The sequence below is a fragment of the Flavobacterium sp. GT3R68 genome (assembly GCF_007109225.1).
GTDB lineage: Bacteria > Bacteroidota > Bacteroidia > Flavobacteriales > Flavobacteriaceae > Flavobacterium.
Genome location: NZ_VJZK01000004.1, coordinates 1 through 57,671, shown reverse-complemented (window position 1 = coordinate 57,671; position 57,671 = coordinate 1). Strand labels below are relative to the sequence as shown.

51 protein-coding genes (1 of these 51 running past the window's edge) are annotated in these 57,671 nt (G+C 37.1%); 30 read left to right on the top strand and 21 right to left on the bottom strand.

All coding sequences use genetic code 11. The features are described from left to right. Nucleotides 1–178 carry the start of a glutamine-hydrolyzing GMP synthase gene (guaA, locus tag FNW07_RS08825; protein WP_126742775.1) on the bottom strand. The gene continues 1,352 nt to the left of window position 1, outside the view, so the window shows 178 of its 1,530 coding nt (coding positions 1–178); its start codon is at nucleotides 176–178; its stop codon lies beyond the left edge, outside the window. Nucleotides 179–450: 272 nt separating this feature from the next. On the opposite strand from guaA, the gene FNW07_RS08820 reads away from it, so the two are divergent. From FNW07_RS08820 to FNW07_RS08790, 7 genes are all read left to right on the top strand, one after another. Beyond that, complete coding sequence (locus FNW07_RS08820) at nucleotides 451–1,167, top strand: MotA/TolQ/ExbB proton channel family protein (protein WP_370511503.1); 717 nt, start codon at nucleotides 451–453, stop codon at nucleotides 1,165–1,167. Next, entirely contained in the window at nucleotides 1,157–1,549 is a 393-nt protein-coding gene (locus FNW07_RS08815) for a biopolymer transporter ExbD (protein WP_126742776.1), read from the top strand. Before FNW07_RS08820 ends, FNW07_RS08815 begins: the two co-directional genes overlap by 11 nt. Before the next feature lie 10 nt (nucleotides 1,550–1,559). After that, nucleotides 1,560–1,931: a fluoride efflux transporter CrcB gene (gene crcB, locus FNW07_RS08810; RefSeq protein ID WP_126742777.1), complete on the top strand. Its 372-nt coding sequence runs from the start codon at nucleotides 1,560–1,562 to the stop codon at nucleotides 1,929–1,931. A 50-nt stretch (nucleotides 1,932–1,981) separates the two neighbouring features. Next, nucleotides 1,982–2,980, top strand: coding sequence for a bifunctional oligoribonuclease/PAP phosphatase NrnA (locus tag FNW07_RS08805; RefSeq protein ID WP_126742778.1), 999 nt, complete (start codon nucleotides 1,982–1,984; stop codon nucleotides 2,978–2,980). A gap of 5 nt (nucleotides 2,981–2,985) precedes the next feature. After that, a complete protein-coding gene (gldI, locus tag FNW07_RS08800; RefSeq protein WP_126742779.1) occupies nucleotides 2,986–3,555 on the top strand; it encodes a gliding motility-associated peptidyl-prolyl isomerase GldI in 570 nt (189 codons plus the stop codon). Nucleotides 3,556–3,567: 12 nt separating this feature from the next. Next, on the top strand, nucleotides 3,568–4,689 hold the full coding sequence (locus FNW07_RS08795) for a peptidylprolyl isomerase (RefSeq protein ID WP_126742780.1): 1,122 nt from the start codon (nucleotides 3,568–3,570) through the stop codon (nucleotides 4,687–4,689). Between the two features lie 77 nt (nucleotides 4,690–4,766). Next, nucleotides 4,767–5,975, top strand: a complete 1,209-nt coding sequence (locus FNW07_RS08790) for a peptidylprolyl isomerase (RefSeq protein ID WP_126742781.1) — start codon at nucleotides 4,767–4,769, stop codon at nucleotides 5,973–5,975. Nucleotides 5,976–6,045: 70 nt separating this feature from the next. Here the strand turns inward: FNW07_RS08790 and FNW07_RS08785 are convergent, their stop codons facing one another. Beyond that, nucleotides 6,046–6,486, bottom strand: coding sequence for a hypothetical protein (locus tag FNW07_RS08785; protein WP_126742782.1), 441 nt, complete (start codon nucleotides 6,484–6,486; stop codon nucleotides 6,046–6,048). 297 nt (nucleotides 6,487–6,783) lie between these two features. On the opposite strand from FNW07_RS08785, the gene FNW07_RS08780 reads away from it, so the two are divergent. Beyond that, complete coding sequence (locus FNW07_RS08780; protein ID WP_126742783.1) at nucleotides 6,784–8,937, top strand: PAS domain-containing protein; 2,154 nt, start codon at nucleotides 6,784–6,786, stop codon at nucleotides 8,935–8,937. A gap of 5 nt (nucleotides 8,938–8,942) precedes the next feature. On the opposite strand, the gene FNW07_RS08775 is transcribed toward FNW07_RS08780, so the two are convergent. From FNW07_RS08775 to FNW07_RS08755, 5 genes are all read right to left on the bottom strand, one after another. Then, complete coding sequence (locus FNW07_RS08775; RefSeq protein ID WP_370511504.1) at nucleotides 8,943–9,545, bottom strand: GNAT family N-acetyltransferase; 603 nt, start codon at nucleotides 9,543–9,545, stop codon at nucleotides 8,943–8,945. Next, complete coding sequence (locus FNW07_RS08770) at nucleotides 9,532–9,888, bottom strand: hypothetical protein (protein WP_126742784.1); 357 nt, start codon at nucleotides 9,886–9,888, stop codon at nucleotides 9,532–9,534. The genes FNW07_RS08775 and FNW07_RS08770 overlap by 14 nt, the downstream gene beginning before the upstream one ends. A 99-nt stretch (nucleotides 9,889–9,987) precedes the next feature. Then, nucleotides 9,988–11,166 (bottom strand): AIR synthase related protein, encoded by a 1,179-nt coding sequence (locus tag FNW07_RS08765; protein ID WP_126742785.1) that lies wholly within the window; start codon nucleotides 11,164–11,166, stop codon nucleotides 9,988–9,990. A gap of 86 nt (nucleotides 11,167–11,252) precedes the next feature. Then, a complete protein-coding gene (locus tag FNW07_RS08760) occupies nucleotides 11,253–12,038 on the bottom strand; it encodes an OmpA family protein (protein WP_126742786.1) in 786 nt (261 codons plus the stop codon). Nucleotides 12,039–12,141: 103 nt separating this feature from the next. Beyond that, nucleotides 12,142–14,328, bottom strand: coding sequence for a glutamine synthetase III (locus FNW07_RS08755; RefSeq protein ID WP_126742787.1), 2,187 nt, complete (start codon nucleotides 14,326–14,328; stop codon nucleotides 12,142–12,144). A gap of 204 nt (nucleotides 14,329–14,532) precedes the next feature. Here FNW07_RS08755 and FNW07_RS08750 point away from each other — a divergent pair, with 204 nt between their 5' ends. From FNW07_RS08750 to FNW07_RS08735, 4 genes are all read left to right on the top strand, one after another. Then, complete coding sequence (locus tag FNW07_RS08750) at nucleotides 14,533–15,483, top strand: TerC family protein (RefSeq protein ID WP_126742788.1); 951 nt, start codon at nucleotides 14,533–14,535, stop codon at nucleotides 15,481–15,483. A 224-nt stretch (nucleotides 15,484–15,707) separates the two neighbouring features. Beyond that, on the top strand, nucleotides 15,708–21,368 hold the full coding sequence (locus FNW07_RS08745) for a gliding motility-associated C-terminal domain-containing protein (protein WP_126742789.1): 5,661 nt from the start codon (nucleotides 15,708–15,710) through the stop codon (nucleotides 21,366–21,368). A gap of 2 nt (nucleotides 21,369–21,370) precedes the next feature. Further along, on the top strand, nucleotides 21,371–22,312 hold the full coding sequence (locus FNW07_RS08740; RefSeq protein WP_370511501.1) for a type IX secretion system membrane protein PorP/SprF: 942 nt from the start codon (nucleotides 21,371–21,373) through the stop codon (nucleotides 22,310–22,312). Between the two features lie 11 nt (nucleotides 22,313–22,323). After that, a complete protein-coding gene (locus tag FNW07_RS08735) occupies nucleotides 22,324–24,273 on the top strand; it encodes an OmpA family protein (protein WP_126742790.1) in 1,950 nt (649 codons plus the stop codon). A gap of 66 nt (nucleotides 24,274–24,339) precedes the next feature. On the opposite strand, the gene FNW07_RS08730 is transcribed toward FNW07_RS08735, so the two are convergent. From FNW07_RS08730 to FNW07_RS08720, 3 genes are all read right to left on the bottom strand, one after another. After that, nucleotides 24,340–24,846 carry a hypothetical protein gene (locus FNW07_RS08730; RefSeq protein ID WP_126742791.1) on the bottom strand — a complete coding sequence of 169 codons (507 nt, stop codon included), beginning with the start codon at nucleotides 24,844–24,846 and terminating at the stop codon, nucleotides 24,340–24,342. Nucleotides 24,847–25,004: 158 nt separating this feature from the next. Beyond that, on the bottom strand, nucleotides 25,005–25,835 hold the full coding sequence (locus FNW07_RS08725) for a hypothetical protein (protein ID WP_126742792.1): 831 nt from the start codon (nucleotides 25,833–25,835) through the stop codon (nucleotides 25,005–25,007). Between the two features lie 228 nt (nucleotides 25,836–26,063). After that, nucleotides 26,064–29,492, bottom strand: coding sequence for a methylmalonyl-CoA mutase family protein (locus FNW07_RS08720; RefSeq protein ID WP_126742793.1), 3,429 nt, complete (start codon nucleotides 29,490–29,492; stop codon nucleotides 26,064–26,066). Between the two features lie 73 nt (nucleotides 29,493–29,565). Between FNW07_RS08720 and FNW07_RS08715 the strand changes: the two genes are divergently transcribed. Genes FNW07_RS08715 through FNW07_RS08705 form a run of 3 tightly spaced genes read left to right on the top strand, consistent with a single transcriptional unit; the run spans nucleotide 29,566 to nucleotide 30,495 of the window. Further along, complete coding sequence (locus FNW07_RS08715; protein WP_126742794.1) at nucleotides 29,566–29,904, top strand: hypothetical protein; 339 nt, start codon at nucleotides 29,566–29,568, stop codon at nucleotides 29,902–29,904. Then, on the top strand, nucleotides 29,901–30,107 hold the full coding sequence (locus tag FNW07_RS08710) for a hypothetical protein (RefSeq protein WP_126742795.1): 207 nt from the start codon (nucleotides 29,901–29,903) through the stop codon (nucleotides 30,105–30,107). Before FNW07_RS08715 ends, FNW07_RS08710 begins: the two co-directional genes overlap by 4 nt. Before the next feature lie 25 nt (nucleotides 30,108–30,132). Then, complete coding sequence (locus tag FNW07_RS08705) at nucleotides 30,133–30,495, top strand: hypothetical protein (RefSeq protein WP_126742796.1); 363 nt, start codon at nucleotides 30,133–30,135, stop codon at nucleotides 30,493–30,495. On the opposite strand, the gene FNW07_RS08700 is transcribed toward FNW07_RS08705, so the two are convergent. Continuing rightward, the gene (locus FNW07_RS08700) at nucleotides 30,490–31,161 is read right to left on the bottom strand and encodes a VOC family protein (RefSeq protein ID WP_126742797.1); all 672 of its coding nucleotides are present in this window, start codon (nucleotides 31,159–31,161) and stop codon (nucleotides 30,490–30,492) included. The genes FNW07_RS08705 and FNW07_RS08700 overlap by 6 nt on opposite strands. Nucleotides 31,162–31,248: 87 nt before the next feature. Here FNW07_RS08700 and FNW07_RS08695 point away from each other — a divergent pair, with 87 nt between their 5' ends. After that, nucleotides 31,249–31,971 carry a DUF4197 domain-containing protein gene (locus tag FNW07_RS08695; protein ID WP_126742798.1) on the top strand — a complete coding sequence of 241 codons (723 nt, stop codon included), beginning with the start codon at nucleotides 31,249–31,251 and terminating at the stop codon, nucleotides 31,969–31,971. A gap of 4 nt (nucleotides 31,972–31,975) precedes the next feature. Further along, a complete protein-coding gene (locus FNW07_RS08690) occupies nucleotides 31,976–32,677 on the top strand; it encodes a DUF4197 domain-containing protein (RefSeq protein ID WP_126742799.1) in 702 nt (233 codons plus the stop codon). A gap of 169 nt (nucleotides 32,678–32,846) precedes the next feature. Here the strand turns inward: FNW07_RS08690 and FNW07_RS08685 are convergent, their stop codons facing one another. Continuing rightward, the gene (locus FNW07_RS08685; RefSeq protein WP_126742800.1) at nucleotides 32,847–33,632 is read right to left on the bottom strand and encodes an alpha/beta fold hydrolase; all 786 of its coding nucleotides are present in this window, start codon (nucleotides 33,630–33,632) and stop codon (nucleotides 32,847–32,849) included. Between the two features lie 333 nt (nucleotides 33,633–33,965). Here FNW07_RS08685 and FNW07_RS08680 point away from each other — a divergent pair, with 333 nt between their 5' ends. The 4 genes from FNW07_RS08680 (at nucleotide 33,966) to FNW07_RS08665 (ending at nucleotide 40,286) form a co-directional block, all read left to right on the top strand. Then, the gene (locus FNW07_RS08680; RefSeq protein WP_126742801.1) at nucleotides 33,966–35,192 is read left to right on the top strand and encodes a DUF4856 domain-containing protein; all 1,227 of its coding nucleotides are present in this window, start codon (nucleotides 33,966–33,968) and stop codon (nucleotides 35,190–35,192) included. Nucleotides 35,193–35,387: 195 nt separating this feature from the next. Then, nucleotides 35,388–36,503 carry an imelysin family protein gene (locus FNW07_RS08675; protein WP_126742802.1) on the top strand — a complete coding sequence of 372 codons (1,116 nt, stop codon included), beginning with the start codon at nucleotides 35,388–35,390 and terminating at the stop codon, nucleotides 36,501–36,503. Between the two features lie 2 nt (nucleotides 36,504–36,505). After that, complete coding sequence (locus FNW07_RS08670; protein ID WP_126742803.1) at nucleotides 36,506–37,873, top strand: HTTM domain-containing protein; 1,368 nt, start codon at nucleotides 36,506–36,508, stop codon at nucleotides 37,871–37,873. Next, nucleotides 37,854–40,286, top strand: a complete 2,433-nt coding sequence (locus tag FNW07_RS08665; RefSeq protein WP_126742833.1) for a TonB-dependent receptor domain-containing protein — start codon at nucleotides 37,854–37,856, stop codon at nucleotides 40,284–40,286. The genes FNW07_RS08670 and FNW07_RS08665 overlap by 20 nt, the downstream gene beginning before the upstream one ends. Before the next feature lie 45 nt (nucleotides 40,287–40,331). Here FNW07_RS08665 and FNW07_RS08660 read toward each other — a convergent pair whose 3' ends face one another. The 3 genes from FNW07_RS08660 to prfA form a co-directional block, all read right to left on the bottom strand. Continuing rightward, nucleotides 40,332–41,114, bottom strand: a complete 783-nt coding sequence (locus tag FNW07_RS08660; RefSeq protein ID WP_126742804.1) for an ABC transporter substrate-binding protein — start codon at nucleotides 41,112–41,114, stop codon at nucleotides 40,332–40,334. A gap of 7 nt (nucleotides 41,115–41,121) precedes the next feature. Further along, nucleotides 41,122–41,943, bottom strand: coding sequence for an orotidine-5'-phosphate decarboxylase (gene pyrF / locus FNW07_RS08655; RefSeq protein ID WP_126742805.1), 822 nt, complete (start codon nucleotides 41,941–41,943; stop codon nucleotides 41,122–41,124). A gap of 291 nt (nucleotides 41,944–42,234) precedes the next feature. Next, on the bottom strand, nucleotides 42,235–43,311 hold the full coding sequence (prfA, locus tag FNW07_RS08650; protein WP_126742806.1) for a peptide chain release factor 1: 1,077 nt from the start codon (nucleotides 43,309–43,311) through the stop codon (nucleotides 42,235–42,237). Nucleotides 43,312–43,736: 425 nt separating this feature from the next. Between prfA and FNW07_RS08645 the strand changes: the two genes are divergently transcribed. The 5 genes from FNW07_RS08645 (at nucleotide 43,737) to FNW07_RS08625 (ending at nucleotide 47,693) form a co-directional block, all read left to right on the top strand. After that, a complete protein-coding gene (locus FNW07_RS08645; RefSeq protein ID WP_126742807.1) occupies nucleotides 43,737–44,285 on the top strand; it encodes a PepSY-associated TM helix domain-containing protein in 549 nt (182 codons plus the stop codon). Between the two features lie 188 nt (nucleotides 44,286–44,473). Further along, on the top strand, nucleotides 44,474–45,574 hold the full coding sequence (locus tag FNW07_RS08640) for a cytochrome-c peroxidase (protein WP_126742808.1): 1,101 nt from the start codon (nucleotides 44,474–44,476) through the stop codon (nucleotides 45,572–45,574). 57 nt (nucleotides 45,575–45,631) lie between these two features. Next, entirely contained in the window at nucleotides 45,632–46,435 is an 804-nt protein-coding gene (locus FNW07_RS08635; RefSeq protein WP_126742809.1) for a hypothetical protein, read from the top strand. 22 nt (nucleotides 46,436–46,457) lie between these two features. Then, nucleotides 46,458–46,745: a cytochrome c gene (locus FNW07_RS08630; RefSeq protein ID WP_126742810.1), complete on the top strand. Its 288-nt coding sequence runs from the start codon at nucleotides 46,458–46,460 to the stop codon at nucleotides 46,743–46,745. Between the two features lie 114 nt (nucleotides 46,746–46,859). After that, nucleotides 46,860–47,693: an alpha/beta hydrolase gene (locus tag FNW07_RS08625; protein ID WP_126742811.1), complete on the top strand. Its 834-nt coding sequence runs from the start codon at nucleotides 46,860–46,862 to the stop codon at nucleotides 47,691–47,693. Nucleotides 47,694–47,769: 76 nt separating this feature from the next. Here the strand turns inward: FNW07_RS08625 and FNW07_RS08620 are convergent, their stop codons facing one another. After that, complete coding sequence (locus FNW07_RS08620; protein ID WP_126742812.1) at nucleotides 47,770–49,233, bottom strand: aminoacyl-histidine dipeptidase; 1,464 nt, start codon at nucleotides 49,231–49,233, stop codon at nucleotides 47,770–47,772. A gap of 85 nt (nucleotides 49,234–49,318) precedes the next feature. Here FNW07_RS08620 and FNW07_RS08615 point away from each other — a divergent pair, with 85 nt between their 5' ends. Next, on the top strand, nucleotides 49,319–50,380 hold the full coding sequence (locus tag FNW07_RS08615) for a DUF3810 domain-containing protein (RefSeq protein WP_126742813.1): 1,062 nt from the start codon (nucleotides 49,319–49,321) through the stop codon (nucleotides 50,378–50,380). A gap of 81 nt (nucleotides 50,381–50,461) precedes the next feature. Here FNW07_RS08615 and FNW07_RS08610 read toward each other — a convergent pair whose 3' ends face one another. The 3 genes from FNW07_RS08610 to FNW07_RS08600 all read right to left on the bottom strand — a co-directional run bounded on the left by FNW07_RS08610 (nucleotide 50,462) and on the right by FNW07_RS08600 (nucleotide 53,807). Continuing rightward, nucleotides 50,462–50,818 carry a cupin domain-containing protein gene (locus FNW07_RS08610; RefSeq protein ID WP_126742814.1) on the bottom strand — a complete coding sequence of 119 codons (357 nt, stop codon included), beginning with the start codon at nucleotides 50,816–50,818 and terminating at the stop codon, nucleotides 50,462–50,464. Between the two features lie 200 nt (nucleotides 50,819–51,018). Beyond that, a complete protein-coding gene (locus FNW07_RS08605) occupies nucleotides 51,019–52,323 on the bottom strand; it encodes an NAD(P)/FAD-dependent oxidoreductase (RefSeq protein ID WP_126742815.1) in 1,305 nt (434 codons plus the stop codon). 113 nt (nucleotides 52,324–52,436) lie between these two features. Next, nucleotides 52,437–53,807 carry a S9 family peptidase gene (locus FNW07_RS08600; protein ID WP_126742816.1) on the bottom strand — a complete coding sequence of 457 codons (1,371 nt, stop codon included), beginning with the start codon at nucleotides 53,805–53,807 and terminating at the stop codon, nucleotides 52,437–52,439. 280 nt (nucleotides 53,808–54,087) lie between these two features. Here FNW07_RS08600 and FNW07_RS08595 point away from each other — a divergent pair, with 280 nt between their 5' ends. Together FNW07_RS08595 and FNW07_RS08590 are read left to right on the top strand one after the other, a co-directional pair. Further along, nucleotides 54,088–54,582 (top strand): RNA polymerase sigma factor, encoded by a 495-nt coding sequence (locus FNW07_RS08595; RefSeq protein WP_126742817.1) that lies wholly within the window; start codon nucleotides 54,088–54,090, stop codon nucleotides 54,580–54,582. 5 nt (nucleotides 54,583–54,587) lie between these two features. Continuing rightward, complete coding sequence (locus FNW07_RS08590) at nucleotides 54,588–55,184, top strand: hypothetical protein (RefSeq protein ID WP_126742818.1); 597 nt, start codon at nucleotides 54,588–54,590, stop codon at nucleotides 55,182–55,184. A 1-nt stretch (nucleotide 55,185) separates the two neighbouring features. Here FNW07_RS08590 and FNW07_RS08585 read toward each other — a convergent pair whose 3' ends face one another. Further along, entirely contained in the window at nucleotides 55,186–56,001 is an 816-nt protein-coding gene (locus FNW07_RS08585) for a 1-acyl-sn-glycerol-3-phosphate acyltransferase (RefSeq protein ID WP_126742819.1), read from the bottom strand. A 50-nt stretch (nucleotides 56,002–56,051) separates the two neighbouring features. Beyond that, complete coding sequence (locus FNW07_RS08580; RefSeq protein WP_126742820.1) at nucleotides 56,052–56,690, bottom strand: CoA pyrophosphatase; 639 nt, start codon at nucleotides 56,688–56,690, stop codon at nucleotides 56,052–56,054. Nucleotides 56,691–56,794: 104 nt separating this feature from the next. Here FNW07_RS08580 and FNW07_RS08575 point away from each other — a divergent pair, with 104 nt between their 5' ends. Next, entirely contained in the window at nucleotides 56,795–57,229 is a 435-nt protein-coding gene (locus tag FNW07_RS08575; RefSeq protein ID WP_126742821.1) for a DUF4268 domain-containing protein, read from the top strand. The last annotated feature ends 442 nt before the right edge of the window (nucleotides 57,230–57,671 follow it).

The window sequence follows — 57,671 nt, the reverse complement described above, 5'->3', positions numbered from 1 at the left end:
CATCTCCCCGAACAGAAAATGGGCTTCCGCCAAGAATTACCGCTTTATAACTTGATAAATCACTCGGAAAATGATTAAAAGGAAAGATTTCGCAGAATATATTTAATTCGCGAACTCTTCGCGCAATAAGTTGTGTGTATTGCGATCCGAAATCTAAAATAAGTACGTTGTGTTGCATGTGCAAAAATACTTTTAAAATTTGGAATTGAAAAAGGGAAAGTTTGAAAATTTTTTAATTTATTATTTTTCAATAAAAGCAGCGGTAACATCATCAAAATTATGGAGTAACCCTCAAAGATTTAGGCAGTTTTTTAAAAAGCAATACTTAATTTAAAAAAGTTTCGTTATTCTTACTACATGAAAATTGCAGCTTCAAAAAAACCATTATTTTTGTGGAAGCTTATAAAAAAATACGCACTTTTGTCAACTTACTAAATAAAAGAAATTTCTATGATGTTAAATTTTCTATTGCAAGTCAATCCAGTTACTGATACTATTGCAAATACGGCCGCTGCTGCCACTGATATGGATGTGAGTGTTACTGATAATATTTCATATCTGGACTTTTTATTAAAAGGCGGGGTAATGATTTATCCTATTATTTTACTTTTATTCTTTTGTGTTTACGTGATTATTGAGCGCTATTTATCCATTAAAAAAGCGACAAAACAGGATCTTAACCTAGTTAATGACGTTAAAATGCAATTGAAAACCGGAAAATTAGACAATGCGATTATGCTTTGCAGTCGTGAAAATACGGCTTCCGGAAATATTTTAAGAAGCGGAATTTCCATTATTGGAAGACCAATCAGCGAAATCGAATCGGTAATGGAACGTACCGCGAACGTTGAAATTGCGCAAATGGAAAAAGGATTGAGTCACTTGGGATTGATTTCAGGGATTGCGCCAATTCTTGGTTTTATTGGTACTATTATGGGGGTTATCAAAATATTTCACACGATTTCAAATACAGGGAATTTAAATATCCAGACTATTTCAGGAGGTTTATACGAAAAAATGATCAGTAGCGGCGCCGGATTGGTGGTCGGTGTTGTCGCTTATTCTGCTTACCATTTGTTCAATATGATGATTGATGCTTATTCCTTACAGATTCAAAAACAGACTTTGGCCATCATCAATGTAATACAGGAACCACATGGCAATTAAAAGAAACAAGCGTTTTCACGCAGAAATCCCAACTGGGTCATTAGCGGATATCATGTTCTTTTTGTTTTTGTTTTTTCTGATTATTTCGACTCTGGCAAATCCAAATGTGATTAAGCTGACATTACCTAAAGCGAAAACAAACGAAACGACCAATAAAGACCACATCAGTCTATCCGTTACCGAAGATAAATTATATTATATCAACAAACAGGAAATTCCCTTTGACCAATTGGAACAGGCCTTGTATAATAAAACGACCGCAAATAATGACAAAACTGTCGTGGTTCGGGTTCCTGCTGATAATAAAGTTCAGGATTTGGTAGATTTGATGCAAATGGGTGTAAAATTGAAACTGAATTTTGTCATCGCTACTTCTAAATAAACAAAGATAAATGTGGCGAACCGTATTGTTAATTGGATTTGGCGGCGCTATTGGCAGTATATTCAGATACCTGACTGCTATTATGGTAAATAAATATTACGCTTCTGCTTTTCCCCTTGCTACATTCATTACCAATGTTATAGGCTGTTTCCTTATCGGATTGATTGTCGGATTACTCGAAAAAATCCAAATGACCAATCCGGATTTAAAATGGTTTCTGATTACTGGATTTTGCGGCGGATATACGACTTTTTCTGCCTTTGGTTATGAAAATATAGGGTTATACCAAAACAACAATTTGGGAATCGCTTTTATCTATATGGGCTTAAGCATCATTTTTGGACTGTCTGCCGTTTGGTTGGGACTACTCTTGGCGAAATAGCTCTTGCTTTAAAATTTTCTCCTTTGCGAAAAAAATGTAACTTCGCGCTTATGAAAAATTCTGATATTAAAGAAATACAGTTGTTGCTGTCAACTCCAAAAAAAATAGCAATTATTCCGCACCGTGGCCCTGATGGGGATGCAATGGGCTCCACTTTAGCATTGTACCATTTTTTATTGAAATCCAAACACCATCCGGTTATCATTTCACCGAATGAATTTCCGGAATTTTTAGCATGGCTTCCAGGTTCTGAAAGCGTGTTGATTTATGAAAAAGACAAGGACAATACTACCAAAATCCTTCAGGATGCCGAATTGATTTTTACCCTTGATTTTAATGCACTGCATCGCGTGGGCGATATGGAAAATATCCTTCAAACGCTTACTGCTCCTTTCATCATGATTGACCATCATCAGAAACCGGACGATTATGCGAAGTACACCTATTCAGATACTTCATTTGGTTCTACATGCGAGATGATTTACAATTTCATCGGTTTTTTAGGTCAGCATGATTTAATCGACAAGACAATTGCAACCTGCATTTATACCGGAATTTTGACTGATTCAGGTTCTTTTAAATACCCAAAAACCACCGGAACGACCCATCGTGTGGTGGCTGATTTGATTGATTTGGGTGTAGAAAATTATAACATTCCAAATCTACTTTTTGACAATCATTCCTATAACCGATTACAATTGTTAGGAAGATCTTTGCAAAATTTAAAAGTAATGCCGGAACACCACACCTCATATACCACGCTTACTCAGGAGGAATTGGACACGTTTCATTATGTTAAAGGTGACACGGAAGGCATTGTAAATTATGGATTATCAATAAAAGGCATTATTTTTACAGCTATGTTCATTGAGAACAAGGACGAAGAAATGATAAAAATTTCGTTCCGTTCGCAAGGCGAGTTTGATGTCAACCAATTTGCAAGAGACCATTTTAATGGGGGTGGCCACATCAATGCCGCGGGTGGAAGATCCGATTTATCAATGATTGAAACCATCAAAAAATTTGAAAATTTAGTTACTAAACTGTAAACAACATGAAAAATAAAATCATCGTAGTGCTACTCATAATCCTTTGTCTCCTGATGATCTTGAGTTGCAGTCAGCAAAAAGCAAGAATGCCTGTTTCTCAGTCTTCCGGAACCTTTATGAAGGAATCTGCAGCGCGCAACAAAATATTAGTTGCCAGTGAAGAAGGTAAAATCGATTCCATTATCAAAAGCAACCCTACCATAAAGTACATTGCCTCAACAAAAGGATATTGGTATCATTATGAAACAAAAGTGGAAACTGATACCTTGACGCCAAGAAAGGGAGATATTGCCTATTTTGATTATGAAATCAAAGATCTGGATGGAAATATAATTTATTCGGAACTGGAGTTAAAACCGCAGACGTATTATGTGGATAAGGAACAAAAGATCATGATGGGACTCCGTCACGGTATTAAATTAATGCATAAAAATGAAACGGTGACTTTTCTTTTCCCGTCGCATATGGCCTACGGTTATCACGGGGACAATAAAAGAATCGGAACAAATGAGCCTATAATATGTACCGTTACCCTAAATGATTTTAAGCCTGAAAATAAAGTAATCACCGAATAATTATTAAAAAAAATGAAAAAAAGATTAAGCCTGTTGTTGATTGTATTCGCAACATTTTTTTCCTGTACAGATACTCACAGTGATTTGGCAGATGGATTGTATGCAGAAATAGAAACCAATAAAGGAATCATCTTACTGCAGTTAGAATTTGAAAAAACACCAGTTACCGTAGCAAATTTCGTTACGCTGGCTGAAGGAAAAAACACTTTCGTAAATGAACAATTCAAAAGCAAACCATTCTTTGACGGTTTGAAATTTCACAGGGTAATCCCAGAATTTATGATTCAGGGTGGAGACCCATTGGGAGATGGATCAGGAGATACAGGTTATAAATTCAAGGATGAAATTACCGATATGACATTTGACAAAGGCGGACTCCTTGCCATGGCAAATTCAGGCCCGGGAACCAACAGCAGCCAATTTTTTATTACACACAAAGAAACACCTTGGTTAAACGGTTTGCATACTATCTTTGGCCATGTGGTGGAAAATGGCATGGAAACGGTAAATAAAATTGTGCAGAATGATGACATCAAAAAAGTCACCATCATCCGAAAAGGGGAAGCCGCTAAAAAATTTGATGCTGTAAAAGTCTTCAGCGATTTCTTTGCCAACGAAGCTGAAAATCTAAAAAAACAGGCAGCAGAGGATATCGAAAATAAAAAAATCTATGCTGAGAAATATAAAACTGTAATTGATTTAAAAACTGCATATTTCAATGCTGTGAAAGCGGATGCCACAAAAACCAAAACGGGTTTACAATATAAAATAACACAAAAAGGAAGCGGTAAAAAACCGCAAACTGGAACCACCATGTATATTCATTATGCCGGTTTCTTGGAAGATGGAACACTTTTTGACAGCAGTATTGAATCAGTAGCCAAAACCTTTGGGAAATTTGACCAGAAAAGAGCCAATGCCAGACAATATACCCCAATTCTTTTTGAAGCGGGACAAAAACAGGGAATGATTCCCGGATTTATTGAAGGTCTTGAAAAATTATCCTTTGGTGATAAAGCAGTTATATTTATCCCTTCCCATCTGGGCTATGGAGAAGCTGGTGCGGGAGGAGTAATCCCGCCAAACGCCAATATTATTTTTGAGGTAGAGATATTGGAGAATATGTCCAATTAAAAAATTACAGAAAGGGAATAAACCTGAAAATCCCAGCATAATGCAAAACAAGTAAGGAGTTATAATCTAAAATGAAAATGAAATTCAAAATTATGTTTTTGTTGTTTTTAGGAATGACCACATCTATTTATTCCCAGAACACTAAAAAGCCTGCCCATAAAAAAGCAGTTGCTGCCAAAAAAATGAATGCCCAATCAAATGATGGTCTTTTTGCCGAAATCCAAACTACCAAAGGGAAAATTCTCTTACAGTTGGAATACCAAAAAACACCGGTAACAGTGGCTAATTTTGTTTCTCTTGCAGAAGGAACCAATACTTTTGTTACCAATGAAAAACTAAAAGGAAAACCATTTTATGATGGATTAAAATTCCACCGCGTCATTCCTGATTTTATGATTCAAGGAGGAGATCCTTTGGGAGACGGTTCCGGCGGCCCAGGGTATTCATTCAAAGATGAATTTACAGATTTGAAGCATGATAAAGGCGGAATCCTTTCGATGGCTAATTCAGGCCCGACAACCAATGGCAGCCAATTTTTCATTACCCATAAAGAAACGTCTTGGCTTAATGGGAAACACACCGTTTTTGGACACGTAATAACTGGCATGGACGTTGTTAATGCGATTGCTCAGAATGATGTTATCAATAAAGTGACCATCATCAGAAAAGGTTCTGATGCTAAGAAATTCAATGCAGCTAAAGTTTTCGCCGATTATTTCGCTAACAAAGCCGAGGATCAGAAAAAACAAGCAGCTCTTGATGCAGAAAATAAAGCCAAACAAGCGGCAATTGAAGCAGATGCAAAAAAAGCATATGATGAAAAATTTGGTCCGGTAAAAGTTCAGAAAACAGCAGCTTTAGCGGCGATTCGTTCAACTGCCACTAAAACACCTTCTGGTTTGGAATATAAAATTATCCAAAAAGGGGCCGGAAAGAAACCGGCTGACGGAGCAAATGTATACATTCATTATGCAGGATATCTGGAAGACGGAACTCTATTTGACAGTAGCTATGAGGAAGTTAATAAAACTTTTGGGAAATATGACGCCAACAGAGCTTCACAAAACGGATACCAGCCTTTCCCGTTCCAATATGGAAAGAAAGACGGATTGATTCCAGGATTTATTGAAGGTCTGAACGCTATGTCTTTTGGTGATAAAGCGGTTGTTTTTATCCCGTCAAAATTGGGGTATGGTGAAAGAGGTGCTGGTACTGTTATCCCACCGAATGCTAATATTATCTTCGAAATTGAGATGTTGGAAAGTCTGCCTGCTCCAAAACAATAATTATTTATTTTTTATATAAAAAAGGGATTAACGTCATGTTAATCCCTTTTTACTTTCTATTTACAAACAATTATTTCTTTCCGAACTTCCAGTCAAATTCATCCTTATCATTAATGATTGCCCCTACTTCAACCTTTACTACTTCGTCAAATTCCGTTTGAAGGATAATCCAGTTATCTTCATTAAAATAGTTTTCAAACGTATCAAAATCTTCAGCTGTGAATTTGGAAAGTCCTTTTTGATTCAATTCATTTTTAACATCTATAATTTTCCTTCCGATCATTTTATTATCGAACAATTCCAAATCATTTGCAGAAGCAACGATATATCCGAGTTTCAAATCCTCTTCTTGGTAAAAGGTAAGACGCATTTTTTGTGCATTGTAAGCAAAAATCACGTTATCGTCTTCATCTTTATAATTGCGGTCCGGTTTTCCGTAAATCGCTATTACATCATTCTGTTTCATCCCGAAGATGAGTTTATCGATTCCGTTTTTTAAATTTATTTTCATTTTGTTCAGTAATTAAATCGTTAAAAAATCTCCCGAATCAGGAGAAGTGCAAAGGTATTCTTTTTATAATTCTTTCCTAAATAAAGCGATACACTTAAAGAGCGCCATTGCTTTTGAAAATTTTTAAGTATCCGATTCAAACTTTCTGTTTTTCCGTTTTGTGCTCTATTTCGCAATAAAATATCAGGTTTCTATTTGCCGATTGAATAAAATTCACTAACTTCCCTACACTTTAAGTCTCAGATTATCAGCTTGTTTTTTTTATTTCATGCGTATCGAATTTAATACCTTCAGGTTATGAAAATTTCTTTCGACAAAAAAATATTTCTAGGATTAGCCATTAATCTATTAGTTGTTTTAGCCTCCGCATGGATTTTAATTTCCCGCTTCACTATTCCCAAAGACCAATTAAGAGATACGCAGTTAGACGTGATTGAACTGATACTTTTTGGACTATCTTTCTCTTTACTTATTGTTCTTTACTTTATTATAAGGAGTCGTCTTCGAACAGAGACGGTTTCGAAAAGCGTTCTTTTTGAAAATAAACAATTGCTGCAATCCATCATTGATAATACTTCCAATCCGATTTTCATAAAAAAAATAAATGGGGAATATTTATTGATTAACAAACAGTGTGAAACCTTATTCCATATTTCGAATGAAGAAATCGTCGGTAAGACCGATTATGATTTTCTGCCAAAAAATGTAGCCGACATTTACCGTAATTCGGATCTTGAGGTGGTCAAAGCATTACGGGAATTAAAAACGGAAGAAACCGTGCAGTTACCTGATGGCGCTCATACCTACATTTCGGTTAAGTTTCCATTGTATGATAATTCGGGAAGAATTTATGCAATCGGAGGGATTTCGACAGACATTACGGAAAGGAAAAAAACAGAAGATTCTATTAAAGCTTCGCACAAACTCTTTAATATGGCGATGGATATTATGGTCATCGCTTCGAATGATAAATTTGTAAAAGTAAATCCCGCACTCGGTAAGGTATTAGGATACAGTGAAGAAGAACTACTAAGCCAGCCATTTCTGGATTTTGTCCATCCACACGATCATGAGAGTACCCTGAATGAAATTGCAAAACTCAATATGGGTGCCATTACCATTCAATTTGAAAACCGTTGGCTGACGAAAAATGGAGGCGTAAAATGGCTTGCCTGGTCCGCCACTCCCGATTCGGCAACTGGCTTGTTGTATGCAGTAGCCCGGGATATCACTTATCAGAAAGAAAAAGAAAAAACATTGGTTTACGCCGATAAATTCTTCAACATGTCACATGATTTACTTGTAGTGGCGAAAGGCGATTATTTCATCAAAGTAAATCCTGCGTTCCGACGCACTCTCGGTTATACTCCAGAAGATATGGAAAACAAACCTTTTCTATTTTTTTCACATTCGGAAGATGCCAAAGCCACTGAGGCCATGCTCAAAAAACTAAGTAGAGGAGAATCAATTGTTAATTACAGAGCCCGTGCATTGTGTAAAGACGGCACCTACAAATGGCTGGATTGGTCCTGTACCATAGATCTTCAATCCGGACTGATTTATGCGGTGGCCCGGGATGTGACCGAAATAATGGAAAATGACGAATCGCTAATATTAGCAGACAATTTTTTTAAATTAACCTTTGACATCATAGCTGTTTCAAAAGACGAGCAATTCGTTAAAATCAACCCTGCCTTTACCAAAACGCTGGGATATACCCAAAACGATCTGTCTAAAATTAAATTCACCGAATTAATTCACGATGAGGATAAGGGAGAAGCAGACCAATTTATTGCGAAACTGTTGAAAGGAGAATCGGTTACTAATTTTAAAAACCGAATCCTTTGCAAGGACGGGATTTATAAATGGGTGCATTGGCACAGTAATTTTGATATGCAACAAGGACTTTTATATCTGGTGGGAAGAGATATAACCGAACAGATAAAATTTGAAGAAGAAGAACACATAGCGATTGATGCACTTTATGAAAATCAGGAAAAACTACGATTGATAGTAGAAAATATTGGCGATAGCGTTATTGTGGCCAATGCAGATAAAAAAATAATACTCGCCAATAATATGGCCAACGAATTTTTCGGAGTTAAGAAAGACGAAAAAATATCAGCGGATTTCACGAATCATTTTGAATTGTATTTCCCAGACGGAAAAACAGTATTCCCGGCCCAAAACCTGCCTATGGAAAGAGCATTAAGAGGAGAAGCTTCCAATGATGTTGATGTTGTGCTTTACAATTCAAATACCAACGAAAAGAAACGTGTACTAATCACCGGAAAACCGGTTATTGACCAGAATGAAAATGTGGTGGCTGCGGTAATAACTATTAAAGATATCAGCAAGTTTAAACAGCTGGAAAAAGATTTAATGGAAACAGAAACAAAATACAAACAGTTGATTGGATTTAGAAAAGGCGACAGTAATTCAGAAGCATAATCGCATTACGCAATTTTTATCTTCAAGTTCTCTTTCACTTCATCAAACCATTCGTTGCGCAAGATACTCAATACGATACTGTCGCGACGCACATCACTATCACATGTGGGCATATTGCTCCGCAAAACTCCATCTACTTTACAGCCAATACTCAACATGGCTGCCTTGCTTCTTTCATTGGTATTATCAGCACGGAATTCAACCCGTTCCATACCTAAGGTTTCAAAAGCAAATTGGAGCAATAAATATTTACAATGTTTGTTCAATCCGGTCCCATGAAAAGCGGAGCCGTACCAGGTATAACCAATCTGCACCGTTTTGAACGGGAAATTGATATCATAAAAACGGGTACTTCCGGCATACTGACCTGTTATTTTATCATAAACAATAAAGGGATATTCGGTTTGATTCTCTTTTGCTTGCATCGCAATCCGCAGATAGTTTTCGAGATTTTCTTTTCCGTTGGCGCGGACTAAAGAAAACTTCCAAAGTTCGGGCTCATGGATTGAAAAAGGCAAAAGATAATCGATGTCGGATGCTTCCAACGGACGCAGCAAAACATGATTGTCTTCAAGAATGATGTCTAATAAAATTTTATTCATTGCCATCATAGCGTTCCGGCACTTGAGGATCATAAAGCGGACATTTGAATTCTTCCATCATGTCTACGAAAAGGTCCATCGTTTTACCTTCGGTACCGTAGCAATCGATTTTGATGCTTTGAGGCGTTGTTCTGATATGAAAAGCACCGGGTCCGCTGTTATTTTTCCAACTGTTTTCATCCACGCGTTCCCACTTAGAAAACAACGAGTTGATTCGGTTGATAATTAACGTGGTTGGCAGTTCTTCCAAACCCTCTACTGGTTGTTCTTCCTCCACAAGGTTTTCATACACTTCCTGGTGGTTTAAATATGTGCCCTCCTGGTATCTCCAAAAAACTAATTCGTACATATTATGCAATTTTTTTTAGCCCCGATAAAAGCGGCATCCCACGCTTTTTTGCGTGGATATAGCGGATAGCGGGATTAGCTCCTGAAACAGCAGCTTTAATTAATACTCAAACACCCCATATTCGCTGGTGATGGTCAGCTTTTTAGTTGATGCGGCTTCTACCCTGCCCATGATTTGTGCGTCGACATTGAACGATTTTGAAATCGCAATAATATCCTGAGCAATGTTTTCCGGAACGTATAATTCCATTCGGTGGCCACAATTGAAAACCTGGTACATTTCCTTCCAATCGGTTTTGGATTGCTCCTGTATCAATTTAAATAATGGCGGAACCGGGAATAAATTATCTTTTATAATGTGCAGATTTTCTACGAAATGCAATATTTTTGTCTGCGCACCGCCACTGCAGTGCACCATTCCGTGGATAGAATCCGAATTGTATTTTTCGAGGATTATCTTGATGATTGGCGCATAAGTTCTGGTTGGAGAAAGCACTAATTTACCGGCATCGATAGGCGAATTTGCTACGACATCCGTCAGTTTTACTTTTCCGGAATAAATCAAATCTTCCGGAACAGCGGCATCGAAGCTTTCCGGGTACTTTTGTGCCAGATATTTATCGAAAACGTCGTGACGGGCCGATGTTAAGCCATTGCTCCCCATTCCGCCATTATATCCTTTCTCGTAGGTTGCCTGACCGAAAGAAGCCAGACCAACGATAACATCTCCTGCTTTAATATTCGCATTATCAATCACATCGCTTCGTTTCATCCGGGCCGTTACCGTCGAATCTACAATGATGGTACGGACAATGTCGCCCACATCGGCAGTTTCGCCACCAGTGGAATGAATTGTTACCCCGAAAGTTTTCAGTTCTGCGATCAGTTCTTCGGTTCCATTGATAATCGCGGAAATCACTTCTGAAGGAATCAGGTTTTTGTTTCGTCCGATGGTTGAAGACAATAAAATATTATCAGTCGCACCCACACACAATAAATCGTCAATATTCATGATCAGCGCATCTTGTGAAATGCCTTTCCACACCGAAATATCACCGGTTTCTTTCCAATACATGTATGCCAAAGAGGATTTGGTACCGGCACCATCGGCATGCATGATGATGCAATAGTCTTCGTCCTGGGTTAAATAGTCGGGGATGATTTTACAAAAAGCCTTTGGAAAAAGACCTTTGTCGATGTTTTTTATCGCATTGTGCACATCTTCTTTAGAAGCTGAAACGCCCCGTAGTGCGTATCTTTTGCTGGTATCTGAACTCATTCTGTCGTTGTGTTGTTGTGGGGCAAAGATAACCAGTTTTTTTGATTGTATAGAATTTTTAGAAATGGATTGGAGGGTAATTGTTGTTAATTTTCAACTATCAAAATTTCTACCCGGCGGTTTTCATTTTCTTCTTCTTCGGATTTTTCGGGAATCGGATGAACGGGTTTGGTTATTCCGAATCCTTTGAAGGAAAGCCGCTTCCGGTCGACTTTATTCTGTACCAAAAAATTGTAAATAGCTTTAGCCCTAGGTATGGAAACATCGTATTTTCCAACTTCTGTCTGGCAGCAGATATGGCCTTGTATTTCAATTTTAAGTTTAGGGTAATCATTCATAATACACAGTAATTCGTATAATATAGGTTTTGATTTGGGAACTAATTTTGCAGAATTATTGTAGAAGTAAATATTTTTAAGCTTAATCAAATCGCCCACTTTTGCGGTTTTCATTTTTTCATTTAATTCTTCCAATATGACACTTTCGGCAGTTTTGGGTTTTATTTTATCGTAGATGATAATGGCTTTTCGGTTTTCCGACTGTATTTTGGATTGGGTAAAATCTTCTCCAAAGCCTTTGATTTCATAATGGTTTTTGATTTTCACATCCCGTTCTTTCAGAAAATTATAAATGGCCTGAACCCGTTTTACCGATAAGGTATCGTTGTATGGATTGGTACCTTTCCAGTCGCAAAAACCGTAAATATTCTGGACCTCAATATCTTTGGACTGTTCAATCCAATCGACTAGTTTTTGATGGGCAACGGGATTGATTTCATGTTTATCAAAATCAAAAAAAACTTCTAATCTCTCCTGAGCGTGCGAAGCCAACACATTAAAAAAGAATACTAGTATTAAGTACTTCATTTTCATTCTTAAACGTTTTAAGTAGTACTAAGTTAAGATAAATTTATTACAAAAACACCCGATAGGTTTCAAGAAACGCATCGGGTGTAAAATTTTTATAAAAAAACTTTTATTTTGTGAATAACAGCTCTCTGTATTTGGTCAGGGTCCAGATTTCATCATCTACCAATAATTCCAATTTATCACAATGACTTCTGATCACATCAAAATAAGGTTTTACTTTATCACAGTAAGCTTCGGCCATAACATGAGCGTCTGTTAAACTGTTAGCGTCCTTTCTGGCCTCAGTCATTTCGTCCACTTTAGTATTGATACCTTCGATGTGTTCTGAAATCTCCCTGATCATAACGATTTGCTCTTTTCCGATTTTTTCAAAGTCTTTCCCGAAAATTTCTTTCAGTCCTTTTACGTTTTCAATCAAAATATTTTGGTAACGAATGGCCGTTGGTACCACGTGATTTTTAGCAATATCCCCTAAAACCCGGCCTTCAATCTGGATTTTCTTGGTATACTCTTCCAATTCGATTTCGTAACGCGCTTCCACCTCAACGTGGTTCATTACATTCATTTCTTTAAATAAATCCAATGCTTGTTGCGAAACTCTTGCTTTCAATGCCGAAGGAGTTGTTTTGAAATTACTCAAACCTCTTTTCGCAGCTTCTTTTTCCCATGCCTCACTATACCCATCACCTTCGAAAAGTATATTTTTGGATTGTTTGATGTACTCTCTCAATACATTGAAAATGGCATCATCTTTCTTCATGTCTTTAGTTTCAATCAAAACATCGACTGCTTTCTTGAAATCTTTCAATTGCTTGGCGACAATCGTATTTAAAGTAGTCATTGCATTGGCACAATTTGCAGACGAACCTACGGCTCTGAACTCAAATTTATTTCCGGTAAATGCAAATGGTGACGTTCTGTTTCTGTCGGTATTATCCAAAAGAACATCCGGAATTTTACCTACCACATTCAGTTTCAAATCGGTTTTTTCCTCCGGAGATAATTTCCCGGTAGAAACACCTTCCAATTCAGCCAATACTTTAGTCAATTGTGCCCCGATGAAAACAGAAATAATTGCCGGCGGCGCTTCATTGGCCCCAAGCCTGTGATCATTACTTGCCGTGGCAATTGCCCCTCTCAGTAAAGCTTCGTAATCATTTACCGCTTTGATCGTGTTGATAAAGAAAGTCAAAAACTGTAAATTGCTCATCGGCGTTTTACTCGGACTCAATAAATTAATTCCTGTATCGGTAGCCAATGACCAGTTGTTGTGTTTCCCGGAACCATTTACACCTTTGAACGGTTTTTCGTGAAACAAAACTTTAAAGTCATGGCGTTCCCCAACTTTTTGCATTACATCCATCAATAAAGAATTGTGATCTACCGCTAGGTTTGTTTCTTCAAAAATAGGGGCCAGCTCAAATTGATTCGGAGCCACTTCATTATGGCGTGTTTTTACAGGAATTCCAAGAAGCATACATTCTTCCTCCAATTCTCTCATGTATGATAATACACGGGTGGGGATAGAACCAAAATAATGATCATCCAATTGTTGGCCTTTCGCAGAAGTATGTCCTAATAAAGTTCTTCCGGTCATCAGGATATCCGGTCTTGAATTTGCCAAAGCGATATCAACCAGGAAATATTCCTGCTCCCATCCTAAGGTAGCGGTCACTTTCTTAACATTTTTGTCAAAGTATTTACAAACATCCGTAGCGGCCTGATCCATGGCATGCAAGGCTCTAAGCAAGGGCGTTTTATAATCTAAAGCTTCACCTGTGTATGATATAAAAACCGTCGGAATACATAGGGTTGTTCCAAAAATAAAAGCAGGAGATGTTGGATCCCATGCGGTATATCCTCTGGCTTCAAAAGTATTTCTGATTCCTCCATTCGGGAAACTCGATGCGTCCGGTTCCTGCTGAACCAATTGTCCGCCACCGAATTTCTCGAAAGAACCACCTTCAAAATCCGTTTCAAAAAAAGCATCATGTTTTTCTGCCGTTGTTCCTGTTAATGGCTGAAACCAGTGCGTATAGTGTGTTACATTTTTTGATAATGCCCATTCTTTCATTCCCATTGCAATATACTCGGCAATTTTCCTGTCAATCTTAACCCCGTTCTGCACAGCATCTTTTACTGCCTGATGCGCTTCAGGCGTCAAAAATTGGCGCATCGCCTGATCATTAAATACATTCGATCCGAAGAGATGGGATTTCCTTCCGGATTCTTCAAATTTTACTGGCTTTCTGTTTGCGGCATCATTTAATGCTCTGAAACGTAATGTTGACATAAAAGTAGATTTAAAAGTTTTTACCCTATTAATTTCGATGTAAAGATATAAAAAATTAAATTAAAAAGAACTTAGCCCTATTTTTTTAGGGGTATAGGTCGGAATTATGTTTTTATAAATTCCATTCATATTTAAAAAACAATTTAATAGAATGTTTCAAAATCAATAAGTATATTTGTAATACCACACCTAAATTCTCACAATATGATTGTCTGGATATTGTTTTTGGCATCGATTTTCATTTTTCTTGCTTTAGACTTAGGCGTGTTCAACAAAACTTCGCATGTAATCAGCAATAAGGAAGCCGGTATCTGGACGGCAATATGGATTACACTTTCATTTGCATTTTCAGGCGTGATTTACATAATATACTCCAACAATTATATAGAGAATCCGGATCATCTCAAACCGGTAGCTGCCACAATCAAATTCATTACCGGTTATCTTATCGAATTATCCTTAAGCGTTGACAATATATTTGTAATTGCTATAATTTTCAAATCCTTTAGAATACCTCAGAAATACCAACACCGCGTTTTGTTCTGGGGAATTTTGGGTGCCATTATCTTCAGGGCGGCCATGATTTTCTTTGGGATAATGCTTATCCATAAATTTAGCTGGACGACCTATATTTTTGGTGGCTTTTTGATATTTACAGCTATTAAAATGCTGGTTTCACAAAAAGAAGAAGAATTCCAGCCCAAAAAATCGTTGATTTACAGAGCATTGAAAAAGGTGATGCCGGTGACCCATCATATTGAAGGGGAAAATTTCTTTGTATTACGCAAAAGCATGAAAGCAGCGACTCCGCTTTTTGTCGCTTTACTGGTGATTGAAGTGACCGATATTTTATTCGCCGTGGATAGTGTGCCGGCTATTTTAGCCATCACATCGGACCCTTTTCTGGTATTCAGTTCCAATATTTTTGCTATTTTAGGGCTCCGCTCTATGTATTTCTTTTTGGCCAATATGCTCAAAAAGTTCCAACACCTGGAGTACAGCCTGATTGCAATTTTAGCTTTTGTAGGAATTAAGATGCTACTTCATGATTATGTAGAACTTCCTGAATGGGCTTCATTGAGTTTTATCATTCTGACTTTAGTAGTTGGAGTCGTATGTTCATTGAATTCCAGCGATAACGGCAGTACCAATTAAGCAACGTCAGCTTTTTATCAATCAAAACTGTTAAATTTTTAAAGTTTTTTACATAATTTGAAAGCGTTAAAATCCTAATTTATAACAAATACAGTCCTTGACAGCACTTTTTTTGCATGAAATGTTAATAATGTCAAAAAAAAGTTTTAATTTGTAATAAAAATATGAGTTTATAACACCATAATTCTAACGGTATGGTTAAATTTATAACAAAATTTTAAAATATGATGAAAACTACCTTTGAACGAAAGTATTTAAAAATATTTTTATTATTATTCCTCCTTCCCTTATTTTCTATTACAAAAACGTATTCTCAATGTGCCGGTACTAGTAATAGTAGTTTTCCGCCCATTTGTGATAAAAAAACATTTACAATGGGAGCAAATCCCGTTGGAGTAGTAGATCTATATTCTCTATTAGGAGGAACACCTACTCCGGGTGGTGTTTGGTCGGATTTAAATAGTTCCGGCGGTTTAAATCCCGCCACAGGATTATTAAACACCTGGCAAATCAACCGCGGAGGTATTTTTACCTATCGCTACAGGGTTACCAGCGTTCCTGGATGCGTTGCTCCTAATAATTTTGCAGATGTCACTATAACCCTTGGCGGATATCCTGGTGTGAGTGACCCAAGTAAGGATTTATGTATTAACGATGCACCGTACAATTTATTTGGCTCATTGGGAAGTAACCCTAATCCCCACAACAATGGAACATGGACTGGAGGACCTCCCGGATCTCTTTCCGGAAGTAATTTTAATCCTCAAATAGCAGGTTTAGGCACCTATGTCCTAACGTATACCGTACCTATTATTGGAATATGTAATACGAATCTTACTTCTACTGTAACTGTGACAGTTCAACCATTGCCAAATGCGGGAGTTGCTACTCCTTTGACTTTTTGTGAAACGGATGATTTTTCTGCTTATACCAATGTCGATTTGTTCAATCAATTGGCCGGAGAAGATAATGGTGGTTTCTGGACAGATACGAATGGTACGGGAGAACTTTCCGGGCCAGGTGATTCTGTTATCAACATACAAAATATCGCAAACACTTTTGGTGACGGAACCTATACTTTCACTTATACTGTTGATCCCTCACATCCTGTTTGTGATATAGCATCATCCAGTGTAGTGATAACCATTAAACCAGTTGTCGATTTAAATGGGTCCACTCTTACTGTGGCACCGGATATTTGTTTTAGTGAAATAGGCACAACTCCTATTATTGGGACTATAATCCAGGGTGCCATTCCGATACCAAATGGAACCTACAATATTACGTATGTATTAGGGGGAGCAAACGCCGGTACTGCAACCGTACCTGTGACTTTTAGCGGGGGTATTAACACTGCACCATTTACAATTAATTCCGCTTTTTTAACTACTATAGGAACTACCAGTGTTACTATTACTACGGTTTTTGACCCGAGCACTGCACCTACCAATTGTACCAGAACAATTGCGGGTTTATTGGATTCCTTTATTATTAATCCAAATCCGGATCCATCTGATTCCGTATTAAACATTCAGAATATCTGTTTAGGAGAAACTGCAATAGGTATAATCAGTGATGGGGGTACCACTCCTGCGATTCAATTAGCTGATGGCTCATACACCATTACATTTACTATCACGGGGCCAAATGGTCCTATGCCTGGTCAGACTGCTGTTGTTACCATTAATGGAGGTACTGGTCCTTTCAATATATTAAGCGCATTAACCCCGATTGATGGAAACTATTCGGTTGTAATAACAAATATTAGAAATAACACTACCAACTGTTCCTCACCTGCCAGTATTCCTTTTTCTTTCGTGGTAGCTCCAATTCCGGACGCTGTGTCCATCAGCGTTAGTATAGCTAATATCTGCGATGGGGAAAATGTAGTTGTGAACATTTCCGGAGCAACCAACTTAACGGATGGTTTTTATAACATTACTTATAATATATCCGGAGATATTACTTTGGCGGGCAATGTACAAAACAATGTCCAATTTACAGGAGGAACCAGTGTTCCATTTAATTTACCAGCAGGACTATTAGTAGTTGGTCAATATATGTTAACCGTCACTAATTTATTCAGTTCTTCCTCTACGTGTCAGACCACTACATTTACAAGTCCATCTGATTCCTATGAAATTCATGCTATTCCTGACGCCGGTGATATTATCGCTACTGTGGCTGATGTGTGTTTAGGACAATCCGGAACAGTACTATTATTTGATACTAATCCAGGAGTTGCACCGGAATTAACAAATGGTGCGTATAGCATTACGTATAATCTAACAGGAGCTAATACCACCGCTACGGGACAGACTGCAACCGTAACCATTGCTAGTGGTTCTCCATTAGGTACTTTTACTATTCCTGCATCTCTACTGACAAATACCGGGATTACCAATTTGGTGCTTACTATCATTACCAACACAACTACAGGTTGTGATGTTATTGGGGTCCCAATTATGGCCACTTTCGAAGTACTTGAAATTCCGCTTATCGACGCTGCATCATTATCAGTGCAGCCTGTATGTCAGGGACAATCTGCCACTGCTTCAATTTCGGGAGCTGGAGTAGGCGCGGGTAATTACAATTTAACCTATACTATTACTTATATTCCAACGGGAGTAAATACCGTAACAGGATTTGCAGTTGCGGTTGTATTTGATGCGGCTGGAAACACTTCGTTCAATATACCTATTACTCAAATACCAAATGACGGTAATTATACGATTACCATTACTAATATTGTAGACAACACGACCCCTAATGCATGTAGTGGCCCTGTAAGCGGCTTATCGGCTACTATTATTGTAAATGAAAACCCTGATACCAGTAATACTACTCTTAGCGCTACAGACCCTGTGTGTTTGGGAAGTGCTGGTCAGGTAACTTTAACTGATCTGACAGGGACATTGTCTGCCGGAACTTATAATATCGTTTATGAATTATCCGCACCGAATTTTGCAACTGGTCTGACAGCAACTGTAACTTTCCCAACAAGCGGTTCATTTAATATCCCACCTGGTTTATTAACGAACTTAGGAAATACTACTGTACACATTTCATCTATTGCAAATGCGGTTACCAATTGTACCAGTGCGGCAGATTTAAGAACTGATTTTGATATTGTTCCAATACCTGATCCTACCAGTGCTTCATTGACAGTTCAAGATATCTGTTTAGGAAGTAATGCAACAGGAATACTTACTGCACCTAACTTAATTGTTGGGAATTCGTATACTTTAACTTATAATTTAACCGGTGCATTAAATTCAAGCTCGGCGAATACTGTTTCGATAGTATACACTAACCCGAACACTTCTTTTATAATCCCTAGTACATTATTGACCAATGTAGAAAACACGCCAATTACAATTACCTCGATTACTAATACTACTGCCGGAGCTGGAAATTGTATTGTTCCGGGATTGAATATAGCAACTAGTTTTAATATAAATCCAATTCCAAACATTTTAGCCACAGAAGTTACTATCGCTCCGACTTGTATCGGAAACAGCGCTACTGTTAGTATTACAACCGGCGGCGGACTTATTAACGGGAATTACCAGATAAATTATTCGATTTCTGGTGCCAATGGTCCCAGTACACAAACTGCGAATTTCACCATTCCAGGTGGGACGTTTAATATTCCGAGTGCATTATTGACTAATGTTGGATTAACTACCGTTACTTTTAATTCGGTAACCAATACAGGTACAACCTGTAGCAATCTTTTAGGTTTTCCAAAAGATTTCATGGTAAACCCGTTACCGAATGTAACGCCAAGTCAGTTTAACGTAGACCCTATCTGTTTGGGACAAAATGCCTCGGGAAATATAATTAACGCCACTAACTTAGTGGATGGAAGTTATACTATTCTGTATGATTTAACCGGAGCCAACACAACGGGAGTTAGCCAATCGGCTATCCTGTCAATAGTTTCAGGTGCAGGAAATTTTGTGATACCTTCCACCATACTGACAAATACTGGAACCACAAACATTACAATTACTTCGATTACCAATAACACCACGGGATGTACTACAAGTCCGATTAACATTCCTGACAGTTTTGTAATCAATCCTCTACCGGATTTAACCGGAACTATGGTTAATGTAGTGGAACCAATCTGTTTAGGAAGCGGAGCGACTGCAAATATCAGTGGCTCCTTATTAGCAGATGGTACATACAATATAAATTATAATCTAACCGGAGCCAATACGATATCGGGAACAAGTACGGTAGTGCTGGTATCAGGAAGCGGACCTTTCATTGTCCAAGGATCTGAATTAAGCAATGCCGGAAGTTATACCATTACTATCACAGGTATAACCAATCCTGCCACTTTATGTACAGGAACAGGTAGCATACCACCGGATACTTTTGTTGTAAATCCGATTCCGGTAATCGTACCATCCGAAATTACTATCGCAGATATCTGTGTGGGAATTGATGCGTCAGTAGCAATCAACAGTTTAGGTTTAGCAGATGGCAATTATGATTTAACATACACACTTTCCGGGGCAAACACTATGCCGGCTCAAACAGTAAACCTTACTGTTGCAGGCGGTGTGACAAACTTTACGTTACTTGCAGCTCAATTGACAAATACCGGATTGACTACATTGAACATTACTATGGTCGTAAATACCGGTACAACTTGTTCCAATACATTTACCGCTCTATCAAGAGATTTCAATGTGAATCCAATTCCAACAATTAATCAAGGTGAAATGACCGTGGCAGATGTTTGTTTAGGACAGGATGCCGTGGGTACCTTATTGAATGCTGCAAATTTAGCAGACGGGACGTATAGTATTACGTATGATTTAACAGGTTTAACTAATAATGCAACCGCACAAACTGCTACTGTGACAATAACAGGCGGAGCAGGTATTTTTTATATTCCGGCCGCTCTCTTAACAACTGCGGAAACAACTACGATTACCATTACAGCTGTTTCAAATACTGCAACAGGATGTGCTACTTCCGGGTTGGCAGTTACCGATATCTTTAACGTGATTGCATTACCGAATATCACCGGAGCTACACTAACGGTATCTGACATCTGTCTTGCCTCAGATGCAGAAGTTATCATTGCTTCATCTCTGGCTGACGGTACCTACACCATTATTTATGATTTATCAGGAGCGAATACAAGTGTTGATAATACAGTAGGGATTCAGATAACGGGAGGCGCTTCAACGGGTTTCATTATTCCTGCTGCGTTGCTGCTAAACGCAGGTGCTACTACTGTTACTGTTCAGGATTTAATTTATGACACGACATTGTGTGGGGCGAATACAGTTTCTTTAAATCCGATAACTTTCACTATTAATGATCCAAGTGCGCCAACTATAGCTGCGGATGGAAATGAGTTTTGTATTCAGGACAATCCTACTATTGCTGATTTAACTGCAAATGTTTCTCCAAGTGTAAACATTACGTGGTACAATGCTGCATCGGGGGGTACTGCTTACAGCGCCACAGATGCGTTGGCACATAACACAACGTATTACGCAACAGTAACTGCAGGGGCTTGCGAAAGTTCAACACGATTAGAAGTGACAGTCGATTTAACTGCATGTGATGATTTATTTATTCCGGATGGTTTCTCGCCGAATGGAGATACTCAAAACGAAACATTTATCATAAGAGATATAGAACTTCTATACCCTGAGTTTGTACTTGAAATCTATAACCGCTATGGTAATATGGTTTATAAAGGAAATATAGATACTGCGCCATTTGATGGAAAACCAAATCAGACTACCATTATTGGAAGTGATGTTTTACCAACGGGAGTCTATTTCTATATTGTCCATTTCAATGATGCGATTGGCACGAAGCCTAAACAAGGAAGATTATATTTAAGCCGATAATTATGATGAAGAAAACAAACCTTTTATACGCAGTATTTTTATTGGCCTTTGCCAGTTCTTATGCTCAGCAAGATCCCCAGTTCACTCAATATATGTATAATATGAGTGTTATCAATCCCGGATATGCTACCAGTGAGTTAGGCATAATTGATCTCGGTGGAATATATCGTACACAATGGGTGGGTGCCGTTGGAGCTCCAACTACCGCTTCCCTATTTTTCCACACACCAATATCAGAAAAATTCGAAACCGGTATAAATATCGTGCAAGACGAGTTGGGTGAAGGAGTATTGAATGAAACGACTATCTCCGGAGATATTGCCTATGTGGCAAAACTGAACAACTCAGCGAAACTTTCATTAGGTTTTAAAGCCGGTATTAACTTTTTCAATACCGATTTCGATGGATTTCAACTGAATCAGGGTGACACCAGTTCGGATGAAGCCTTTCATAATGTGAGTGAAACGTTTTTTAATTTAGGAGCGGGGGCTTTTTATTTTACCGATAAATATTATTTAGGACTTTCGGTGCCGAACTTTTTGCCAAACAAACAACTGAAAGAAACCAGTGGTGAGAATGCGATAGGAATTGATGAATTGCATTTCTTTTTCACTGGGGGGTATGTATTCGATCTGACCGATAACATAAAGTTTAAGCCCGCTTTCATGACTAAATTAGTAAGCAATTCTCCTTTGTCGGCAGAACTTACGGCGAACTTTTTATTCTATGATAAATTTGAAATCGGTGCCGCCCATCGCTTCGATGATTCGTTCAGTGGTTTAGTGAACTATAAAATCACTCCTCAATTGCGAATAGGCTATGCCTATGACCACACTGTCAATAATTTAGGGGAGTTCAATTCCGGTTCACATGAGATATTCGTTATTTTTAATCTGGATACATTTGGCTTAAAAGGTTACGACAAATCACCAAGATTCTTCTAAAAGACTACACTATGAAAAAACTCATATTCTTATTTATATTAAGTACTGCGGGTCTTTATGCCCAGGAAGCACAATTGAAAAAAGCAGACAAATATTTTGCGACCGCTTCTTACACCGAATCGGCAGAAATGTATTCGAACATAATCAAAGAAGGCAATAGCGATCAACAGGTTCTAAAAAAGGCCGCTGATTCTTATTATTTCATTTCTGATTTTGCAAAGGCAGAACCTATATACAAAAAACTAGTAACGACATATAAGGAAGGTCTGGATGACAAGTATTATTTCCGGTATGCGCAAACTTTAAAGGCATTAAACAAAACTTCCGAGTCTGAAAAATGGATGAAACTTTACCAGAAAGACATTCCGGAAACAGTCTACAAAGCCAGTTTGGAAAAACTTGAAAACATAAAAAAAGAAGGTGATAAATTTGAGATAAAAAATATTGTAACCAATACATCTTTCTCTGATTTCGGACCTGCTTTTTATCAGAATTCCCTAGTATTCTCCTCGCCTTCCAAAGACAATCCGCTAGCAAAAACTTACAAATGGACCAATCAGCCATATTTGGATTTATATATTGTTCCAATTGAAAATAATGAGGTAACCAATAATGCTCTCCCATTTTCTCCAACATTGAATTCCAATCTGCACGAGAGTGATGTTACTTTTTCAAAGGATGGGAAAACGATTTATTTTACCCGTAACATCAGTGTAAACGGGAAAAGAAAGAAAGACAAAAATAAAAATACCAATTTGGGAATATACAAAGCAGAATTAATTAACGACGTTTGGACCAATGTGCAACCGCTTTCAATCAACAGCACGACATATTCAACCGGAAATCCATCGTTGAATCCAGAGAACAACCGTCTGTATTTTGAGTCAGATATGCCTGGCACCATTGGATCAGCAGATATTTTTTATGTAACAATTGATGAAAATGGCCAACTTGGTAAGCCTGTAAATTTAGGACCGGAAATTAATACCAGAACTAGAGAAGGATTTCCTTTTATAGCAGAAAATAATGTATTGTATTTTGCTTCTGACGGACATGCAGGATTCGGATTATTGGATGTTTTCAAATCTGAATTAAAAGACAGCACTTTCACTACACCCCTAAATGTGGGACTGCCCGTAAATACCAATGCGGATGATTTTTCATTCATTGTAGATGAAAAAAACAAGAAAGGTTTTTTCGCTTCGAACAGGGCTAATGGAAAAGGAGACGATGACATCTATAGCTTTTCACAGATAATTCCTGTGGAACTTAAAGAATATATGGTTCAGGGTCTAATTCAGGATTCGGAAAACGATATTTTAATCAAGGACGCAGTGATAACATTATATGATGAAAACGGGAACAAAATTAAAGAAATGATCGTTAATGAAACTGGTTCATTCGGTTTTGATCTTGAAAAACTGGGTACGTTCAAAATTACTGCGACACATCCAAATTATATTCCAGCAGAAAAAACATTTACCATTCTAGACGATGGAAAAGGCAAACACGAACAAAACATCAAGATGCAGCGTATTCCAAAAACATTCCTGGAGGAATTGATCGCGGAACAAGGACAGCCTAAGGTATTAACAGACAATGGCGTTTTAATGTTTGATTTACCTGGAATCCTTTTTGACTACGACAGATCGAATATCCGTCCGGATGCCCAATTACAATTGAATAAGTTAATTGATAAACTAAACCGTTATCCACAGATAAAAATCGAAATTGGAGCCCATACCGATATTAGAGGAAGGGATGAATACAATCAAAAACTTTCGCAGGACAGAGCCAGTTCAACAAAAACATATTTGGTATCAAAAGGAATCAGTGCCGACAGAATTACCGGAATTGGTTATGGAGAAAATAAGCCAAAAGTAAATTGTAGTGATCATGAATGTACCGAAGCGGAGCATCAGATTAATAGACGTAGTGAATTTTTAATTCTGGTAAAATAATTCATTCGTAAAATAATAAAAAAGGGAAACATAATGTTTCCCTTTTGTTTTTAGTCTAGCTTAATATTATTTCAGCGCTTTAATATTTTGTTCGTTAAGGTGATATGCCTTAACTACAGCACTATAATCATTTACGTCAACGGCCTGACCTTTATTAGAGAAATATCCAGGAATTATAACAATTCTGAACGTTTGGTTTTGTACCCATTCAGAAGTTAAAGTATTCATGTCAAAATCGGAATCCAGAAAAATGCTAATATCATTTTTAGTGAAGTCATAATTATAATCAAATTCACCCTGAGCTAAGTAAACTGTTTGTGGGATTAGTCTCCAGACATCATCACCACCATCTACACCATAAAGTCTGTATACCAAAACCATATCCGAGCTTAAGATTGCCGGCGTCAAAGGGACTAATCTAGAAAAATTATTTGCTTGTGAAAATGTGGTAGTAATCTCGAACACCTCCGCCTCTGCGCTATAACCATTTTGGCCCGGAATTCCTTCAGGCCCGGTGCAACTTTGAAGTCCTGCAGTAAGTACAACTGCTAATAGTAAAATTATTTTTTTCATGATGGGTCGTTTTAATGTTAGTTATATTTCTATCCTTATTCAATAATCAGGCCAAAAAATAACAGGACAGTTTTATCTTCTCTATTTTGATCATCATAAATATAAAAATCTCGTAAAAATTAAAACTTTTACGAGATTTTGTTTGGTTATTTTACTAATCATATCCTTCTTCTGGTAGTAAGATAGATTTTTTGGTTATTTTTATCCACATAAACACCTCTTAATTCATCCATATTCAGGGTTCCTATAAAATGATTTTCGGTATCAAACATTTGATTCGACTGAATTAGACCGGATGGATACGTAATAAGTTGATTTAAAGTATTGACCCCTCGCCACCACGCATTTTGACCATTTGATCGGGCCAACAACATATTAAATCTTCCGACTACATAGATAGCATCCGGCTCGAATGAAATTGTATCCAATTCAATATTTTTGGCTTCTATTTCAAGAGGTGTCGGATCGTCTTTTACAGTCCATGTTCCATCGAAAACTTCAATCATGGAAGTCGAAGTTTCTTTAACTACAGTAAAAACTTCCGGAAAAGAATCTGATGCAATTTTGGCATTACTCCCATCTGCAAGCACACTAAAATTAAAGGCAATGGGTTCATTTTGGTACTGACCATCAAAATGTGCCATATAGGTATCACCATCGAGAATGTAGTCTTTAGCGGAAAAATTCACAACTTCACCACCAATTCTCATTTTTGCAGTGAGAGCGTCTGTTGCATTCATTAGATCAACCACAACTGATGATTTTGGGTTAACGCCAACATAAATTCCTTCAAAGCTACTATCATTTTCTGATTTGGCTTCAGAGACAGTTTTACAGGATAAGCATCTGTAGGGTGCGGAAACAACTTCATTGGGAACATCAGATTTTGGATCTGAATCTGAACAAGAGTAAAAAGTAAACAATACTACCGGAATTATAAAAAGCCTCGATACCTGAATACACAGTGAATTAAATTTAACATTTTTCATAATATAACGATTTTTGATTAATAATTGTTTCTATTATGGGGCCGTCAAAAAAACAGTAGGGTTTTTACATAAATACTTCACTCAAGAGCGACTGAAATAATACTCTAAATTACTGTTTATCAATACCATTCACTCACAATGGAAGCCTAATAATATCTTAAAAGATTCCCACATAAAAAAAGACCTTTCCGATTGGAAAGGCCTTATAATGATATAAAGTGACAAAATTTACATGTTTCTGCGATATTGCCCTCCTACCTCGAATAATGCTTCGGTAATTTGTCCCAACGTACAGTACTTGGTAGCTTCCATTAAATGCTCAAATAAATTTTCATTTTTAATGGCACCTTCCTGAAGTTCCCCCATTAACTTTTGCTCCTGACTGGCGTTCGCTTTATGCAGGTTTTCAAGCGTCTGAATCTGGAACTGTTTTTCTTCTTCCGTTGCACGGATTACTTCGGCAGGGATTACCGTTGGAGAACCTTTAGAACTCAAAAAGGTATTCACCCCTATTATTGGGAATTCGCCGGTATGTTTCAAAGTTTCATAATACAAACTTTCCTCCTGGATTTTTGAACGCTGGTACATCGTCTCCATCGCTCCCAACACTCCTCCTCTTTCGGTAATTCTGTCAAACTCTTCAAGAACAGCCGCTTCGACCAAATCAGTCAATTCTTCGATGATGAAAGAACCTTGTATCGGATTTTCATTTTTGGCCAGACCCAACTCTTTATTGATAATCAACTGAATGGCCATCGCACGGCGAACACTTTCCTCGGTTGGAGTCGTGATGGCTTCATCATAAGCATTGGTATGCAATGAATTACAATTATCATAAATCGCATACAAAGCCTGCAAAGTGGTACGGATATCATTAAAATCAATCTCCTGCGCGTGCAAAGACCGCCCGGATGTCTGAATATGATACTTCAGCATTTGAGCCCTTTCGTTGGCTCCGTATTTATTTTTCATGGCTTTCGCCCAAATTTTACGGGCTACACGGCCTATTACAGCATATTCGGGATCAATTCCATTTGAGAAGAAAAAGGACAAGTTCGGACCGAAGTCATTGATATCCATTCCGCGGCTCAAATAGTATTCTACATATGTAAATCCATTAGACAATGTGAATGCCAATTGGGTAATTGGATTCGCTCCTGCTTCAGCGATATGGTATCCTGAAATCGAAACGGAATAAAAATTACGAACATTATTGGTAATGAAATATTCCTGAACATCACCCATCAGCCGCAGTGCAAACTCTGTCGAGAAAATACACGTATTCTGTGCCTGATCCTCTTTTAAAATATCAGCCTGAACGGTTCCCCGAACCTGTGAAAGTGTTCTTACCTTTATTTCATTATAAACATCCAAAGGCAATACCTGATCTCCGGTAACACCCAAAAGCATTAATCCTAAACCATCGTTTCCTTCCGGCAAATCGCCATTGTATCGAGGACGAGGTAAGCCTTTTTCTTTATATATTTCGTTGATTTTCTCTTCAACTATCTCCTCAAGGTTATTTTTTCGGATATAGAATTCGCATTGCTGATCAATGGCGGCATTCATGAAAAAACCTAGCAGCATTGGAGCCGGACCGTTAATCGTCATACTTACCGAAGTCATCGCATGCACTAAATCAAATCCTGAATAGAGCTTCTTCGCATCGTCGAGACAACAAATAGAAACCCCGGCATTACCAATTTTTCCGTATATATCCGGACGTACATGCGGATCATTTCCATATAGGGTAACACTATCAAAAGCCGTAGATAAACGTTTGGCCGGCAAACCTGCACTTACGTAATGGAAACGTTTGTTGGTTCTTTCCGGGCCACCTTCACCTGCAAACATTCGCGACGGATCTTCTCCCTCACGTTTGAAAGGATACAATCCTGAAGTGAAAGGGAATTCTCCAGGAACGTTTTCCTGCAAACACCAACGCAGAATATCACCCCAGGCTTCATACTTAGGCAATGCAATCTTTGGTATCTGGGAATGGGATAAACTCTCGGTATGCGTATCAATTTTGATTTCCCGGTCTCTTACCTTAAAAGTATAAACCGGATTTTTATATTTATTTACTTTTTCATCCCAAGTCTGAATTATTTCCCAGTTGTATGGATCCAGATCCATTTTTACACGGTCAAACTCTTTTACTAAAAGATTTAAAAACTGCTTGGTATGATCATCTTTTGTTTCCAAAATCGCTTCATCAATTCCAGCTTTGTTGATTACAGGAAGTTTTCCGCTGACACTTTCAATGGTCTTGAAAATCCCATATAATTTTTGAGCTACCTTTTGCTGGCTTAGCGCCGCAGCATCATATTTTCTGTTGTTTTCTGCAATTTCAGATAAATAACGGGTTCTGTGTGGTGGAATGACAAAAATCTTCTCGCTCATTTCACGAGTAATTTTAAAGGTGGATTTCAGATCACTATCCGTTTTTTCCACAATTTTATCCATAATCGCTTTGTAAAGCGTGTTCATTCCAGGATCATTGAATTGCGAAGCTATAGTCCCGAAAACTGGCATGTCATCCGGATTGGCATCCCAAAGATTATGATTGCGCTGGTATTGTTTTTTCACATCACGAATCGCATCAAGAGCACCGCGCTTATCAAATTTATTTAATGCCACTAAATCCGCAAAATCAAGCATGTCGATTTTTTCCAACTGTGTTGCTGCACCAAATTCAGGGGTCATTACATATAGAGAAACATCCGAGTGATCCATGATTTCAGTATCCGATTGTCCAATACCGGAAGTTTCCAGAATTATCAAATCGTAATTTGCCGCTTTGATTACCTGAATCGCATCGGCAACATATTTTGACAAAGCCAAATTAGACTGACGCGTAGCCAAAGAACGCATGTAAACACGTGGATTATTAATCGCATTCATACGGATTCTGTCACCCAAAAGAGCTCCTCCGGTTTTACGTTTTGAAGGATCGACCGAAATTAACCCAATGGTTTTTTCCGGAAAATCAATTAAAAAACGACGCACTAATTCATCAACTAAAGAAGATTTTCCCGCTCCACCTGTTCCTGTGATTCCCAGAACCGGAGTTTTGCAGGTTGCATTTTTGGCAATAATAGCATCGAAAGTATCTTTTGCAACTTCCGGAAAATTCTCCGCAGCGGAAATTAATCTGGCAATAGCCGTTGGATTTTTGGATTCCAATTGGTCTATTTCGCCATTGAGTTTATCGCCTACAGCAAAATCGGAACGCTCCACCAAATCATTAATCATTCCCTGTAATCCCATCGCACGTCCATCATCCGGAGCATAAATTCGGGTAATTCCATATTCCTGCAGTTCCGCAATTTCAGATGGCAGGATTACTCCTCCTCCACCGCCAAAAATCTTGATATGACCCGCGCCTTTTTCTTTCAGCAAATCGTACATATACTTGAAGTACTCATTGTGTCCTCCCTGATAAGAGGTCATTGCAATAGCATTGGCATCCTCCTGAATAGCAGTATTGACAACTTCTTCCACACTCCTGTCGTGACCCAAATGGATCACTTCGACACCCGTTGACTGGATAATTCTACGCATGATGTTGATGGCCGCATCGTGACCGTCAAAAAGTGAGGCTGCAGTTACAATTCTTACTTTATATTTAGGAATATATGGTTTTACTTGTTCCATTTTTATTTGAATGACATTTTAGTTGCGCAATTTACGGAATTAATAAAAATTTTGGGGTTGAAAACGGGAATTCTTGTCCACAAAAAATATTTTTTTTGTAACAAAACATCCACTCGTTGGTCTTCGTGTAATCACTTTCTTTATATTTGAAAACAAATCATCAGCGCACGGACTAAATAGGCCATGGCGAATCAATCATCAAACGAACATCAAAGAACTGTCACATGAAAAAAATCAATTTCCTGGCTATGGGAATTCTATTTCCATCAGCATCCAATCCCAATCCAATAACTATTTACTCGATTTTACCAAGCACAACCAAAACAGCATCCATGTAATAGCCAATTTGGATTTGACGGCTTCCAAAAACAAAATCTTCATGATTACGTACGGTTCCATATCCAAAATTTGACCGCAAAAAATTCCAGAGGTCAAAAACAAAGCATAAAATATTTAGGAGAGGGCGGTTGGGAAATCGCTTCTGCAGATTATGGAAACATGACCATCGAATATGATCTTCTATTAAATCATGATAAGGAAAACTGGGACAGTTCCGGCGGTTATGATGAAGTGGCTTATAAGACTTTTTTTTGGCACCCGATGTCGAATCTTTAGCCACTATTAAAGATGTAAAAGTCGAATTTATGCACACGAAATTATCCACCTTTGGAACGGTCACACCCTAATCCCAAAAGAGCAGCAAGAATGGTTCAAGGAAGGATTTACGGATTACCTGACCAATATTTTGCTTACCCAAAACAAACTTATTGATGAATGCACTTTTTTAAATGATATTATTGCGGAAGTGAATACCATTATTGGTAAAAACCACCAGGCATTCTTCGATAATTACGTAATTGGAACTAAAACTATTCCGGTGGAAGATTATTTAGCTGTAATGGGTTTACAGCTGAACGGCTTTCTGGAAGAAGTGTATATTTCACCAATGGATAATTTAACCCTTGAACAGATTCAGATTAAAAATGGAATTCTGGGGTTATGACCGCTTCCTAGAATTAAAAAACAATTCCTGTATTTTTCCATTATTTTCAAAAACGACTTTAGTCCAAAATGGGCCGGCTTTATGAGATGTAGGGTACCAGTTCCTTTTTTTTCCGGATACAATAAAGAGCCCATTCACATTTCCAACCACAGAAAAATTAGGAGATTTGGGCTGTTTCTCATAAAAATCAAGTCCATATTCGGAATTTAAATTGTCGCAAAATGAAAGTACGTCAGCAGTAACTAAACCGATTTCGCTGATTTTGATAAAGGATGCGCTATTGAAATCATTTTCCGAAGTATTCTTTAAATCAAAACGGGTGATGCATTCCAAAATATTACGATTATTGTCATAAAAATAAAACGACTTAGCGTTCCAATTGACAAAGTCAACAATATAATGATCCGGTTCGTATTCGATAATTTTGGCTTTCTCTTGCACCCAATCTAAGGCTTCCCCCAGCTTATTTCCAGGAATATCAAAAGCAAAATGGTAAATTGGATTTTGGATCTTGACGGACAACAGGAAATACACCCGCGTGGTTCCAATTTGAAAAGCAATCTGGTCATCCGATTTCATTGTCGATTTAAAACCCAATATTTTACTATAGAAATGATCCGTTTCAATTATAGAATTGGTTAGTAAATGAATTTCGAGTATATTCATATAAAAATATATTTATCTCATACTAATTTGACTTTTAAAAATCGGTACAGTGTTTGCTTATCTTTGTGAATAATATACATTAAAGTTATGAAAAAAACGTTTCTCCTTTTATTATTAGTGCCACTAATTAGCAATGCACAATTCAAAGAAATAATTAAGAAAGCAAATGACAAAGCCACAGCCATGACCAAAACCAATTCCGGTCTGGATATCGGTGCGGGTTTGAAGGAAGCATTGAATAAGGGGATATCCGAACAAGTCTCAAAATTAACAGCTGTTGATGGATTCTACACAAACGAAGCGGTGAAAATTCTGATGCCGGCCGAATTACAAAAAGTAGACAAAACTTTAAGAAAAATGGGGATGTCCAATTTAGCGGACGAAGGAATCAAAGCCCTGAATCGTGCTGCCGAAGATGCCGTTAAAGAAGCGACGCCCATCTTTGTCAAAGCCATTAAAGACATAACCATTACTGATGCTAAAAATATTTTATTCGGAAAAGAAAATGCGGCGACAGTTTATTTGCAATCATCCACAACAACGTCCTTGTATACCAAATTTAGTCCCGTGGTTCAGGCATCAATCGGGAAAGTGGGCGCCGATGTTATTTGGGCCAATATCATAAAAAAATACAACAGTATTCCTTTAGTTTCAAAAGTAAATCCTGACATTACGGATTATGTTACGAATAAAGCCCTCGATGGCGTTTTCACAATGATTACCGTTGAGGAAAAAAACATCCGGACAAACCTGAAATCCCGCAGTTCGGATTTGTTGAAAAAAGTATTTTCATTACAAGATAAAAAATAAAACCATGAAAAAATTATTAGCATTTGCCTCGTTATTTCTGCTTTTCGGTTGTGCCGAATTGCAGCAGATTGCCTCTCAATATCCAGTTGGAACTTTGGGAACTTCAGATATTGCAGCCGGTTTGAAAGAAGCGCTTAACAATGGAATTACCAAACAAGTTTCGAAATTAACCGCTACTGATGGATTCTTTAAGAATGAAGCCGTAAGAATTTTATTGCCCCCAGAACTGCAAAAAGTGGACAAGACATTACGAAGTATCGGAATGAGTAGTCTGGCAGACGAAGGCCTGAAAGTATTGAACCGCGCCGCCGAGGATGGCGTTAAAGAAGCAACGCCAATATTTGTGGATGCCGTGAGGGGAATGACTTTTACTGATGCCAAAAACATATTGATGGGGAATGAAACTTCCGCTACTTTATACCTGCAAAACTCCACCTCCACCGCTTTATATGGAAAATTCAGCCCTGTGATTCAAACTTCATTAAGCAAAGTAGGTGCCGATAAAGTTTGGACAAATATTATCAACAAATACAATGCAATTCCATTGGTAAAAAAGGTAAATCCGGATCTTAAGGATTACGTAACCCAGGAAGCTATGAAAGGGGTTTTCAAAATGGTGGCTGTAGAAGAAAAAGATATCCGGAATAATCTTAGAGCCAGAACCTCTGATCTATTGCGCAGGGTATTTGCACTTCAGGATAAATAACCAAATATTTTATAATAGCTAATGATTTAATAATCAATAACATATATATAACATAACCTTAACACAACAACCAATTTTTTATTCGGACATTTGCGGCATAATAAAGGGTTTTTTATTATTGGTTAGAGTTAGTTTACAGAAATTGCCAGCGCTTTTAGTGCTGGCTTTTTTACTTGGAACTATTAATAAAAGAAATTACTGCCTGATTAAACGTGTTCGCTTGCTCTACATTCACGACATGTCCGCAGTTTTCAATCACAACTAATTGAGACGATTTGAAATGTTTTTCCACCACTTTCCGAACCGAAGGCAAAAACATATAGTCTTCTTCGCCCATGACATATAATGTCGGAATATTCAATTCGACCTGACGAAACCATCTTAAGACAGGATTGATTTCGGCCGTAAGCCGGAACCATTTAATGAATTCCTTTTGATATAGTTTCTTGGCTTCATTGATAAACAGCAGTCTGGATTGCTTATGATTGGCTTTGGGCATTATTACAAATGCAAAAAATCGATACAGTATCAAATATGGCAATACATATTTAAACACATTCCCTAATTTCATCAACACCTGCGATCGAAAATTCATTTTCAGAATAGCCCCGCCCATAATCATGCTTTGGACACGGGTCGGATACATTTCGGCAAATTGTCGAATCAGAATAGTGCCCAGAGAAATACCTACAAAATGGGACCTTCCGATTTTTAAACAATCCAAAACCTCCAGAATATCATTGGCTAAAGCTGAAAATGTATATTTCTGATTGAATTTTGCTTTTAAGTTAGGCTTGGAATTGCCATGACCTCTTAAATCCAACAGTAGTACATTATAATGCTTTTGGAAATCCCGAATCTGCTTGAACCAGATAGACGAACTTCCTCCAGCACCATGGACAAAGGTCACCCAATTGCTACTGTCTTTATTTTCGTAAATGGTGTAATTAATCACAGATTTTCTTTTGGTAAAAGTAATACTTTATTTTTTAAAAGGTTTCTCAAACTGACTACCGTTATGCTTCGAATTTACCATTTATAGGTGTTCATGAATCGTTTTAAACAACTGAAAGTCTTGAAAACTTACTGCCAGGAGGAAAGCTTTTGCCGTCATTAAAAACGGTTTTAGCATGATTCGCAAATGTCCGATTATCGATAATTAAAATATTATATAGGTTTTATTAATTGCTAAAAACTATTTAGAATTAATTTAAATAAAAATTTGTTTGTTAAGTTTTAGGCTTTATATTTGCAAAAAATTATTTTAATTCAATCTAAATTAACTGAAATGAACTTTAAAAATTTATCTCTTTCCGCATTATTATTTTCATTATTAGCACTTGTTTCTTGCTCTAATGACGACACAACTGAAGAAACGTTTAATTATACGGTTCCGGCAACCTACACATTCGAGAGAAACGCAGTAACCTCTGTTGATTTTTCAGGACAAACCAATCGCTTATTAATGCTTGATGAAATAGGGAATTATATAAAAACTAATGCAACAAACGGAACTGTGGCTGATGATGCGGTTTTGTCTGAAATGTATACAAATAGCAACAACCATTTTACCGGAACAGGTTTAAACACTTCAGGAAAACAATTAAAAGATAAAACGGCTGCTTCAAAAGACTATTTCTCATTATATTTTGGAGGGGGAACAACTGCTGAACAGGTTAGTGTTCGCGATTTATTTGAAACCCAATTCGACAATGCCGATGCTGCCAGTCAAGGAGCATCGGCTTCTGCGGGTGTTGCAGGTGTTTATTTAGATGGTACAAGCAAACGATTATTTGCAGCAAACGGATTAGAGCCACAACAAGTTTTTTTAAAAGGGATGATGGGCGCTTGCTTTATGGATCAAATAGCTAATAATTATTTAAGTTTAAATAAATTAGATGAAAGCACTAATAAAGCAGACAATACCGCTAAAATTTTAGTTGCAGGAAAATCCTATACGACTATGGAACATGCTTGGGATGAAGCTTATGGTTATATTTATGGGGCAGATAATTTAACTGTTACACCGAATGTTTTCAAATTTTGGAGTAGTTATATCAATCAAGTTAATGCCGATACTGATTTTAATACTCTTAAAGCAGATATTGATTTGGCTTTCCGAAAAGGTAGAGCAGCAATCGTTGCTAATGATTATGCAGTTCGTAATGCTCAAATTGATATCATCAAAGCAAAACTGGCAATGGTACCAGCAGTTAGAGCTGTTTTCTATCTTCAAGAAGGAAAAGGTAAATTAGCAACTGATAATGGAGCAAAAGCATTCCACGCATTATCAGAAGCTTACGGTTTCATCATGTCATTGCGTTATACAAATAAACCAGGGACAAATAGTCCTTACTTTACAAAAGCGGAAGTAGACGCTATGTTGGCTTCATTAACAAGCGGAACTAATGGACTTTGGGACATTAATAATTTAGGAGCAAAATTAGATACTATATCGACACAAATTGCAACGAAATTTGGCTTTACAGTTGTTCAAGCGGCAACAGTAAATTAACTCAATAAAAAACAAAGCAAGAGAAATTAACTTCTCTTGCTTTACTTTTGCATAAATTTTTAAGAAATGAAATAAGCATACCGAGATTGTGATATAAACAGTAATCAAAATATGCGAAACGAAGTTCAATGATAAAAAGTTAAATATTATCCGTCATTAAATTACATATTCCTCAAAAACAAATATTAACCACCTATGAAGAAGATCCTATTAATTTTAAGCCTTATTGTATTAGTTGTAGCTTGTTCATCAAATGAGGGAGGAAACAACACTGACGGAGATAATTATGACAGAACAGCACTTTTAAATAACTGGGCTGATAATATCATTGTTCCAAGTTATGTAAATTATCAAACAAAAGTTCAAACATTGGCAACTGACACAAATACTTTTGTTACGACGCCGACTGAAGCAAATCTTCAAACGGTTAGGACTTCTTGGCTTGAAGCCTACAAATCATATCAATACATATCGATGTATAATCTGGGTAAAGCAGAGGAAATCAATCTTACTATGGCTTCCAATACTTATCCGACAAGTGTAACCGGTATAGAGTCAAACATTTCATCCGGAAGTTATAACCTGGCGTTGCTTTCACAATTTAACAAACAAGGTTTTCCAGCCTTGGATTATTTGATAAACGGTTTGGGAACCACTGACGCCTTAATTGTTGAATTTTATACCACAAATGCAAATGCCGCCAAATACAAGCAATATTTAACAGACGTTGGTGACAAACTAAAAACAAATATAGATACCGTTGTGACGGATTGGAATTCAGGTTTCAGAAATAGCTATGTGGCCAACAACGGGAATTCGGTTAGCAGTTCTGTGAACAGAACAATAAATCTATTTGTTAAAAATTTCGAAAATGATATTCGAACTCTAAAAATAGGATATCCTGCAGGAATTTTTTCAACTGGAGTGAAATATCCAGAAAGTGTCGAAGCATATTATAAAAATGACGTTTCTAAAGAGCTTTTGAATGTCTCAATAAAAGCAAGCCAAGATTTTTTCAATGGTAAACATTTCAATAGTACAGCAACTGGCGAAGGTCTAAAAACTTATTTAGATTACATAAATGCTGTTAGAAACGGCCAAAAATTGAGTGATATCATAAACAATCAATTCACAACTATTTTCACTGTCAATACTGCCCTAGCCAATAGTTTTTCAGAGCAGGTAATTACTGATAATTCAAAAATTATTGCAGCTTATGATGCTTTGCAACAAAACGTAATCTTCACAAAACTGGACATGATGCAAGCTTTAAATATTACAATTGATTATGTAGATGGCGATGGCGATTAATTATGGGTTTTAATATAAAAAAATATCTAAATAAATATTCAGAGGCCTCAACGCTAGCTTTTTTTAGGCTAGCGTTTGGCTTTATGATGGTCTTAAGTCTAATACGATTTGTAAGTTATGGTTGGATTGAAAAATTTTATATACAACCACCCTTCCATTTTACATATTATGGCTTTGAATGGGTAAAACCACTTGGGAATTATACTTATTTGATGTTTTTTATTTCAGGGTTGGCATCTTTATTTGTCGCCATTGGATACAAATACAAGTTGTCGATTATTACCTTCTTCTTGAGTTTTACCTATATTGAATTTATGGATAAAACCACTTACCTGAACCATTATTATTTTATTACGGTGGTGAGTTTTATAATGATTTTTTTACCGGCAAACGCCTATTTTTCTATTGATGCTTATAGAAATCCAAAAAAGGCCTTTCAGAAAATCCCGAGTTGGTCTATCGATATTTTAAAATTGTTGTTAGGTGTTGTCTATTTTTATGCAGGTTTGGCAAAGCTCAATTCCGACTGGCTTTTTGAAGCTATGCCACTCAAAATCTGGTTACCCAACAACTCTAATTTACCAATAATTGGTTCTCTATTGAACGAGAATTGGGTGCATTACGCTTTTTGCTGGACCGGAATGATATACGATTTAAGTATCCCTTTTTTATTACTTTATAAAAGAACCCGGTTATTCGCTTTTGTTTTAGTTGTAGTATTCCACCTTCTAACTAAAATTCTTTTCCCCATTGGTGTTTTTCCGTATATAATGATCGTAAGCTCATTACTCTTCTTTGATGCGGAATTTCATAAAAAGTGTTTGCAAATTGTTTTAAAATTATTCAATTTCAGTATAGCTGTTTTTGACAACGGAAAAGAAAAAATTCAGAATTTCAATTGGATTTATAAAACTACAATTGCTTTTTTAACCTGTTTTATAGCTTTGCAATTACTGCTTCCTTTTCGCTATTTATTGTATCCTGGCGAATTATTTTGGACAGAAGAAGGATTTCGGTTTTCGTGGCGCGTGATGCTTATGGAAAAAGCCGGTTACACCCAATTTATTGTTACCGACTCAGAAACTAAGGAAAATACAATGGTAGACAACAGCCTTTTTTTGACCGCCTTTCAGGAAAAGCAGATGTCCTTCCAACCCGATTTTATTTTAGAGTACGCCCATTTTTTACACGATTATTACCAAAAACAAGGCATCCATGATCCAGAAGTTAGAGTGCAAAGCTATGTTGCTCTTAACGGAAGATTAAGCAAACTATATATTGACCCAAAAATAAATCTAGCCAAAGAAAATGAAACTTTCAATCACAAAACTTGGATATTACCTTTTAACGATGAAATTAAAGGATTTTAGTTGCATTCTACTTTTATTGTTTACATTAAATAGTTTCTCCCAACATAAAATTTCGGGAATTATTATATCGGAAGATGGCAAAAAATTAGCTTTAGTAGATGTTTATGATAAAACTTCCGGGGCTAAATATCTTTCTAACTCTAAAGGAGAATTCTTAATTAAATTAGAAAAACCGGGCAATTATGAACTCGTTTTTTACAAAGAAAGCTATGCTGTTTTAGAAAAAACAATATCAACATCTGATGAAAATATTGTTATTATTTTAGATAAAGTCACAAACCTTTCCGAAGTAGTTATCAATAAACAAAACGATAAAATATTTGCGCTCACTAAATTAAAAGACATTGATGAAACGGCCATTTATGCCGGAAAGAAAACCGAAGTAATTTCATTAAACAAATTAACGGCAAACAAGGCAACCAATAACGCACGTCAGATATTTGCACAAGTCGTGGGACTTACAATCAACGAGAGTTCCGATGGCGGCTTACAATTAAGCATTGGTGGACGTGGACTGGATCCCAACAGAACATCTAATTTTAATACCCGACAAAACGGTTATGATATCAGTGCCGATGTTTTGGGTTATCCCGAGAGTTATTATGCAACACCGACCGAAGCCTTAGAAGAAATTCAAGTAGTTCGTGGTGCCGCTTCCCTGCAATATGGAACTCAATTTGGCGGTTTGATCAATTTTAAATTAAAAACTCCTGTCAAAAAACCAATAGAGTTTTTAACCAGGACCACTTTAGGTTCTTATGGGTTGTATACTAACTTTACTTCATTAAGCGGAACAAATGATAAATTCAGTTATTACACCTTTTATAATTACAAACAAGGAAATGGTTTCAGACCCAATTCTGAATTTGAAAGTAAAAATTATTTTGGAAACCTAAATTATCAATTTACTGATAAAACTTCCTTGCATTTTGATTATACTCACTTTGATTATCTAGCCCATCAAGCTGGCGGATTAACGGATGCTATGTTCAATGAAGATCCTACCCAGAGTAACAGAACCCGTAACTGGTTTGCGGTAAACTGGAATTTATTTGCCCTGCGATTAAAACATAAATTCAATACTGATTCCGATTTGTCCCTTCAGTTATTTGGGTTAGATGCCAGCCGAAAAGCAGTAGGCTATCGTTCCAATCGGGTTTCTAACACAGATACTCCTGGAACGGAAAGAGATTTGATTATTGGCGATTTTGTCAATTGGGGTGCAGAAGCACGGTTCTTAAAACGCTACAAAATAAAAAACAACGGCAGTGCTTTTTTAATAGGCGCCAAATATTATCAATCAAAAAACACAGGAGTTCAAGGTCCGGGTAGCTCGGGTAGCGATGCCAATTTTAATGTTGCGGGTACAGAATTCCCTTTCTATGGCAATCAATCTAATTACAGGTATCCGAACCTGAATGTATCTGTTTTTGGGGAAAACATTTTCAAGATAACCTCTAATTTTTCGGTTACTCCAGGCTTTAGATTTGAAAAAATAAAAACCCAAGCTACTGGTTTCTATCGACGAATAATTCGACACGCTGATATTTTGTATTTAGATGAAACCAAGTTTGAGAACAATATAAAAGACAGAAACTTTATTTTATTAGGCATTGGACTAAGCTACAAACCATTGAATCGAATAGAGTTTTACGGAAATGTTTCTCAAAATTATCGCTCAGTAACTTTTAATGATATCCGGACCGCAAGTCCAAGTCAGGTGATTGATGCCGATATTACCGATGAAACAGGATACACTTCAGATATTGGAATTCGCGGGCAAATAGGCAACAAAGTAACTTTTGATGCAAGCGTTTATGGATTGTATTACGATGATAAAATTGGGGAATATGAAACTCAAAACCCTAACGGTTCAGCAGCACCTGTAAGATTCCGAGGGAATATTGGAACAGCAGTGACGTACGGTTTTGAAACGATGTTCGACTGGAGTTTGAATAAAACATTTTTCAAACAAAACGACAACTTTGTGTGGAATGTATTTTCCAATATCGCTATAACTGATTCGGAATATTTAAAATCGGACGCACCAAATATTGAAGGTAATAAAGTGGAGTTTGTTCCGTTTTACAACATAAAAACAGGGACAGGCATTGGGTATAAAAACTTCATTTCTAGTGTACAGTTTACTTATTTATCTTCTCAATTTACAGATGCCAACAATAGTATCACTGACAACAATGACAATACCTATGGGGTTTTTGGTCAAATCCCGGCTTATTATGTAGCTGATTTTTCGACCTCTTATAAATGGAGAAAATTTAAACTCGAAGCTGGAATTACAAATTTCACAAACAATAGTTATTTTACTAGGAGAGCAACAGGATATCCCGGACCAGGAATTATCCCATCTGATCCCAGAACATTTTATACCACTTTAGAATTCATTTTTTAATCTGACACTTAATTCTTCTGAATTTTTGAATAAAAAACTATTGTTTTAATGAAGCAATTTAAAATACTCGAAAGCCTTTAAAATCCTACTTCCATACCATGAAAACATTTCGCCATCAACGAAAACGGTTTTTGCATGTGTATATCGCCCGATTTCAAGAGCGTGCTCTTCTTTAAAAGGGAAAGGCTCGGAAGACAGCAAAATCAAATCGGAATTTCCCTCGAGACCAATTTTTTCCAATTCGATTTCCGGGTAGCGTGATTTGCTTTCATAAATATTCTGAAAATGATTCAGTTGCAGCATTTCATTGATAAAATTATCCGAACCGGCAACCATATAGGGGTTAGCCCAAATAAAATAAGCTGCTTTTTTAACGGGTATTTCTTGGATGAAATTTTGGAAATTACGATACGCAAAATCAATCTTGTCAATCCAAATTTGCGCTTCTGTTTCGCAATTCAAAAGTTGTCCAAAGTCGGAAATCATTTGTAGGTTATCTTCATAAGTAAGGATGTTGGTTACCCAAACCGGACAAATCTGGCGTAATTCCATTACCATGTCGAGCGTGTTTTCCTCTTTATTGGCAATTATCAGGTCAGGGTTTAATTCCCTTATTCTATCGATATGCACTTTTTTTGTACCTCCGATTATTTTTTTGATGGATTTAAGATGAACCGGATGGACACAGAATTTGGTTAGCCCAACAATTTTAACTTCCTGACCTAAATCATACAGCAATTCGGTTTGGGAAGGCACCAATGAAACAATCCGTTTTGGAGCGGATGCAAATGAATGTGAAGTCCCAAGTTGATCGATTAGGGTTTTCATATGAAAACTAGGCTCTGTTATTTAATATCGCTTGCATTTCCTGTTGCATTTTCAGGGCTTCTTCTCTTGCTTTTTCAGCAAAATCAATTCCGTTGCTAGCATAAATAATGCCGCGTGAAGAATTAATTAACAAACCAACATTCGCACTCATTCCGTATTTACAAACTTCTGAAAGACTACCGCCCTGCGCTCCTACTCCGGGAACCAACAGAAAACTGTGCGGAACAATCTTACGGATATCGGTGAAATGTTCCGCTTTGGTCGCTCCAACAACATACATCAGGTTGTGACTATTTTTCCATGTTTTGGAAGTTTCCAAAAGCTGTTTGTATAATTCTTTTCCATCGACATTCAGCGTCTGGAAATCGAATGCGCCTTCATTGGAAGTTAAGGCCAACATAATCGTGTGTTTGTTTTCGAAAGCAAGAAACGGTTCTATACTGTCTTTTCCCATATACGGAGCCACGGTCACGCTGTCGAAATTTAAATCTTCAAAAAAAGCTTTGGCATACATCGAGGAAGTGTTACCGATATCACCGCGCTTGGCATCGGCAATAGTAAAAATTTCGGGATGTTTTTCGTTGATGTAATTGATGGTTTTTTGCAAAGCCGACCAGCCTTTCATGCCATGCGCTTCGTAAAAAGCCGTATTGGGTTTGTATGAAACAGTCAAATCGTGTGTGGCATCAATAATGGCTTTATTGAATGCGAAGATAGGATCTTCCAATTCCAAAAGATGTTTGGGTATTTTATTTAAATCGACATCGAGACCGATGCAGAGAAATGATTTTTTTTGCTGGATTTGCTGTTGTAGTTGTTGTGTTGTCATTGTTTTAAAAAGTTTAAAGTTTAAAGTTTAAGGTTACTTAACTTTGAACTTAAAGTTGTGTTGATCTTTTGTTTTTCAAACTTAAATAAAAATGCGCAAATCTTCATTCTTTAGCCCGGATGGAACGGAAAATCCTTTTCTTTTTTTCTTTAAAAGAAGAAAAGATTACTTCACTATACTTTAATTTTCATAAGAGTTCAGTGAATTTCATTTGGGATGACAGCGGGACATCGAAGATTCAGCGAAGCTAAATAGCTCCAAAAAAAAGCCTCAATAAATGAGGCTTGTATTTTAGAAAGTTTCGCTGGCTTCTTTCAATTTTTCCATATTGTTAACCAATTGAAGTTCATCAACCAGTTTTTGAATTTTACCATTCATAACTCCGTCCATATCAAAAATATCCATACCAATTCTATGGTCGGTTACACGACCCTGGGCATAATTGTAGGTTCTGATTTTTGCAGAACGGTCTCCCGAACTTACCTGAGAAGTACGTTTTGTAGCATCTTCCGCTTGTTTTTTGGCCAATTCCTGTTCGTATAAACGGGAACGCAAAACTCCAAATGCTTTGTCCTTATTTTTATGCTGCGATTTCTGATCCTGACATTGCGCTACCAATCCCGTAGGAATGTGCGTTAAACGCACGGCTGATTTGGTTGTATTTACCGATTGTCCACCAGGACCTGATGAACAGAAGAAATCCACACGAACATCATTCATATCAATCTGAACATCGAATTCTTCGGCTTCCGGAAGCACCATAACGGTAGCTGCAGAAGTATGCACACGGCCTTGGGTTTCGGTCTGCGGGACACGTTGTACACGGTGAACCCCAGCTTCGAATTTTAATGTTCCGTAAACATCTTCTCCGGTGACTTCAAAAATAACCTCTTTGAAACCACCTGATGTTCCCTCACTTACATCGACAACTGAAGTTCTCCAACCTCGGTTTTCGCAATATTTGGTATACATACGGAATAGATCCCCGGCAAAAATACTGGCTTCGTCCCCACCGGTACCGGCACGGATTTCGACCATTACGTTCTTAGCATCTTCAGCGTCTTTCGGAATCAGCATGAATTTGATCTCATCTTCTAATTCCGGTAATCTTTGTTTGGCTTCATCCAGTTGCATTTTGGCCATTTCGACCATATCTGCATCACTTCCATCAGCTAATATCTCGTTGGCTTCATCAATATTTGCCAACAAAACCATATACTCATCGCGTTTTTCAACCAGAGCTTTAATGCTTTTATATTCCTGATTCAGTAACACATAACGCTTTTGATCCATGATAACATCGGGCTGAATAATCAAATCCGAAATTTCATCAAAACGCTGTTTTACATATTGAAGTTTATCTAACATATTCTTTAATCCTTTATTTGGAGTGCAAAATTACGAAAAAATACTTTATTTATTTTATTAAAATGATGTGAAGGTGCTTACTGAACTTAATGCGTCCGTTAAAAAGCACCAGAAAAGCCAATAGAATCAAGTCTTTCGTAAAATATTAATTACCAATAGATTAGAAATTATTTTGAATTATTATTAATATTTAGTCTAAATAAGCGTTGTGATTGTAAAATTGTTTTTTATTTTAGCATCGTTATTTTTATTTAACTAAACAATATATCAATGTAAAGTTTCCGCTCGACCCAATTATATAGGTGACCGATTTGTTGCTGGAATGATTGTATTTAAAATTACCGCAACGCCACCGGTTACTACTTGTTAATTCAATTGCTCCGTGCCAGGTTATGGCATCTGTTAAATATAAACTATAAAAAAAAATGAAACTCATCAAAGCAAGAAATCTTCACCGTGACTTAGGTTATTTTTATATCGGATTAATCATCTCGTTTGCGTTCTCGGGAATTCTTATGAACCACAGAGAACATTGGCACCCTGAAAAATATACTTATGAAACCAAAGCCATCGAAGTAAAAATTCCTGCTGAGAGTGAAATCAACGAAAAATACGCTGAAGATTTAGGGAAGCAATTGGGGATTGATGATAAATTTCGCCGTCACAATGTAAGAAAAGGAACTTTTAAAATTTCATATGAAAAACACGATGTTGAAATCGATATGGAAACCGGAAAAGGTGAAGTGGTCTCTTTCATGAAAACGCCTTTTATCAGCCAAGCCATGAAATTGCATAAAAATGAGTCTAACTGGTGGATTTATTATTCCGATATTTTTGGAATATCATTAATTACCATCGCGATTACCGGAGCCATTATGATTCCTGCAGGCAAATTCACCTTCAAGCGAAGAGGCTGGAAACTGGCCATTGCCGGATTGGTTTTCCCTTTATTGGTTTTATTCTTATTGGGTTAAAAATATATTTACTTTGCATGAAAGCGCATCTCTTTTTTAGTGGATGCGCTTTTTTTATTTGTAATTTCAAGAATTCCATACACTTAAAAAAATATGCCGAACGATTATTAGTATTTAGTCTAAATAAGCCTTGTGGGATTAAAATACTTTCATATTTTTGCATCGTTATTTTTAATTATTCCAAATAAATGAAAAGAAAATATCTTTTTATTCTCACGCTTTCTGGATTATCTTTCACGAGTTGTTCAGATGAAACCGAATATAACCCCATTTCAGATGACAAAGCCACTTTAGGCAAAGAAATCTTTTTTGACACTACTCTCTCAGATCCAATTGGTCAGGCTTGTGCTTCTTGTCACGCACCCGAAAATGGATTTAGCGACCCATTACACAGATCGGTGTCACAAGGAGCCATTGCAAATATTTTTGGCAATAGGAATTCCCCGAGTCTTTCCTATAATGTATTTGCTCCAAATAGATATTACAATACAGAAGACGAAACTTTTGTGGGCGGATTATTTCTCGACGGTCGTTCGCCAGATTTGAAGGATCAGGCCGTTCACCCAATGTTGAATCCATTGGAAATGAATAACGCTTCCATACACGAGGTAATCGTAAAAATAAAACAAGCTCCCTATTATACTAAACTTTTAAATCTATATGGCGAATCTGATTCCGATACTGAACTCATGGGATTCGTTGCCGATGCGTTAGTAAAATTTGAAACATCAAACGAAGTCAATTCGTTTACCTCAAAATACGACTATTACTTGAAGGGAAGAGCTACATTGACTTTGGAAGAAAAGAAAGGCTTGGTTTTATTTGAAGGGAAGGCAAAATGTGCACAATGCCATGTTACGGAACCTGATCCGATTCAAAAGAAAGTATTGTTTACCGATTTTACTTACGACAATATTGGTGCGCCAAAAAATATGAACAATCCATTTTATTCGCAATCTCTAACCGTAAATCCGGCTGGAACTAATTTTATCGATATGGGTATTGGTGCAGTTGTGTCTCAAAATGTCCACAATGGAAAGTTTAAAGTTCCAACCTTACGAAACATCGCCGTTTCTGCTCCTTATTTTCATAATGGTTCGCTCTTAACACTGCAACAAGTCGTACGTTTTTATAACCGAAGAGATTTGAATACAGGCGAATTTGCTCCTGCTGAAGTAAGTCAAAATGTGAATACAGATGAATTGGGTAACCTAAATATGAGTGAAGAGGAAGAACAAAATTTAGTTGCTTTTCTGAAAACATTGACCGACGGTTATCATAGGCCTTAAAAAAAATAATTCAATAATAATTATAAATATATTAAACCCAAATTAAATTTTAATACCATGAAAAAAAGTTTTTTAATAGCAAGTTTTTTACTTCTAAGCGCAATGAGTATGATGGCTCAGGACAGAATTTTCAATTACACATACCAAAGTGCCGTTTTGAATAAAGGACAAAAAGAATTGGAAGTTTGGACTACCGTTTACGAAGGAAAACAAGATTATTACAGACAAATCAAAAACAGAGTCGAATATGAAGTAGGTTTAGGAAAAAATTTACAAGTAGCCTTTTATTTAAACTCAAAACAAAAAGCTTTTTTTGACGATGTAACAGGAGAAATTGTAATGGATGCCACTGAAATCTCATTTTCAAATGAATGGAAATATAAATTTTCTGACGCTGTAGCGAACAAAATTGGATTTGCCGGATATGCTGAATTTACTGTTGCTACAGACGAATTGGAAATAGAATTGAAAGCTATACTAGACAAAAAAATTGGTCGTACCATGCATGCGATGAACTTTACTTTTGAGCCAGAATGGGAAACTACCGTTAAGGACGGAAAAGTGGCTACCGGAACAGAATTAAAATATGATGTGAATTATGGTTTTTCATACAACATCAATAAGAATTGGAATCTTGGTGCCGAAATCATAAACAGAAACGTGTACATAAAAGAAGATCAATTTACACATTCTGCTTTATTTGCAGGACCTACCGTTGCTTACAATATGGACAAATTCTGGATTAACGTATCTGTTTCTCCTCAAGTTGCCGGTTTAAACAATCCTGATGGAAAATCTGGCTTAAATGTCGATGAGTTTACCAAAATGGATGCCCGTCTAATCTTTTCATATTCTTTTTAATACTTTTGCATAAAAATAAAAAATGAAAAAAATCATTCATTATTGTTACTTTTTTGTCCTTTTTTCTTGCTCAACGCAACTTTACATTCCTGTGGAAAGTACAGATACTACTTCTATAGTTGAATTAAAGCAAGGAAGACAAGCTTATGTGAACAATTGTGCCAGTTGTCATCAATTGTATTTGCCGAATAAGTTTGACAACAAAGTCTGGATGGACAATTTGAATGAAATGCAAGCACGGGCAAAAATCACGGATGCTGATAAAAAGTTAATTTATCAGTACCTGATTAACGCGCCCAAAATAAAATAAAATTATTTTTATTATATTTTCAGAGGTCAAAATAAAATCCAAAAAACGCATTTGAATTCATCTCAAATGCGTTTTTTTGCGTATATCTAAAACACAAACTAATTCATCTCCACTATGAGAATCTTTCTGGCTATATCCGTTTTCTGTTTTTGTTTTTTATTCCCTGGCTGTGCCGTGAAAAAATATGAAAATATACCGTACGTAGCGTCTAAAACTACCGGAAAACAGCAGCCCACTTTAAACATTTATACTCCGAGAAATTCCAAATTAGTGAATAATCCTGTTTTAATTTTCGTCCATGGTGGCAATTGGAATTCCGGAAATAAAAAAACGTATTGGTTTTTTGGAAGAAATTTTGCAAAAAAAGGAGTTACAACCGTTATCGTTGATTATACTTTGAGTCCAAAAGCCAATTATGATGATATGGCCAAAGAAGTAGCGACAGCGGTAGAATGGACCAAATCTAACATTTCTGAATACAAGGGCGATCCAAAATCTATTTTTCTGACTGGTCATTCTGCTGGTGGTCATTTGGTCGCCCTAGTGGCAACGAATCCGAAATATATTCAAGACAAAAGCATTATAAAAGGAATTATCTTTAATGATGCTGCAGGTTTAGATATGAATCATTATCTGGAAGAAAATCCTCCATCGGAAAAAAATGATTATCTGACCACATGGACAGCAAATCCGGAAAATTGGAAAGACGCCTCACCTATTTATTTTATAGATAATGACACGCCTCCCTTAATGATCTATATGGGAAGTAAAACTTATGAATCCATAAAAGTGTCCAACACCAGGTTTTTAGGTCAATTAAAATCTTTCCAGCCTAATGTTAAACCCATAATTTTAGAAAAAAAACACATCCCCATGATTACGCAATATCTTTTTCCGTACAGTAAACGATTTAAAGAAATAAAAGCGTTTATCGAAACCCATAAATAGTTTTAATCTAATGTGATTTCAGAAAAAAACCTCGTTGATTACTAAACGAGGTTTTTTTATCCTAAATTATAAATTTTTACTTCTTTACCGGAATATTTTTTAAAATCTCCAATACAAATTTCCAGAATTTTTGAGAAGAGGAAACACTTGCTCTTTCATCCGGAGAGTGCGCGCCATGAATAGTCGGGCCAAAAGAAATCATATCCATGTCCGGATAATTGGTTCCTAAGATTCCACATTCCAATCCGGCGTGACAAGCCACAACTTTTGGTTTATCTCCATTTTGTTGTTCATAAATAGAAACCAGCACATCTAAAATTTCCGATTTAACATTTGGAGTCCATCCCGGATAAGAACCGCTAAGAGTTACTTCGCAGCCACATAATTCGAAAGCCGAACGCAAGGCATTGGCCAAGTCCATTTTTGATGTTTCTACAGAAGAACGTGTCAGACATCCGATAGAGATTTCGCCGTCCTTAATAACAACACGAGCGACATTATTTGAAGTCTCCACTAGATCCTCCATATCGGCACTCATGCGGTAAACCCCATTATGTGCTGTATACAACGATCTGATGATACCTTCCTGAACACCCAGATCCATCACTTTTTTAGGCAAATCGCATTTCACTATTTCAATGCTAAGATTCGGTTCCGTGGTTTTGTATTCGATTTTGATATCATTGATGATTTCCTGCATATCAAAAATATAGGCTTCATCGAACATTTCAGCAATGATAACTGTTGCGACACTTTCTCTTGGAATAGCGTTGCGCAAGCTTCCACCATTGATTTCAGCAACTTGCAGACCGAAATTTTCAAATCCGTCAAACAACAATCGGTTCATGATTTTATTGGCATTTCCCAAACCTTTGTGAATATCCATACCGGAATGGCCGCCATTTAAACCTTTTACAGTAATCGTGTGTCCCACGGAACCTTCGGGAACTTCTTCCTCATTATAACTTCTGGTTGCAGTCACATCAATTCCTCCTGCACAACCGATATCAATTTCATCGTCTTCTTCCGTATCCATATTTAAAAGGATGTCTCCTTTCAGAATGCCGCCTTTTAAATTCAAAGCGCCAGTCATCCCAGTTTCTTCATCAATTGTAAATAAAGCTTCCAAAGCTGGGTGCGGTATATCTTTGCTCTCTAGAATTGCCATAATAGCGGCAACTCCCAAACCATTATCGGCTCCAAGCGTAGTTCCTTTGGCACGAACCCAGTCACCATCCACATACATATCGATTCCTTGTTTGTCAAAATCAAAAACAGTATCGGCGTTCTTTTGGTGGACCATATCCAAATGCCCCTGCAAAACCAGCGCTTTGCGATTTTCCATTCCCGAAGTGGCCGGTTTACGGATGATCACATTTCGGATATCATCTTCAAAAGTTTCCAATCCTAAACTGGTACCGAAGTTTTTCATGAATTCAATCACACGGTCTTCCTTTTTAGAAGGACGCGGCACGGCATTTAAATCGGCAAATTTGTTCCAAAGCTGTTTTGGTTCAAGGTTTCTTATTTCCTGGCTCATGTTTTTTTGTTATGTTTCAACAAAGGTACATTTTTATGAAAAATAAATGCTTTAAATTTGTTTCTTTACTATTTTAAACTACAAAATGAAAAGAAAATTCATTCTTCCCCTTTTACTATTAATTCAAATTGTATTGGTAAAGATATTTTCCTTTTTTCCTGAATTTGTGGAGGGATTTTATAGCAATGGTCTTTATGTTGGAATTTCCCGCTTTTCGAGAATAGCGTTGGGTCCCATTCCGTTCTCTGTTGGTGACTGCATTTATTTTATTGTGATTTTTTTCATTTTAAAATGGTTATGGCAGAAGCGAAAATCATGGAAATCGGAATGGAAATTGAATGCTTTGCGAATCTTAAGTTGTCTCTCCGTATTTTATTTTTTGTTTAATATTTTGTGGGCGATGAATTACCACCGCGTCCGTTTGTTCGAGAAAATGGAAATACAAAAGGATTACAGCGATGCGGATTTGCTGGTTTTTACCAAAAAACTGATTGAAAAGACCAATGCCATTCATAATCAGATTGAAAAAAATGATCGTTTTAAAATTATTTTCCCTTATACCCAAGAACAGGTTTTTGCAATGAACCTGAATGGATATCAATCGCTTTCCCGTGAATATCCTTTTTTAAAATACGAAAAACCCAGCATTAAAAAATCACTGATCAGTTTGCCTTTGACCTACATGGGATTTAGCGGATATTTAAATCCGTTTACAAATGAAGCCCAGGTTAACGATATGGGTCCGATGTATAATTTCCCAATGACCAGCTGTCACGAAATGGCACATCAATTGGGTTATGCTTCTGAAAGTGAGGCAAATTTTATTGGTTTTTTAGCTTCCATAAAGAATGAAAACGTTTACTTCCAATATTCGGGTTACAGCATTGCCCTTCGCTATTGTCTACGGAATTGGAAAATACGTGACGAGAAAGTGTTAAAGCAGTTGCTAAAAACTATTCATCCGGGAATCCTTGCCAACTATAAAGAAAGTGAAGACTTTTGGGACCAATATGAAACCTTCATTGAAACGGGCTTTAAAATATTTTATGATAATTTCCTAAAATTCAATCAACAAAAAGACGGATTGGAAAGTTACAGTAAATTCGTAAACCTGATGGTAAATTATTATAAGAACAAGGAAGTGTAACCTGAGAAAGTAAATACATCAAATAAAAACTCCTAAAACAATAAATTTCAGGAGTTTAATTTCGAGAATACACTTTCAATTTTACTGCTTAATTTCTGTTACGATGACGGTAAAAGGTTTTGTGCCAACATTAGTTGTTTTGTGAGTTACAGCATCTGACCAACCCACCTGACCAGCTTTTAGTTCAATAGTAACGTCATCTTTCCCTTTTATTTCTGTTTTCATTTTTAAGTTGGTTACTGCATAAACGGAATACTGTGGATGTGAATGCCAGTCAGCAACAGCTCCCGGAGCAAAAGTCACTTCAGCTACATTCACTTTGTCGTTATCGGTCAGAACTTTTTTAGTAACTCCTGGCCATTCTTCTTTTTTGTCTTGTGCATTTACTGTCTGTACGTTCATAAATACTGTAAACGCAAGTACTGATAGCATCATCATAATTGATTTTTTCATTTTGTTTAATTTAAATTTACCTACTCTATATAGTTTTCGGCATCCCATTCACTTTCAAAAAAATTGTTTTGGGTCTATTTAAATTCGTTCTATGAAATTTGGGTAGTTTAAACGAAATATATGCTTAGCTTCTAATTTATTAATAATCATAAAGTTACGAAAAAAAAACCTTATTCCCCTCAAAACTAAATCTCATCATTCGTAAACGTAGTGAAACTTTTCTTTTTAAAGGGCCGGATAATCAAGCGTCCTTCGCGGTCGAAACGGATGTAGTTATAGACCCAATTCAAGAAAACCACTGCTTTATTCTTAAAGCCAATCAATGAAAAGAGATGGACAAACATCCATACAAACCATGCAAAAACACCACTGAAGTGAAACTTTGGCAAGTCGACAACCGCTTTGTTTCTGCCGATGGTTGCCATAGAGCCTTTATCATTATAAACAAATGGTTCCATTTCCTGCTTGTTCATTTTTTTAATGATATTTTCACCCAATAACCTCCCCTGTTGCAAGGCGGGTTGCGCCATCATAGGATGCCCCACTGGATTGTTTTCCTCAATCATACAAGCGACATCGCCTACCGCAAAAATGTTCTCAAAACCTTGCACCTGATTGTATTGATTGACCTTGATCCGTTCCGTTTTTTCTACCACCGAATTGCCATCCAAACCAGAAACTACCGCACCATGAACTCCGGCTGTCCAGATTACGGTGGCAGTATCGAATAATAAATCGGTATTGGTGGTAATAATTTTACCGTCATAACCGGTAACCCGAACATTCTTATTGACCTTCACACCTAATTTTATCAGAAATTCTTCCGCTTCCGCAGATGATTTTTCGCTCATCGTGTTAAGAATCCGGTCTCCACTTTGGATCAGGTTGATTTCCATTTTTTTGATATCGAGATCGGGATAATCTTTCTGCAGAATGGCATTTTTCATTTCGGCCAGAGCTCCTGCCAATTCAACACCTGTTGGTCCGCCACCTACCAGACAAAAATTTGTCAAACTGCGGCGTTCAGTGTCGTCATTGGTCAATAAGGCCTGCTCGAAATTTTCGAGCACCAGACTTCGAATATTTAGCGATTGCGGAATGGTTTTCATCGACATGCTGTTGCGTTCGATTTCCTTATTTCCGAAATAATTTGTTTTGGAACCAGTGGCTATAACTAAATAATCATATGTCAATTCTCCAATATCAGCGAGGATTTTATTGTTTTTAGTATCAATATCAGTAACACGACCCAGGCGGAAATAAAAATTATTGAACCTCTGTATTACTTTACGAATGGGATACGCAATAGAGCCGGCTTCGAGTCCGCCGGTAGCAACCTGATACAGCAAAGGCTGAAAAGTATGGTAATTGTGTTTATCGATAAGGACTACCTGTGCTTTTTTATTTTTCAGTTTTTTTGCCAGCGCAAGACCTGCAAAGCCTCCTCCGATAATTACTATTCTGGGTAAATCCGTTTTAGGAATATTCATATGGTGCTACTTCTATTTGTCGTTATAAAAATACAAAAGAATTCCCTTACAGCCATCTTCTAAAAAATAAAACCCGACATACAGCCGGGTTGTAATTTGGTTCCTGATCTGAATTATTTGGTTTGCTGTAAAATCCAGTTGGACATTACGTCCAGGGCTTTTGGTGAAATGGTTTGCTCAATTTTGGAATATTCTTCGAATGCACCAGTGCCCGCTTCCTGAAACAGATGATTTAGGCCTTGTAATTCCACCGTTTTAAATTTTTTGTTCTTTCCTTTCAGCAGGGCAGTTTCGATTGCTTTCAGATTGGCGGCTGAAGGCACCTGAAAGTCCAATGAACCATTAATGGCCAGAACCGGGCATTTTACTTTGGATAGATTTTCAGCAGGATTGTATTTAATGAAATATTGGAACCATTTGCCGGACATCATTTGGACCTGATTTTTCACTGCTTCATCGGATAAATTGGACATTGTCATTTTTAAATACGCCGTCAATTCTTTTTCCAGATTTTCAGGGGTACTGTTCTTTATTATTGCATAGATGGATTTATTCTTTTCGCTGCTCACTTTAATCTGTTCGTCACTCATGCCAGATAATTGGGCCATTCGTGTATTTTGTTCCACCATTAATTCATCGATTGGGGTGCCGGGTCCGGCCATTAAAACAATGAAGCTGATATCTTTGGAGTTCGCCGCAACAATCGGAGCAATCATTCCGCCCTCACTGTGACCGATCAGTCCAATTTTTTTGGGATTGATATTGGACTTCGTTTTCAGGAAGTCAACTGCAGCCAGAACATCATTTGCAAAATCCTGTGTGGTACTGTTACCGAAAGAACCCGTTGATTTACCAATTCCACGATCATCGAAACGCAATACCGCGATTCCTTTCTTAGTCAGGTCGTCTGCAATTACGGCGAAAGGTTTGTGCTCGAAAAGTTCCTCATTTCGGTCTTGTGCTCCCGAGCCTGTGATTAAAATGACCACGGGAAATTTCCCTTTTGTTTTAGGATACGTTAAGGTACCAGCCAGCGTAATCTTATCTATTTTATTTTCAAAAAACACTTCTTCCTGTTGGTATGAAAAAGGTTCTTTTGGCGTTTGCGGTCGGTTTAGCGGCGCTTTTTCGATTGGTTTTTTGGTTAATTTTAATGGAAGTTCCATAGCTCCTTGGCGAAAGGTACCCTCAATTGCAGAAAAGTCAGCGTTAGGCATTCCTTTATAGGTTATTTTTGCATTTGGCAGCTCGAAGTTGATGGTATTGGATTCGAATGTGGTAGTAGCAACCGGAATTCCAAAAGCCTTTTGATCCGGACTGTCCATGGTAGAAACGAGCTTACCATCTTTATTGGCTACGTGAAATACCAATTTTAATTGGGTTCCCTGAACTTCCAGCATTCCGTTCCAGTTACCCTCAATGGTCTGTGCAAAATTCAGAACGGTGAATAATAGTATAGAAACTGTAAAAATAATTTTTCTCATGAATTGGTTTATTTGAAATTAGACTACATATACTTTTGTAAAGGTAATCCAACAAAAGGTGCTGGACAAAGTATTTTTTTATGTTTTTTCGAAATTCAGAACATTTGAAAACAGGCACAATATTTCCTCGTTAGCCCTGATGGAAGTGGCATCCCGCGCTTGTTTTTCGCGGATATAACGGACAGCAGGACCAGTAGTAATTAAAAAACCGAAAGTTGCTGCTCCAAAAAATAAAAACCCTATTTTGTAACAAATTAAGCATTAGCCACACTACTATCATATGAGCGGAGATTTAGAGCAATCGTTTGTGCAGCAGCTGCGGGAAAACCAGAATATCATCCACAAGATTTGTCGGCTGTATACTTCTGGCGAGGATGCGCATAAGGATTTGTTTCAGGAAATTACGATTCAGCTTTGGAAAGCGTTTCCAAAGTTTCGGGGCGATTCTAAATTTTCGACTTGGGCATACCGTGTGGCACTGAATACGGCCATTACGCTGTACCGGAAAAATACCCGATCGGTTGCGACAGTGGATTATAAAAAGCAACAATTCTTTATCAGTCAGGACGAATACAATTTTGAGGAGGAAGAACAGCTGAAACTGATGTATCAGGCGGTTTACCAACTCAATGACATTGAAAAGGCATTGATTTTCATGTATCTGGAAGATAAGGATTATGCGGAGATTTCGGAGACTTTGGGTATAAGTGAGGTGAATGCGAGAGTGAAAATGAACCGGATTAAAGGAAAATTAAGAAAAATATTAAATCCCTAGAGATTATGAAAGAGCTGGATTTATTGAAGAAAGACTGGAAAAAGAATGCCAATTCATTTGAACAGGTAACAGAATCGGATATTTATAAGATGTTGCATCAAAAATCATCTTCCATTGTGAAGTGGCTTTTTATTATTAGCATCATTGAATTTGTGTTTTGGACCGTCATTTATGTGTATCAGAATGACGCCAAATACCATATTCAATTGCGCAAATACGGCGTGGAAGAGTTGATGTTCTGGATTAACGTATTTAATTATGCTGTGCTGATTGTGTTTATCTATCTGTTTTATAAAAACCACAAAACCATTTCGACCACCGATACGATTCATCAATTGATGGAAAATATTCTGAAGACCCGAAAAACGGTTCGCTATTATATCTGGTACAATTACATCATGCTTTTTACTAGTTATGTAATCAGCGGTATCATTATAATGAAATACAGCAAAGAGAGCGTACGGATGGAGCACATCACGACGTTGTTAGTAAAATTTACGCTGTGGTCATTGGCCTTTTGGGTGTTTTACCGAATTGTTTATGGTATCCTGTTAAAGAAATTACACAAGAATCACCACGAGTTGGAGAAAATAGATTTATAGGCTAATGATTAGGCTTCCATTGGCGTAATCGGTTCAGGTCCTTTTGGGTTTCGATCTCTTCCGTCCGAATTACTTTTAGAAAAGATGGGTGTTGCTCAATGGCATATTCCACTTTTTCAACAATCTGCTCGATGGTATCATTGTCGTAATCAATTTTCAATGGTTCTTTAATGATAAAAGACTGAAGAATGCCTTTCTTCTTCATTCGGAATCCCTTTTTATCAAATGCACGACGGAACCCATCGATGACAATTGGTACAACAATCGGTCGGTGTTCCTTTATGATGTGGGCCGTTCCTTTCCGCACCGGTTTAAAAGACTTGGTGGTTCCCTGCGGAAAAGTGATAACCCAGCCATCGGCTAAGGCCACTTTAATATTTTCGGTATCGTTAGGGTTTACTTCCCTTTTTTCGGTCACATCTTTGCCTTTGGCTCGCCAAGTTCTTTCGACTGTAATAGCACCTGCATACGAAAGGATTCGAGGCAGTAAGCCCGCCTGCATCGTTTCCTTAGCAGCAACATAATAAATGTTCAGTTTCGGATTCCACAGATAAAGTACGTTCTTAATATTATCTTCGCGACCTTTCAGACTTGCGTTAAAAACATGAAACATAGCGACTACATCAGCAAAATAAGTCTGATGATTGGCTATAAAAAGTACATTTCGATCCGGCAGCGATTTTATAATTTCAGAACCCTCAATGTGTAATTCGTTAAATCCCCGGTATCGACGATGTGTGGCAATTCCGAAAAACCGGATAAGCCATTTTTTTAGAAAAAGGATGTGACCAAAAGGATTTCTTTTGAATAAACCCATAAGACGTTTATATTAAAAAAGTAAGCGGCAAATTTACGAAAACCCGTAAGTTAAAAGACTCTTTTGAGGACTTCTTTTAATTCACTCATCATCATGGCAGTAGCTCCCCAGACATAATGTTCCTTGATTTTGAAAGCTGGAACTTCAATATCATCGGCATATGAAGTATTCATACGTTTCATTACAATATTGTCTTCGTTCATAAACTCAAAAATGGGCAGCTCAATAATACCTGCCACTTCATCTTCCTGTTCGGTAAAGGTTAATTCCGAGTGGGAAATTCCAAGGAAGGGGGCCACAAGAAAATTACTTGGCGGAATATAAATTTCACTGAAAGCTTTAATGACTGTTATCTTTTCAGGATGCACCCCTATTTCCTCATGGGTTTCGCGTAAAGCGGTATGGGCTAATGAGGCATCTTCCAATTCAACTTTTCCGCCTGGAAATGCAATTTGAGAGGAATGAATACCTGGATAGGTATTTCGGACAATTAAAACGAGGTGCGTTTGTTTGTTTTTGGGGTAAAAAAGCATCATTACCGCTGCTTTTCGTGGATTTTTATCATAATAGTGTTCCTCTGACAAAGAAGAAACCCGTTCCAGGGGTGCCATTTTCATGTGAGCATCCGCGGCGAGAAGCTTTTCTTTCTCTATTTTTGGTACATATTTTAAAAAATCGGCAAAATCCATAATCAAAGCGTATTTTTACAATCTAAAATAACTATAAATATAGCTCAGAAAACGGTGATTTGCAAATTTAAAAAAGTCATTTACTAAAATATTCCCGATAAAAAATGTACAGTAGAGAAGAAAACCAACGTTTAAAAAGAGAATTCTGGGTCGCGTTCGCTGAAAAGTATCCCCGAAAATGGCTTTTATATGATACTAAAATAAAAGATTTTTCATTTAAGTTTTATGTAGAAAATACAAAAGCCCAAGTTTTGTTAGACATCGAGCACCGTAACGAGATAAAGCGTCTTCAATATTTTGAAAAATTAACATCTTTGAAGAACATTCTCGAGGAAGAATTTATTCCGGATTTGGTTTTTGAGAGGAACCATGTATTGGAAAATGGAAAAATAATAAGCAGGGTTTGGGTAGAAAAGTTAAACGTGAGTGTTAGCAACAGAAAATATTGGGACGAAATTTTCGCTTTTTTCTTTGAAATGATGAGTGCGTTGGAGTTGTTTTATGCCGAATATGATGAATATATTAAGGATATCGAGTAACGATCGCCTCGCTTTCTTTATATTTTTCTAATCTTAAGATCTTTATATTAAATTAATTGCCTAATTTAGAATTGAAAAAAATTTCAGTTTTGAATTAGGCTTTTTTTTATAACTAACAAATAGTCCGGTCATTAAAGAGAAAATTAAAATAGTTAAAAATAAAGTACACGATAAACTACATCGTGAGCCTCCCTATTATATTCATCCAAAATTGAAATTTATACCTAACATAATTGTCAATTTAGTGAGTTTCGTAATGTCTGTAGCTGTTATGGCAGGAGTTCTTTACTTGATTATCCAGTATTTAGCTAACCGGTTCTATCATTTAAAATAGATTTTGGCGTGCCCCCAAGGGTCGGGCTTTTTGCTGTATCCACGCCAAAAAGCGTGGGATGCCGCTGCAATCCCTCACGCGAACAACATTTAAACAAGAAATCCCCAT

What these genes read in the sequence shown, in the direction of transcription:
- FNW07_RS08575 (WP_126742821.1), top strand. Translation starts at nt 56,795, where the DNA reads ATGTACAGTAGAGAAGAAAACCAACGTTTAAAAAGAGAATTCTGGGTC.
- FNW07_RS08730 (WP_126742791.1), bottom strand. Translation starts at nt 24,846, where the DNA reads ATGAAAAAAATAATTTTACTATTAGCAGTTGTACTTACTGCAGGACTT.
- FNW07_RS08670 (WP_126742803.1), top strand. Translation starts at nt 36,506, where the DNA reads ATGGGTTTTAATATAAAAAAATATCTAAATAAATATTCAGAGGCCTCA.
- FNW07_RS08630 (WP_126742810.1), top strand. Translation starts at nt 46,458, where the DNA reads ATGAAAAAAATCATTCATTATTGTTACTTTTTTGTCCTTTTTTCTTGC.
- FNW07_RS08660 (WP_126742804.1), bottom strand. Translation starts at nt 41,114, where the DNA reads ATGAAAACCCTAATCGATCAACTTGGGACTTCACATTCATTTGCATCC.
- FNW07_RS08615 (WP_126742813.1), top strand. Translation starts at nt 49,319, where the DNA reads ATGAAAAGAAAATTCATTCTTCCCCTTTTACTATTAATTCAAATTGTA.
- FNW07_RS08785 (WP_126742782.1), bottom strand. Translation starts at nt 6,486, where the DNA reads ATGAAAATAAATTTAAAAAACGGAATCGATAAACTCATCTTCGGGATG.
- FNW07_RS08740 (WP_370511501.1), top strand. Translation starts at nt 21,371, where the DNA reads ATGATGAAGAAAACAAACCTTTTATACGCAGTATTTTTATTGGCCTTT.
- FNW07_RS08585 (WP_126742819.1), bottom strand. Translation starts at nt 56,001, where the DNA reads ATGGGTTTATTCAAAAGAAATCCTTTTGGTCACATCCTTTTTCTAAAA.
- FNW07_RS08720 (WP_126742793.1), bottom strand. Translation starts at nt 29,492, where the DNA reads ATGGAACAAGTAAAACCATATATTCCTAAATATAAAGTAAGAATTGTA.
- FNW07_RS08690 (WP_126742799.1), top strand. Translation starts at nt 31,976, where the DNA reads ATGAAAAAATTATTAGCATTTGCCTCGTTATTTCTGCTTTTCGGTTGT.
- FNW07_RS08760 (WP_126742786.1), bottom strand. Translation starts at nt 12,038, where the DNA reads ATGAAAATGAAGTACTTAATACTAGTATTCTTTTTTAATGTGTTGGCT.
- FNW07_RS08700 (WP_126742797.1), bottom strand. Translation starts at nt 31,161, where the DNA reads ATGAATATACTCGAAATTCATTTACTAACCAATTCTATAATTGAAACG.
- FNW07_RS08695 (WP_126742798.1), top strand. Translation starts at nt 31,249, where the DNA reads ATGAAAAAAACGTTTCTCCTTTTATTATTAGTGCCACTAATTAGCAAT.
- FNW07_RS08665 (WP_126742833.1), top strand. Translation starts at nt 37,854, where the DNA reads ATGAAATTAAAGGATTTTAGTTGCATTCTACTTTTATTGTTTACATTA.
- FNW07_RS08820 (WP_370511503.1), top strand. Translation starts at nt 451, where the DNA reads ATGATGTTAAATTTTCTATTGCAAGTCAATCCAGTTACTGATACTATT.
- FNW07_RS08735 (WP_126742790.1), top strand. Translation starts at nt 22,324, where the DNA reads ATGAAAAAACTCATATTCTTATTTATATTAAGTACTGCGGGTCTTTAT.
- FNW07_RS08675 (WP_126742802.1), top strand. Translation starts at nt 35,388, where the DNA reads ATGAAGAAGATCCTATTAATTTTAAGCCTTATTGTATTAGTTGTAGCT.
- FNW07_RS08780 (WP_126742783.1), top strand. Translation starts at nt 6,784, where the DNA reads ATGAAAATTTCTTTCGACAAAAAAATATTTCTAGGATTAGCCATTAAT.
- FNW07_RS08590 (WP_126742818.1), top strand. Translation starts at nt 54,588, where the DNA reads ATGAAAGAGCTGGATTTATTGAAGAAAGACTGGAAAAAGAATGCCAAT.
- FNW07_RS08725 (WP_126742792.1), bottom strand. Translation starts at nt 25,835, where the DNA reads ATGAAAAATGTTAAATTTAATTCACTGTGTATTCAGGTATCGAGGCTT.
- crcB (WP_126742777.1), top strand. Translation starts at nt 1,560, where the DNA reads ATGTGGCGAACCGTATTGTTAATTGGATTTGGCGGCGCTATTGGCAGT.
- FNW07_RS08645 (WP_126742807.1), top strand. Translation starts at nt 43,737, where the DNA reads ATGAAACTCATCAAAGCAAGAAATCTTCACCGTGACTTAGGTTATTTT.
- FNW07_RS08680 (WP_126742801.1), top strand. Translation starts at nt 33,966, where the DNA reads ATGAACTTTAAAAATTTATCTCTTTCCGCATTATTATTTTCATTATTA.
- FNW07_RS08635 (WP_126742809.1), top strand. Translation starts at nt 45,632, where the DNA reads ATGAAAAAAAGTTTTTTAATAGCAAGTTTTTTACTTCTAAGCGCAATG.
- gldI (WP_126742779.1), top strand. Translation starts at nt 2,986, where the DNA reads ATGAAAAATAAAATCATCGTAGTGCTACTCATAATCCTTTGTCTCCTG.
- FNW07_RS08750 (WP_126742788.1), top strand. Translation starts at nt 14,533, where the DNA reads ATGATTGTCTGGATATTGTTTTTGGCATCGATTTTCATTTTTCTTGCT.
- FNW07_RS08770 (WP_126742784.1), bottom strand. Translation starts at nt 9,888, where the DNA reads ATGTACGAATTAGTTTTTTGGAGATACCAGGAGGGCACATATTTAAAC.
- prfA (WP_126742806.1), bottom strand. Translation starts at nt 43,311, where the DNA reads ATGTTAGATAAACTTCAATATGTAAAACAGCGTTTTGATGAAATTTCG.
- FNW07_RS08775 (WP_370511504.1), bottom strand. Translation starts at nt 9,545, where the DNA reads ATGGCAATGAATAAAATTTTATTAGACATCATTCTTGAAGACAATCAT.
- FNW07_RS08805 (WP_126742778.1), top strand. Translation starts at nt 1,982, where the DNA reads ATGAAAAATTCTGATATTAAAGAAATACAGTTGTTGCTGTCAACTCCA.
- FNW07_RS08625 (WP_126742811.1), top strand. Translation starts at nt 46,860, where the DNA reads ATGAGAATCTTTCTGGCTATATCCGTTTTCTGTTTTTGTTTTTTATTC.
- FNW07_RS08620 (WP_126742812.1), bottom strand. Translation starts at nt 49,233, where the DNA reads ATGAGCCAGGAAATAAGAAACCTTGAACCAAAACAGCTTTGGAACAAA.
- FNW07_RS08755 (WP_126742787.1), bottom strand. Translation starts at nt 14,328, where the DNA reads ATGTCAACATTACGTTTCAGAGCATTAAATGATGCCGCAAACAGAAAG.
- FNW07_RS08605 (WP_126742815.1), bottom strand. Translation starts at nt 52,323, where the DNA reads ATGAATATTCCTAAAACGGATTTACCCAGAATAGTAATTATCGGAGGA.
- FNW07_RS08610 (WP_126742814.1), bottom strand. Translation starts at nt 50,818, where the DNA reads ATGATGATGCTATCAGTACTTGCGTTTACAGTATTTATGAACGTACAG.
- pyrF (WP_126742805.1), bottom strand. Translation starts at nt 41,943, where the DNA reads ATGACAACACAACAACTACAACAGCAAATCCAGCAAAAAAAATCATTT.
- FNW07_RS08640 (WP_126742808.1), top strand. Translation starts at nt 44,474, where the DNA reads ATGAAAAGAAAATATCTTTTTATTCTCACGCTTTCTGGATTATCTTTC.
- FNW07_RS08765 (WP_126742785.1), bottom strand. Translation starts at nt 11,166, where the DNA reads ATGAGTTCAGATACCAGCAAAAGATACGCACTACGGGGCGTTTCAGCT.
- FNW07_RS08580 (WP_126742820.1), bottom strand. Translation starts at nt 56,690, where the DNA reads ATGGATTTTGCCGATTTTTTAAAATATGTACCAAAAATAGAGAAAGAA.
- FNW07_RS08745 (WP_126742789.1), top strand. Translation starts at nt 15,708, where the DNA reads ATGATGAAAACTACCTTTGAACGAAAGTATTTAAAAATATTTTTATTA.
- FNW07_RS08795 (WP_126742780.1), top strand. Translation starts at nt 3,568, where the DNA reads ATGAAAAAAAGATTAAGCCTGTTGTTGATTGTATTCGCAACATTTTTT.
- FNW07_RS08790 (WP_126742781.1), top strand. Translation starts at nt 4,767, where the DNA reads ATGAAATTCAAAATTATGTTTTTGTTGTTTTTAGGAATGACCACATCT.
- FNW07_RS08815 (WP_126742776.1), top strand. Translation starts at nt 1,157, where the DNA reads ATGGCAATTAAAAGAAACAAGCGTTTTCACGCAGAAATCCCAACTGGG.
- FNW07_RS08600 (WP_126742816.1), bottom strand. Translation starts at nt 53,807, where the DNA reads ATGAGAAAAATTATTTTTACAGTTTCTATACTATTATTCACCGTTCTG.
- FNW07_RS08595 (WP_126742817.1), top strand. Translation starts at nt 54,088, where the DNA reads ATGAGCGGAGATTTAGAGCAATCGTTTGTGCAGCAGCTGCGGGAAAAC.